The organism is Terrabacter sp. FW104-15G4B, assembly GCF_058790095.1.
The window spans coordinates 1-57,535 of the sequence record NZ_JBYTCI010000026.1 but is presented as its reverse complement, the minus strand read 5'-3'; the positions used below and the strand labels follow the sequence as shown (position 1 = coordinate 57,535).

The window sequence follows — 57,535 nt, the reverse complement described above, 5'->3', positions numbered from 1 at the left end:
GGGCCACGTCGGGGGGCGCGGAGCGGCCGGGCCGCAGCGGTCATCTGGCTCATCGGGGGGTTCCCTTCGTGGTCCTGCTGGCATGCGGGGTGGTGTCGCGCACGCGCTCTGCGACGCGAAGTCGGGCCGACGCGGCCCGTGGGTTGGTGGTCACCTCGTCGTCTCCCGGCGCTTCCGCGCCTCGGGTGACGAGGGAGAGGTATGCCGCGTGCTCCGGGAGCTCGACCGGCAGACCGGGAGGGGTGCTGGAGGTGGCGCCGGCGGCGAAGGCGCGCTTCGTCGCACGGTCCTCGAGCGAGTGGTAGGACAGGACGGCGATCCGGCCGCCGACGGCGAGCACGTCGATCGCCTCGTCGATGGCGCGGCGCCAGACCTCGAGCTCGTCGTTGACCTCGATGCGCAGGGCCTGGAACGTCCGCTTGGCGGGGTGCCCGCTCTGGCGCTGCGAGGCCGCCGGGATGACCCGCCGGAGCATCTCGACGAGGCGGCCGGAGGAGGTGTAGGGCTCGATGGCCCGGTCGTGGACGATCGCCTTGGCGATCTTGCGGGCGAAGCGCTCCTCGCCGTAGTCGCGCAGGATCCTCGTGAGGTCCTCCACGGAGTAGGTGTTGAGCACGTCGGCGGCGGTCTTGCCGCTCGACTGGTCCATGCGCATGTCGAGCGGCGCGTCCACGCGGTAGGCGAAGCCCCTGTCGGTCTCGTCGAGCTGCAGCGAGCTGACCCCGAGGTCGAAGAGGATGCCCTGGACGGCCGGGACGTCGAGGCCGGCCACGACGTCCTTGATGTCGTCGTAGACGGCGTGCACCGGGCGGAAGCGGTCGCCGAAGCGGGCGAGCCGCTCCCCCGAGAGGGCGAGGGCCTCGCGGTCCCGGTCGATGCCGACGACCACGCACTGCGGGAACCGCTCCAGGACGCCCTCGGCGTGCCCACCCATGCCGAGCGTGCCATCGACGTGCACGGCGCCGGGCTGCTCGAGGGCGGGCGCGAGAAGCTCGAGGATCCGGTCGCGCATGACGGGGACATGGCGACCCTGCGCCGGTCCTCGATCGCTCATGTGCGTCCCTCCCACGCTCGTGCTGCTGAGGCCCCTGCTGGTGCATCTGTGATGCACGGGGCTGGTGTGCCTGTTGTGACCTGACGGCGGATAGGGATCCCCGTCAGGGTGGTGGTGTGGATCGGCCGGACGGCCGGAGTGGCAGTGACCAGGTGGAGGGGTGCTGATCAGGTGCCGGTCGGATGGTCTGTGGTGGTGTCGCCCACCTGGGGGCTGGTCCCCATCCGCTGCCTCGCCCGAGACGGGGGAAGTCGTCCCGGGAGCGGAGCGGCTGGAGGCCGGCACGCAGGTGGTGGTCGCTGGGCTGGTCCAGAAGTAGTACTGGGGTCGGTGCTGTGGCGAGCGGCGGCCGGGCTCAGAAGAGCCCGGGGATCACCTCCTCCGCCGTGTCGGCGAAGCTCTGCTCGGTCTGCTCCAGGTAGGCGTTCCAGACGCCGCTGTCCCAGACCTCGAGCCGTGAGCCGGCCCCGATGACGGTCACCTCACGGTCGAGCCCGGCGTACTGGCGCAGGGTGGCCGGGATGGTGAAGCGGCCCTGCTTGTCGGGGATCTCGTCGGAGGCGCCGGAGAGGAAGACGCGCATGTAGTCGCGGACCGCCCTGCTCGTCGTCGGCGCCTGGCGCATCTGCTCGGCGACCTTGACGAACTCGTCCATCGGGTAGATGAACAGGCTCCGCTCCTGCCCTCGGGTGACCACGAGGCCGCCCGACATGCGCTCGCGGTACTTCGCCGGCAGGAACAGCCGGCCCTTCTCGTCGAGTCGAGGGGTGTGCGTCCCGAGAAACATGGTCCGCCACCTCCCCCTTTGTCGACCCGCGGGCAGTCCCCTTGACTCCTTGAAGCCCCACCGTACTCCACTTCACTCCACTTGCACTGAAGTTTGCCCCATTTCGACGCGGCGAGTTCCGCGTCGTCGCAGGTCAGCACCGGTGGAGCGAAGTGGAGTGGTCGCGGCTACCAGGGCCGGAGCAGCGGACGGACGAGGCGTCAGGAGCCCAGGACAGCAAGCGCCGCGCGCCTCCGGCCACGCGTCGTGTGCTCACCGGTGGGTCAGAACCGGTTGAGAGCAGGTGAGAACGAACCGAACGGCGGACCCGGACGTTGGAGGTGGAGGAAAGTGGGAACGCACACAGCAAGCTCTCGGGTGCCGTTGAGGTCTCCATCGGGTCACGACCCGGGCGGCACTATCGGCGTCGAGGGTCCATGGGAGAAGATCGCGTCACGGATCGCGCGCCTCGCCACGAGCGGGACCGCGCCATGACATGGGGACGACCAGCGGAGGACAGCGTGACGACCACGGACACCGGGCTCGAGACGACGACATCGACGAGCCCCGCGATGGGCCCCTCGACCGGCGCCGCCGACCTCGGTCTGATCCACGAGGTGGCAGACCGGCTCATGCGCGCCATGGAGAGCGTCATCGAAGGCAAGCCCGACGTCGTGCGAACGACCGTGACCGTGCTCTTCGCCGGTGGGCACCTGCTCATCGAGGACGTGCCGGGCGTCGGCAAGACGATGCTCGCGAAGACGCTCGCCCGCTCCATCGACGCCACGGTCCGCCGCATCCAGTTCACGCCTGACCTGCTGCCCAGCGACGTCACCGGTGTCAGCATCTTCAACCAGGACGCCCGCCGCTTCGAGTTCCGTCCCGGCGCGATCTTCGCCAACGTGGTCGTGGGCGACGAGATCAACCGGGCGTCGCCGAAGACGCAGTCCGCGCTGCTCGAGTCGATGGAGGAGCGCCAGGTCACCGTCGACGGCACGACCTACCCGCTGCAGGCCCCCTTCATCGTCATGGCGACGCAGAACCCCATCGAGATGGAGGGCACCTACCCCCTCCCCGAGGCCCAGCGCGACCGCTTCATGGCCCGCATCTCGATGGGCTACCCCTCACCGAGCGCTGAGCTCGAGCTGCTCGAGAGCCACGGCGCCAGCTCACCGCTCGATGCCCTGACGCCCGTCACCGACGCCGAGACGATCAACCGCGTCGTGCACGCCGTCAGCCAGGTCCACGCGAGCCCCGCGATCCGCCAGTACGTCGTCGACCTCGTGGGCCGCTCCCGCGCGACGTCGGCCCTGAGGCTCGGCGCCTCCCCGCGAGCAGCCCTGCACCTGCTGCGGGCCACGCGGGCGTATGCCGCGCTGGAGGGTCGCGACCACGTCATCCCGGACGACGTGCAGGTGTTGGCCGGTCCGGTCCTCGCCCACCGCCTCATGCCCTCGAGCGAGACCCAGCTCGCCCGCCGCACCACCGGCGACGTGGTCACCGACCTGCTGCGCCAGGTCCCGGTGCCGCCCGCAGCCCGCTGAGCGCAGGCACGCGGCCATGCGCTCGCTACGCAGCGTCCTGACCACGAGGGGCAGGGCCTTCATGGGCTCGGGCACCGTCCTCGTCCTCGCCGGCATCATCTTCGGCTTCCGCGACCTGACCCGCTTCGGGGTGCTGCTCGTCGCTCTGCCCGTCGTCTCCGCCGTGCTGGTGCGCACCCGAAAGACGCGGATGCGCATCGAGCGGCACACGCACCCCGAGCGGATCAGCGTGGGACAGGAAGCCCACGTCGCCCTCTCCTTCGAGAACGTCTCGACGAACACCACGCCGATCTTCCTGGCGGAGGAGCGGCTGGACTACATCCTCGGAGACCGGCCCCGCTTCGTCGTGGGCAGGATCCCCCCGGGGCGCGTGCGCACCATCGACTACGCCGTGCGCTCCCACCTGCGCGGCCGCCACCACCTCGGGCCCCTGGGCGTGCAGGTCCAGGATCCCTTCGGCCTCGCCAACCGCAACGCGGTGCTCGAGGGCCGGGCCGATCTCGTCGTGCTCCCGGCCGTGCACCCGCTGTCGGCGAACCGTCAGCCCAGCGCCGGTGTCGGCTCCGAGGGCGAGCAGGCGCACCTGATCGCCCTGCACGGCGAGGACGACGTGACGATCCGCGAGTACCGCGAGGGTGACGACCTGCGACACATCCACTGGCCCGCGACGGCACGCACCGGCGACCTCATGGTGCGTCAGGAGGACCGCCCCGCCCAGCGACGTGCCGTCGTGATCCTCGACCCGAGGCCGTCGGCCCACGGCGGCACGGGTCCGGACAGCTCATTCGAGTGGGCGGTCACGGCGGCGGCGTCGGTGGCCGTCCATCTGTGCGAGTCCGGGTATGCCGTCCACCTCGTCTGCGCCGAGACCGTCGAGACCTCCCGTGCGGCCGAGACCATGGCTCCCGACGAGATCCTCGACGTGCTCGCCGTCGCCAGCACCCGGGACGACACCGGTGAGAACGAGATCCTCCGGGCCGTGCAGGCCCTGGCTGCTGCAGGCGGTTTCCTCGTCGCCATCGTCGGCCCCCTGGGCAGTGACGTCACCTCACGGGTGGCCAGCCTGCGCCAACCGGGCACGACGGGGCTCGCGCTGGTGCTCGACGCCCGGAGCTTCGGGCCGACCGCTGCCGACGCGGTGGAGCCGCACGTCGACGCCCTACGCCTGGCCGGCTGGCGCGCCGTGCCCGTCGACCGGGACGAGGCCATCGCCCACGTGTGGGCCCTACTGACCGCTGCCGCCGTGGGAGGACGTCGATGAGCCGGCGCCGCTGGAGGATCACGCTGCTCGCCGCACTGGCCACGCTGACGGCGATCTACCCCATCACCAGCCTGTTCTCCGAGGCGAGCTGGCTGCCGTCGGCCGTCCTCGTCATCGCGCTCGTCGCCGGACTCGGGCTCGTGGCGCGTGGCCTCACCAGGTCGCGGCTGCTGGTGGTGGTCACCCAGGTGCTCGTGACGGCATACGTCCTCCTCGCCGGCTGGGCCGGCGACACGTTCACGCTGCTGCTCCCCACCCCCTCTACCGTCGAAGCTGCCAACTCCCTCGGGCTGCAGGCCCTCGAGACGGTGCAGCGCTACTCCGCCCCGGCCCCGCTCAACGACGGGATCTCCTTCTGCCTGCTCGTGGCGACCGCCGTGGTCGCGATCGCCGTCGATGCCCTGGCCGCCACCTGGCGCAGCCCGGCGGCCGCGGGCCTGCCGCTGCTGACGGCATACCTCATCACCGCGGCCAATGGGCAGTCGGCGCTCGCGCTGCGCTACTTCGTCGTCCCGGTCGTACTGTGGCTCGTCATGCTGCACACCACCGCGCGGGCGCAGTTCGGCCGCTGGGGCACCACGAGCGCTGCCGACCGCAGCGAGATCGACGAGGCCGCCCACGACCGGGACGCGCTGCGGTCCTTCACGGTCGGCGCCCTGCGGCTCGGCGCCATCGGCGTCGTCGTCGCGCTACTCGTCCCGGCGGTCGTGCCGCACTTCCCGCCCCGCTACCTCACGGAGGGCCTCGGGCGGGCCGGTGAGGGCGGCGGAGAAGGATCCGTCGGGTTCAACGACACCCTCGACCTCTCCCGCAGCCTCAACAACCAGGACCAGTCCCCCGTCCTGACGTACACGACGACCGGCTTCACCCGGGCCCCGCTGCGGGTGCTCGCGACCTCCTACTACTCCCGCGGCCAGTGGAGCACCGCCGCACCCACCGGTGCGCGCCCGGACAACCCCGCCCCGCTGCCGCCGCCCTCCCAGCGCCGTGACTACGTCATCACAGTCACCGACAACACGCTGTCCGCTCCACGCATCGCGGCTCCCTACCCCGTGGTCGCCGTCGCGATGGAGGGCACCCCGTGGACCATCGACCCGGTCACGCGCGACGTCCGTGTCGGTCGTGCTGTCAGCAGCTACCGCGTGACCTACGCCGACCTCGCCCCGTCAGCCGCACAGCTGCGTGAGTCCGGCAGGCCCGACTCCCCCGAGATCACCGACGACGACCTGAGCATCCCCGACCGGTCCCGCGAGCTCGTCCAGCGGTGGTCCGACGAGGTCACCCGCGGAGCGAACAACCCGCTGGACAAGGCCATCGCCATCCAGAACCACCTGCGTGACACCGGCCGCTACACCTACTCGCTCGACCTGGGTGAGCCGCTGAGGGACTCCGAGGGACGACTGCTGGAGCCGATCCAGAACTTCTACGAGACCCGCCACGGCTACTGTGTGCAGTTCGCCACGGCGATGATCATGATGGCGCGCGCGCAGGGCATCCCCGCCCGGATGGCCATCGGCTTCCTGCCCGGGCAGCTCTCCGACGAGCGCTACGTCGTGCGCGCGAGCGACGCCCACGCATGGCCCGAGCTCTACTTCCAGGGCTACGGCTGGCTCCGGTTCGAACCCACCCCGGGCGTCCGCTCGGGCACGCCACCGCCGTACTCCGTCGTCGGGTCGGACGCCGGCTCCTCACGTGGTGGCCGAGAGGTCACCGAGTCCACGTCGGGCTCGGCGTCCGTGGCCGTGCCGACGACCACGGCGCAGCCGACCGCCGCCCCGGTCCGGCCGCAGGAGTCGCTGATGGACTCTGTGGGCCACGCATTCACCTGGCGCAACGTCGCTACATTCGTGGCCGTGCTCGTCGGGCTGCTCGCGGCCTTCGTCATGCCGATCACCGCCTGGCTGCTGCGCGTGCGCCGCCGACGGGCCGCGGCCACGCAGCAGGACCTCATCGAGGCCGACTGGGACGAGCTCACCTCCCACCTCGGCGACCTGGGCCTGCGCGCGCCGGACGGGGTCACGCTCAGACAGCTGCGCGAGCGCTATGTCACCGAGGGTCATCTCGACGACCAGAACGCCACGGCCATGTCACGCGTCACGGCGACGCTCGAGAAGTCGCGCTACGACAGGCCCGAACGCACGTCGGCGCAGGAGGCCATGCGCCTGCACGAGGACATCCGCTCCATCCGACGCCAGGTCGGGCGCACGCGAGCCTGGCAGACCCGCGTCCGGTCCTTCCTCTGGCCGGAGTCCGGCGTCGCGTTCTGGCGCTCGCTGCCGAGCCGTCTCCCCCGCCGGACGGGCTGACCGGGGCCCGCTCGGCGGCCGCGCTCCGGTCGACCGGTCATGTCACCTCCGAGGGGTGATTCGCAGCCCTGGCGACGGGTGTGCCATGGAGGGAACTGATCGGAGGCTCTCATGTGTCGTTGGCTTGCCTACTCGGGCTCCCCGGTGCTTCTGGAGGATCTGCTCTACAAGCCCGAACACTCACTCATCGTGCAGAGCATGAGCTCCACGATGGGCGCCGAGCCCGTCAACGGCGACGGGTTCGGCGTCGGGTGGTACGGGGAGCGGGACACGCCGGGGGTCTTCCGGAGCATCGAACCGGCATGGAACGACCGGAACCTTCGGGACCTGTCGGCCCACGTGCGGTCGCCTCGTGTCTTCGCCCACATCCGTGCCGCCATCGGCTCGCCTGTGCAGCAGACGAACTGTCACCCGTTCCGCAAGGGGTCGTGGCTATGGATGCACAACGGCTTCATCGACGGGTTCCACGCGATGAAGCGTGACCTCGCGCTGGCGATGGATCCGGACCTCTTCGCGGACCTGGAAGGCACCACCGACTCGGAGATGCTCTTCTACCTGGCGCTGACCTTCGGACTGGCCGAGGACGCTCCCACGGCGGTCGCCCGGGCGGTGGGCGTGGTCGAGGAGTCGGCGATGCGCCACGGCATCGGGTTCCCGATGCAGGGAACCATCGCGACGACGGACGGAGCGACCACATGGGCCTTCCGCTACTCCAGCGAGGGGCGTTCGCGGTCGCTCTTCCACAGCACCGACGTGGCAACGTTGCGCCACCAGTACCCCGACATGCCGCAGCTGCACCTGCTGTCCGACGATGCGCGCCTCGTGGTCTCGGAACCACTGGGTGACCTGCGCGGCGCCTGGCAGGAGGTCCCGGAGGCGAGCTACGTGTTGATCCACGGTGGTGAGGAGACGATCCACCCGTTCAAGCCGCTGGTACCCGCCGGCACCGCCTGAACCCTGGGCGACCCCGGGACATGCCGCAGGTCAGGCGCCCGATGGGCACCTGACCTGCGGCTTGCGCGATGTGGTGAGCCGGACCGTCAGTCGAGGTAATCGCGCAGCACCTGGCTGCGGCTCGGGTGACGTAGCTTGCTCATCGTCTTGGATTCGATCTGGCGGATGCGCTCACGCGTGACGCCGTAGACCTTGCCGATCTCGTCGAGCGTCTTCGGCTGACCGTCGGTCAGACCGAACCGCATGGAGACGACTCCAGCCTCACGCTCGGAGAGCGTGTCGAGCACCGAGTGCAGCTGCTCCTGAAGGAGCGTGAAGCTCACGGCGTCGGCCGGGACGACGGCCTCGGAGTCCTCGATGAGGTCACCGAACTCGCTGTCGCCGTCCTCACCGAGAGGCGTGTGCAGCGAGATCGGCTCGCGACCGTACTTCTGGACCTCGACGACCTTCTCCGGGGTCATGTCGAGCTCCTTGGCGAGCTCCTCCGGGGTGGGCTCACGGCCCAGGTCCTGGAGCATCTGGCGCTGCACGCGGGCCAGCTTGTTGATGACCTCGACCATGTGGACCGGGATGCGGATGGTGCGCGCCTGGTCGGCCATGGCACGGGTGATGGCCTGCCGGATCCACCAGGTGGCGTACGTCGAGAACTTGTAACCCTTGGTGTAGTCGAACTTCTCGACGGCGCGGATCAGGCCCAGGTTGCCCTCCTGGATCAGGTCCAGGAAGAGCATGCCGCGGCCTGTGTAGCGCTTGGCGAGTGACACGACGAGTCGCAGGTTGGCCTCGAGCAGGTGGTTCTTGGCCTTCTTGCCGTCCTGCGCGATCCACCAGAGCTCGCGCTTGAGCTTCATGTCGATCTTGTCGCCGGAGTTGAGCTTCTCCTCGGCGAACAGGCCGGCCTCGATGCGCTTGGCGAGCTCGACCTCCTGCTCGGCATTGAGCAGGGCGACCTTGCCGATCTGCTTGAGGTAGTCCTTGACCGGGTCGGCGGTGGCACCGGCCGTCACGACCTGCTGGGCAGGGGCGTCGTCCTCGTCGTCGTCTCGGATGACGAAGCCGGACTCCTCGGTCTCCTCGGTCTTGGCCGCGGTCGCCGGCGTCACGTCGTCGCCCTCCTCGGACTCCTCCGCGTCGTCCGCACCCTCGACGGCCTCGACTGCCTCGGCGGGAACCTCGACGTCCTCGAGCTCACCCACCGGCGCGTCGTCCGGTTCGACGTCGCCGTCGTCAGCGCTGGGTGCGTCGCCGTCGGCCGCGGTCGCAGCCTTCTTCGCCGGGGCCTTGGCGGCCGTCTTCGTGGCGGCGGTCCGCTTCGTGGCAGGCTTCGCCGCGGCCTTGGACACACCGGCGTTCGTCGCGGCCTTCTTGGTCGTGCGCGCCGCTGCAGCCTTGGTGGCCGTGCGCTCGGTGCCCGGCGCGTCTTCGGCAGGCGCCGCCGCGGCGGGCGCCTTCCTGGCCGTGGTCTTGGTGGTCGCGGTCGTGGTCCGCGTGGCGGATTTCGTCGCCGCGGCGGTGCTGCTTCGTGCGGTGGCCACAGTGCCTCCCTTGGTCCCTGTTCGGGTCTTCTTCGTCGTGCTGGAGTGTGGCGCGTCGACGACGATCTCGATGTCGTGGGCCTCGAGGGTGGTGAGGACCGGCTTCATCTGCTTCAGGTCGAGCCCCGCATCAACCTGGGCACGGGCGATCTCCGTGCCGGTGATGCTTCCGTTGGTGCTGCCCTTGACCAGGAGCTGCATGATCGCCTCGTGCTGGAACACCTTCGGCAGGGTCTTGGGAGCTCCAGGGGTTGTTGCCTTGGGCACGGATGCAGTCGCCTTTCGTGGCAGGTCTCGTCAGATGATCGCGCCGGTTGCCGGGCATGCACCATCACAACGAACGAGAATGGGGGAAGGTGCCGGAGGGGCTTGGCCGGTTGGAGTCGATCCCTGTGTCGATCTCTCGGTGTGCCTTGTGCGATCCGGTACTGCACCATTATAAAACGGCGGGCGTCGTCTGCGCGAACGGACACCGAATCCACGCCTGCCATTGTGCCGGTGGCCCTCTTGCCGTGGACCGGACTGCGCAGGCGCGACGCCGTGCGAGGCGGCCGCGGAGCGCTCAGTCTCCCTTGACGGCGAGCACCGGACAGCTGGCGTCCAGCAGGATCCGCTGCGCGTTCGAGCCGAGGATCAGCTTGCCGACGGGGCTGCGCCGGCGCAGCCCGATGACGATGAAGTCGGCGTTCTCCTCCTCGGCCACTGAGATGAGGTCCTCGGCAGGGTCGTTGCCGCGGACGAGCTGACGGACCTCGTGCTCGAGGCCCCTCTCCTCGAGGAGCGCCTGGACGCGGGAGAGCTCGGTCTCGAACTGGCTGGCCTCTTTGGCGTCGAAGTCCTTGCCTCCGCGGTGGGAGCTGATGACGACGAGCTTGGCGCCACGCAGGACGCACTCCTCGGCGGCACGCTTGAGAGCCGCTCGACCTTCCTTGGTGGCGACATAACCGACGACGATGGCCACTTTCCCGGACCTCCTTGGGACGGAAACAACCAGTGGTCGCACCGTACCCGATCCCGAGCCGTCCGGCGCATCGCTCCGCAGGGCCCGGAGGTCAGCGGTCCTGCGCCTCCAGAGCGTCGCGCAGAATGCGGCCGACCTGCTGCTCCTCGATGAGGAAGCCGTCGTGACCGAAGTCGGAGGTGATGTGCGCGCGAGTCGAGGAAGGCAGGGCCGCGTGCAGCTCGTCCGACAGCCGTGGGGGGTAGAGCCGGTCGGTGTCGACGGAGACGACCGTGCAGTCCGCGGTGACGCGGGAGAGCGCCGCCCGCAGCCCGCCGCGGTCGCGGCCGACGTCGTGGGAGTTCATCGCCTCGGTCAGCACGACGTAGGAGTTGGCGTCGAAGCGCCGCGACAGCTTCGACGCGTGGTGGTCGAGGTAGGACTCGACGGCGAAACGGCCGCGGTCGCCCGCCCGCAACGGGTCCTCGCTCCGCTGTGGCTGGCGCCCGAACCGCCCGTCGAGCTCGGCCTCCGTGCGGTAGGTGATGTGGGCGATCCGGCGCGCAAGGCCGAGACCGGTGTCGGGCCGCCGGTCGCTCGCGTAGTAGTCGCCCCCAGCGAAGTCAGGGTCGCTGCGGATCGCCAGCAGCTGCGGCTGGCACCAGGCGATCTGGTCGGCAGTGGCGTAGGCCGTCGAGGCGAGCACGATGCAACGGTCGACGTCGTCCGGGTGGGTCACGGCCCACTCGAGGGCTCGCATGCCGCCCATGGAGCCGCCGACGACGGCGGCCACTCGCCGGATGCCCAGCCGGTCGAGGAGCAGCCGCTCGGCAGCCACTTGGTCTCGCACCGTGACGTAGGGGAACCGGCTCCCCCACGGGCGGCCGTCCGGCGCCGTGCTGGAGGGACCTGTGCTGCCCTGGCACCCACCGAGCACGTTGGAGGCGATGACGAACCACTGGTCCGGGTCGACGGGAGCGCCGGCACCGATGAGTGAGTTCCACCAGCCCGGGGAGGCATGTCCCTCCCCTGCCTCGCCGACCACGTGGCTGTCGCCGGTCAGCGCGTGCTCCACGAGGATGACGTTGTCGCGAGCCTCGTTGAGCCGGCCCCAGGTCTCGTAGGCGATGCGGGCCCCCGGCAGGGTGCCACCGCGCTCGAGCTCGAGGTCACCGACGGCCGCGAACTGCCGGCGGCCGACGGGGCCACCTTCACGCCAGGCGCCGTCCGGTAGCACCTGCCGGGGAGGCTCGTGCCCCACACCCGGGTGGACGGCCGACGTCGTGTCGCCGTCGGCCCGGGCAGCGCCAGCGGTCGCGAGGCGCGCGGGACGGCGCGTGCCGTGCTTCCGATGGATGACAGTCATGGGGGTGCTCCTCCACACTCGCGCTTGCACACACCCGGGATCTGGGTGTGGCCGGGTCCTCACCCGGGGCACCCCACCGCGAAGGAGGGTTGCCGACCAGCGAGCCGGGGCTTGTCACTGGTGCTCATGACCTGCCCCAACCATACGCGAGGGCTCACAGAGAGCGGGTCCGGCGGTCCACGACATGGACGTCAGGCACACCGCGGCGGTCGCATCCCGACGTCGAGGGAGTCACGGACCACCCGGCCGAGCTGGGAGTCGGGATCGAGCTCGAGGGCGCGATCGGCCGCGACCCCGGCCCTGGCCCCGTCGCCACTCCACCATGCGACGGCGGCCACGACGGAGAGCAGGGGCGCCGCATGGTCGGCCGGGGTCAACCGGCACACCTGCTCAAGTCGCGAGAGCACCAGACGCGGCGTCGCCGCCTTCTCCCAGTCACTCCAGCGCTCACCGTCCCCAGCCGGCGTCGGAGAGATCGCCTGTCCCGGACCCCCACCGTGGTCGTCATCCGTGTCCTCGCGTGCGCCTCGGCCACCGATCCCGGAGGCGTCGCGGTCCAGCAGGTTGTACAGGGCACGCAGCTCCTCGACGTCGGCGTCCGGCAGTCGTGCCCCGACCTCGGTGCCGCTGAGGGGACTCTCGTCATCCGGCCTCTTAGGTCCGCTTCCGGCCCTGGACCGGCCCGCATCCTGTGCATGACCGTGCTGGTCCTGCTCGGTCCTGAGCCGCAGCCCGCGACCGAGCAGGAGCTCGAGCATGACGACGACCTCGTCCGCCACGTCAGCGGGATCGACCATCCCCGGGCACAACCACCCGAGGAGAGCGTCGCGCACCCGCAGGTCACGCAGGGGGCCGACCAGCGAGGGCAGCCAGTGCTCGATGCCGTAGCCCTCGACCTCTCCGTGGAGCACCCCTCCCCAGGCGACGAGGGCGTCGTTGACCAGGAACTGCCGCGCGCTGGGGTCACCGCCGTCGAGGACCCCGAGCTCCACCTTCGGCGCGCGGCCGAGCCTGCGGGGGCATCGGCGACCGGTCGGCTGGTCGTGCTCACCGGACACCGACCCCCCGGCCGCCTCGTACCGGCGCTGCCAGTCCGCGATCGCGGCGAGGGCGAGGTCGTGGCGCGGCCCGGACGGCGCCAGCGGCTCGACCACTCTCGCGAGCTCCTCGCGGTCGGCCAGCACCGCGTGCCCGAGCGCGACGTAGCTGGCGACCGCCGGCACATCAGCCTGCTCCGGCAGCAGCCGACCCTCCTCGGGACAGCAGTCACAGCCCACCGACCACCAACGCCCGTCACGCACGACGAGGCGCTCGCGGACCACCACCCGCTCGGACTCCGCTCCTGATGCGAGGGCCTCGATCAGCGCCAGCGACTCGTCGCGGTCGTCCTCGAAGCCGACGAGCGCCACCGAGGACGGGTCGCCCTGGAGCAGGGTCGGCAGGATGCCGGCCGCAGCCTCGACGGCGAGGTCTGCGTCGACGAGGTCCAGCCTCGCCACCAAGCCCAGGCGCCTGCCGTGGAAGCACACGACCACGACGCTGCGCGCCGGCTGAAAGCCCAGGTGGAAGGGGATGATGGTCAGCAGGTCGGCTGGCCCGGACAAGGAGATCTTCGGCATGTTCCGAGCCTCAGGGTCGGGGACGCCGGCCGGCAGACCCCAGCCCGCGCCTGTGGACCGCCGCTGCCCGTCGCGAAGGGGTGTGGACGACGAATGGCGACAACCGCGCCGCCCGGGATCACCCCACAGGCGGAGCGCCGGTCAGCGCTCCAGACGCTTGCGCACCGACTCCAGGACGTAGTCGGTCGCCGCCTGGCGCATGCCCTCTGGCAGCTTCACGCGGTCGGCGCGGCCGCCGCCCGTCCCGGCACCCGTCGCGGCACCCGTCGCGGCACGCGTCGCGGCGCCCGGGCCGGCGCCCGTGATCCGGATGACGCGCTCGAGGATGCGGCCGGGTGCCGCCGCCCCGGTCGCGTCCCGGTCGCGGCGCAGCGCATCGTCGCCGCCACCAGCCCCAGCCCCTGACCCCGGGGCGTGGCCGCCAGGGGCGTCCGAGGCGTCGGAGGCGCTGACCGGATCCCCCGGCACCGTGGCCCGTGAGGCGTCGAACGAGGCACCACCAGGCCGCGACCAGCGCCCACCAGCGGACCGGAAACGGCGCACGCCCTGACCGACCTCCCAGGCGAGGAAGCGGTCGGTCTCCTCGAAGAAGGCCTTGAGCGCCCATGAGATGACGACGGCGTCGTCGGCCGCTCCGATGATCGGCAGGAAAGCCTCGGGCAGCAGGTCGATCGGCGACGCGACGTACGCGACGGCGCCGGCGACGAGGCCGAGCCGCTTGAGGGTGGTGCCGGCATACGTGCCGTCGAGCGTCGCGCGCACCAGCCGCGGCACCGCCTGGACCCGCTCGCTGACGCCGGGCGCGCCGGGGCGTGTGGAGGCACGCACGACCGAGGCGACGGTGGCGGCCATCTTGATCCGGGACGCGGGCTTCATGCCCGGCCCAACGATCGGGTGGTGCCGACGATTCCCGGTGGCTGACGGGGATGCCGAACGGTGATGCGCGCAGTCTTCATGGTCACGGCCTACCCGCTGCCCGCCCCGTCAGCGACCGAAGGTCTCGACGGGCGGGAACTCCTTGGCCGCCTGCTTGCCGACGCGGCCCAGCATGTAGACGTCGACTGCGGCGCCGATGAGGCCGCCCACGACGGGCACGGCCCGCCCGAGCCGGGCGAAGGTGCTCTGGCCGATGCGTCCGAGCAGGCGGAAGCCGATGGCCTTGTTGAGGACCATCAGGGCCGGTGCCGGCAGCTGGTTGAAGGCGACCGAGGAGAGCTTGCCACCGGCGGCCACCAGCCCGGCCTTCTTGAGCAGGTCTTCGCTGTCGGCGCCGGCGAGGGTGAGCAGGATCGCCGACCGGATCTCGGGCTGGTCGATGTCGTAGCCGCGCACCTCGGCCGTGGCCGCGGTCATGCGCGTGGCGAGGAGGTAGAACTCCAGGACGTTGGCGGGCAGGGAGATCGGCATGGTGAAGAAGCCGCCGAGACCCGTGGCGAAACCGCCGACGGCGCCGAGCCGGCGATGGTCGCGCGCGATGGTGCGTAGCGCCAGGTCGCGGTTGCCCCGGGCGTTGGCGAGGGCGGCCGCGGCCACCTTGTTTGCGGAGTCGAAGGGCCCCTTGCCGTCGATCCCGACGTCGAGCAGCCGCTCGACGAGCCGGGTCGCGGCGCCGGAGAGCCCTCCCTCAGCCGGAAGGGCGGCACGCTCGAGCGCACCGGCGTCCTTCGCCGTGCGCAGCTGCGCGGCGGTCGCGTCCGATGCCTCGACGGTCTCCTGCCTGCCCCAACCCATGATGCCCACCGGCTCAGCTCCTTCGTGTGACGTTCCTCGTGCGCGGCTGTCCGGTTCGGCGCCGACGACACCGTATGCCGGTTGTCCGGCACTGGCGTCCTCGTACCCGGTCGGCGCCACCGGGGAGCGCGCGTGCGCGTCGGCACCCTCTCGTAGGGTCGCTCCCATGGGAGAGACGAGCGGGCCGGCCACGGCAGTCCTCGACGTGCCGCTGGCGCAGCTGCGGCGCGATCGCACGTCGGTGAAGTGGGGCGTCCACGACCCCGACGTGATCCCGATGTGGATCGCCGAGATGGACTGCCGGGCATGTCCTGCCGTCGCCGACGCCGTCAGCGCGGCCGTGACGCGTGGCGACACCGGCTACGCCGTGACGCAGGAGTATGCCGCGGAGCTCGCTGCGTTCGCCGACGCCGAGTGGGGGTGGGGCTTCGACCCGCACACGACGACGCGGGTGGCCGACGTGCTGACCGGCGTGACGCACCTGCTGCGGCTCTTCACCGACGCGGGCGGTCCCGTGGTCGTGAGCCCGCCTGTCTACAACGCGTTCTACGACGTGGTCGGGGCGTGCGGGCGACGGGTGGTGGAGGCCCCGCTCGGCCCTGACCACCGGCTCGACCTCGACCGTCTCGCCGAGGTGTTCGCCGCGGCGACAGCCGGCGGCGGCCGGGCGGCATACCTGCTGTCCAACCCGCACAACCCGACCGGGACGGTGCACACGCCGGCGGAGCTGGAGGCACTGGCCCGGGTCGCGGAAGAGCACGGCGTCCGCGTCGTCTCCGACGAGATCCACGGTCCGCTGGTGCTGCCCACCAGCACGTTCACGCCCTACCTCACCGTTGCGGGCACGGAGCGCGGCGTCACCGTGACCTCCGCCTCCAAGGCGTGGAACCTCGCGGGTCTCAAGGCAGCGGTCATCGTGCCCGGCGACGGCGCCGTCGACGATGTGCGCCGGCTGCACCCGTACGTCACGTTCGGGGCGAGCCACCTCGGTGTCATCGCCCAGACGGCCGCCTACCGCGACGGTCGCGCGTGGGTGCACGGCCTCGTCGAGGAGCTCGACACCAACCGTCGCCTCCTTGCCGAGCTCGTTCCCGAGCACCTCCCCGGCGCCCGGCTCGTCGTCCCCGAGGCGACCTACCTTGCCTGGCTCGACCTCCGCGGTCTCGGCCTCGGTGACGACCCCGCGCGCGAGATCCTGCGCCGCGCGCGGGTCGCGCTCTCCCCCGGCACGACCTTCGGCTCCGGTGGGGCGGGGCATGCCCGGCTCAACTTCGCCACGTCCCCCGAGATCCTTCGCGAAGGCATTCAGCGGATCGCGAGCTGCCTTGATTGACAACGCTCCCGGCCCGCCCCTCATCGCGCTCGTCCTCGGTCCGCAGGGTGCGTATGCCGTCGGCCAGGGTGTCGACGAGGCGTGGCCGCTCGACGGCGTGACCCAGCGGTTCGTCGAGACCACGTCCCGCCTGGGGCCGCGCTGGGTGGTGTGGTCCGCGACGTCGACCCTGCGTGGGGTCGTCGGCGCGGGAGTCGAGGTGTCGCGCACCTGGGACCTCGCCGAGGCGCACCGCATCGTCAACGGCGGCTGGTGGGCCACCCCCGGCCACGTCGTGGCGGGGTGTCGCGGGCTCGACGAGGCGACCGTCCCGGTGCGGCGCTCGCCGCGGCTGAGCGGCTTCGACGGCGACCTCTTCGACGTGGCGGCCGGTGAGGACGCCACCCTCCTGACGCCGGAGGGGCACCTGCGCGCGAACGCCCTCGCGTGGGCCACGGACAGCTCACGCCTGCGCGAGCTCGCCCTGCTCGCCCTCGAGTGCCAGGCAGCACAGAAACTGGCCCTGGCGGGCGTCGGTGGGGCGCACACGGCGAGGCTGGAGCGCACGGTGTGGTCCGAGTCGGCGGCGGCGGTGCTCTGCCTCGAGCTCGAACGCGACGGGCTGCCCGTCGACCGGCCGGCCGCCGAGGACCTCATCGCCGCCTCGGCCGGGGCTCGGCCGCGGGACGACGCCGACGCGGCCCGCATCCGGGCCGAGCGGGACGCTCGAGTGCTGCGCCATGCGGCCGGCCGCGAACGCACCGACCTGCGCAACCCCGGGCAGGTGCGCGACCTGCTCCTCTCGGTGGGAGTGGACGTGCCCAACACGCGCGCCTGGGTCCTCGAGCCCTACCGGCACACCCACCCGCTGGTCGAGGCCCTGCTGCGCTGGCGCAAGGACGAGCGCATCGCGACGACGTACGGCTACCGCTGGCTCGACGAGCACGTCGGACCCGATGACCGCCTACGTGGCGGCTGGACCGCGTGCGACGGCGCTGCCGGGCGGATGACGGCCCAGAACGGCCTGCACAACCTCCCCGCTCCCCTCCGCCCGGCCATCTGCGCCGCGCCCGGTCATGTCTTCGTGCGGGCCGACCTCGGCCAGATCGAGCCACGCGTCCTCGCCGTCGTCAGCGGCGACCGGGCGTTCGCCGAGGCCACCCGCGCCGACGACCTCTACGCCCCGGTCGCGGCCAAGCTCGGCGCGGAGCGGCCGCGTGCGAAGGTGGCCGTGCTGGCGGCGATGTACGGTCAGCGGTCGGGCGCTGCCGGAGAGGCACTCAAGGACCTCGAGCGCGCCTACCCCGTGGCGATGGGCCTGCTCGACCGGGCGTACACCGACGGCGTCGCGCGTCGCCCGGTGCGCACGTGGGGCGGCCGGCTCATCCGCTTCGGCGCCGTGCCGGTCCCCGGACCGGCATCGGAGCGGGGCGTCGCGGAGCCCTCCGGCAGTGCCGAGCCGTCCACGGCGAGCGCGGACGGGTCCCGCGGTCGCTACGCCCGCAACGCGATCATCCAGGGCTCCGCGGCGGAGCTCTTCAAGGCGTGGGCGGCCACGGTCCGGCACGCGGTGCGCCCGCTGGGCGGCCAGATCGTGCTGTGCCTCCACGACGAGCTGCTCGTCCACGTGCCGGAGCAGCAGGCGGCCGCAGCGGCAGCAGCGGTGGAACAGACGCTGACGAGCGCGGCCCGCACCTGGGCGGGCACCGACGAGGTGCGCTTCGTCGCCGACACGTCGATCGTGCGCCGGTGGAGCGAGGCCAAGGGCTGACCTCGTCCCGGCCGGTCACTCCTCGTCGGAGACGTCCTTGAGGAATGCCTCGAACTCCGCGCCGATCTCGTCGGCGGTGGGCAGGTCGGACAGGTCCGTCGCGAGCAGGCTGCGCTGCTGGCGGCCCTCGAGGAAGGTGTCGTACTGCTGCTCCAGAGCGCGCACGACGGCGGTGATCTCCTCGGAGTCCTCCATCTGGCGGGCGATCTCGGCGCGGTTGAGCCCGGCGGTGGCCGCGAGCTCACGCAGGTCGAGGTCGAGGCCGGTGGCGGCGCGGACGCGCTCGAGCCCGACGACCGCGGCGTCGGCGAACTCGCTCTGCCCGAGGTAGTGCGGCACGTGCACGGCGAAGCCGATGGCGTCACGGCCGGCCTCACCGAGCCGCAGCTCGAGCAGGGACGAGAAGCTGGCCGGGACCTGGACGGTGCCGAAGGCGGGGTCGTTGCCCGTGACGAGGCGGGGGTTGGTCCCGTGGGCGGTCACGCCCAGCGGGCGCGTGTGCGGCACCGCCATCGGGATGCCGTGGATGCTGACCGTCAGGTCGACGCCGAAGGTCCGGATCATCCTCGTGGTGGCCTCGACCATGCGGTTCCACTGGTAGTCGGGCTCGGGGCCGACGAGGAGCAGGAAGGGCACCCCCTCCTGGTCGATCACGCGGTGGAGCAGCAGGCTGGGGTCGTCGTAGCTGCTCCAGTGGTCGCGGTCGAAGACCATGACGGGACGGCGGCCGCGGTAGTCGAGAAGCTGGTCCACGTCGAAGGAGGCGATGACGCGCGACTCATGGGTGGCGAGCAGGTGGTCGGCCATGAGCCGCTGGGTGTGGCCGGCGTCGATGAAGCCTCCGAGGGCGACGACGAGGACCGAGGCCTGCAGCTGCTCGAGCTGGCTCGGCGACATGTCGCTCTCGAACTGGAAGAGTTCGGTCGGGTCCTGCACGGGTCTGGCCTTTCGTCGTACGGGATGCACACGGGTGCTCTGGTGCAACGCCTCGCTGCGTTTCATGATTCCCCGCGGCGGCGAGCAGGCCAGGGGTCAGGTGGCCACCTTGGCGATGGCCTTGAGGATGCGTTGCGGGGAGACGCTGTATGCCGTCCCGACCGTCTGCGCGAAGAGCGAGACCCGCAGCTCCTCGATCATCCAGCCGATCTCGACGACCTCGGCCGCGCCACGCTGGGCGGGCCGCAGCGAGTCGAGCAGGTCGGCGTAGCGGCCCTCGACGAGGTCGACCTGCTCGAGGGCCTGTGCGTCGCGCGGGAGGTTGGCCGGCGCCTTGTCGAGCCGGTGCGCGACGGCGCGCAGGTAGCGGTCGAGGTCGGGCAGGCGCCCCAGGCCGGTGTCGGCGACGAACCCGGGGCGTACGAGCTCGCGCAGCTGGGCGCGGACGTCGGCGAGCAACGGCCGGATCGCGGGGCTGCTCGACCGGTCGAGCTCGGCGAGCCGGTTGGTCAACCCCAGGTGCTTGGCGAGGATCGGCTCGACGAGCCCGACGACCTGCACCACCTTGGCCGTCGTGTGCGTCCGCACGGCGGACAGGGCCCACTCGAAGTCCTCGCGGGTGCGCACCGCATGGTCGGTGCGGTCGGTCACGGCGTCGTCGCGGATGGCATCGACGGCAGCGGCCAGGCAGTCGTCGAGCAGGGCCGGCACGCTGCCGTGCGGGTTGTGTCCCAGGGCCAGCTTCTGGGTGTTCGTGAGCCGCGACAGGATCTGCTTCCACGGCGGCGAGATGCCGAGCAGCAGCAGCCGGCGCACCCCCAGCCGGTGCTCGGCCTCGGCCTCGGCGCGGGTGGGCAGAACCCGAAGGTCTACCGCCGAGCCGGTGTCGACGAGGGCGGGGAAGCCCTGGATGCCGCTCGAGCTCTCGAACGTCTCGGGCACGTCTGCGTTGGGGAAGCTCGTCAGTCCGGTGCGTTCGACCCCCGAGCCGGCGCGGCTGACTTGGCGGCGCAGCTGCGGGGTCGCCGTGTCGCGCACCGCCTCGAGATCCTTGCCGGTCGCGACCGGGCGCCCGTCGGGGCCGTCGACGCTGAAGGTGACGCTCAGGTGCGGCGGGACGCGCTCGACGTCGAAGTCCGTTGGCGTGACGGCCACGCCGGCGCGGCGGCGTAGCGCCGTCGCGAGCCCGACGAGCAGCGGGCCGGACGTCGGGTCGAGCTCGGGCAGCACGGCGCGTGCGTGGTCGGGGGCCGGTACGAGGTTTCGACGGATCCCTTTGGGCAGGCTGCGGATCAGCGCGGTGACGAGCTCCTCACGGAAGCCCGGCACCTGCCAGTCGAAACCCCCCGGGGTCACCTGGTTGAGCCGGTCGACGGGGATGTGGACCGTGACACCGTCCTGGGCCGACCCGGGTTCGAACTGGTAGGTCACCGGCAGGACGTTCTCGCCCTGGACCCACGTCGTCGGGTGGTCCTCGTCGGCGATGCTGCCCGCACTTTCGCGCAACAGCAGCTCCTCGGTGAAGGTCAGCAGGTCAGGCGTCTGGCGACGAGCCGTCTTCCACCACGTGTCGAAGTGGCGCCCTGACACGACGTCGGCAGGGATCCGCTTGTCGTAGAAGGCGATCAGCGTGCTGTCGTCGACGACGATGTCCCTGCGACGCGTGCGCGCCTCCAGCTCCCCGAGGCGCTCCACCAGGGCCGCGTTGTCGCGCAGGAACGCGTGATCGGTGTGCCAGTCGCCCTCGACGAGGGCGTGCCGGATGAAGAGGTCGCGGGCCAGCTCGGGATCGATCCGGCCCAGCCCCACGACGCGCCCCACGACGAGCGGCACGCCGTAGAGCGTGACGCGCTCCGTGGCGACGGCAGAGCCCCGCCTGCCCGACCAGCGCGGCTCCGAGTACTGGCGCTTCACGAGGTGCTCGCCGAGCTGCTCGGCCCAGATGGGGTCGATGCGGGCGTTGACCCGAGCCCACAGGCGGCTGGTCTCGACGAGCTCCTCGGCCATGACGAACTGGGGTTGCTTGCGGAAGAGCGCGGACCCCGGACCGATGCCGAACCGCGTGCCGCGCGCGCCGGCATACTCCCGCTTCTGCTCGTCGCGGACACCGACGTGCGAGAGCAGCCCGGCGAGCAAGGACTGGTGGATGGCGTCGGCGTCGATCTCGCCCTCCCCGACCTGGGCGGTGCCACGACTCACGTCCAGCCCGGCCTGCTTGGCGGCCTGCTTGACCTGGCTGTGGAGGTCCTGCCACTCGCGGATCCGCAGGTAGTGCAGGAACTCCGCCTTGCACATCCGCCGGAAGGCGCTGCTGCTCAGCTCGCGCAGCTGCTCCTTGAGGTAGGCCCAGAGGTTGAGCCACGTGACGAAGTCGCTCGTCTCGTCAGCGAAGCGCTTGTGCGAGGCGTTGGCGAGCTCCTGCTTGTCCTGCGGCCGCTCGCGCGGGTCCTGGATCGACAGCGCCGAGACGATGACGAGGACCTCGCGCAGCACACCACGCTTGTCCGCCTCGATGACCATGCGGGCGTGGCGGGGGTCGATGGGTAGCGTCGCGATGGTGCGGCCGTATGCCGTCAGGCGACGTCCCGGGCGACGCCTCCCTCGGGCGTGGGCGGGTTCGTCGTCCTCTGGGGCGAAGGCCTGCAACTCTTCGAGGAGGCGGACACCGTCGGTGATCTGCCGGCTGTCGGGCGGGTCGACGAACGGGAAGCGGGCGATGTCACCGAGCCCCAGGCTCGTCATCTGCAGGATGACGGAGGCAAGGTTGGTGCGCAGGATCTCCGGGTCGGTGAACTCCGGGCGGCTGTCGTAGTCGTCCTCGGAGTAGAGGCGGATCGCGATGCCGTCGGCGACACGCCCGCAGCGGCCAGACCGCTGGTTGGCCGAAGCCTGGCTGATCGGCTCGATGGGGAGGCGCTGGACCTTGGTGCGCTGGCTGTAGCGGCTGATGCGCGCGGTACCGGTGTCGATGACGTAGCGGATGCCCGGGACGGTGAGCGAGGTCTCGGCGACGTTGGTGGCCAGGACGATCCGCCGGCCGGTGTGCGGCGCGAAGACCCGGTGCTGCTCGGCCGCGGACAGGCGCCCGTAGAGCGGGACGACCTCGGTGACAGGCAGCTTCAACCCGTTCAGGGCGTCGGCGGCGTCGCGGATCTCCCGCTCGCCGGAGAAGAAGACGAGGATGTCGGAGCTGGTGCCGGAGTGGCGTTCGGTCCAGAGCTCCTCGACGGCGTCGCAGACCCCCGTCACCATGTCGCGCTCCTCGGCCTCCGGGCGGTCGGGGTCGATGAGTGGGCGGTAGCGGATTTCGACGGGGAAGGTGCGACCCGACACCTCGATCACCGGTGCGGGCACGCCAGTGGCCGGGTCGGCGAAGTGCTCGGCGAAGCGCTGCGGGTCGATGGTCGCGGACGTGATGACGACCTTGAGGTCGGGCCGGCGCGGCAGGAGCTGCTTGAGGTAGCCGAGGATGAAGTCGATGTTCAGGCTTCGCTCGTGCGCCTCGTCGAGAATGATCGTGTCGTAGCGACGCAGGTCGCGGTCGCGCTGCATCTCGGCGAGCAGGATGCCGTCGGTCATGACCTTGACGAGGGTGTCGCGACTGCTCTGGTCGGTGAAACGCACCTGGTAGCCGACGGCGGTGCCCAGCTCGACCCCCAGCTCCTCCGAGAGCCGCTCGGCGACGGCGCGGGCGGCGATGCGGCGCGGCTGCGTGTGGCCGATGAGGCCGTCGATCCCCCGGCCCAGCTCGAGACAGATCTTCGGGATCTGGGTCGTCTTGCCCGAGCCTGTCTCGCCGGCGATGACGACGACCTGGTGGTCCCGGATCGCCGCGGCGATGTCGTCGCGCCGGTCGACCACCGGCAGGTGCTCGGGGTAGGTGATCGGCGGGACCGTGGCGGCCCGGGCCGCGCGCCGGGCCTGCTGGTGCTGGGAGACGGGCGCCCGATCGCCCATCTGGGGACGCCGCGGTCCCCGGCGACGCGGTGCCCGCGAGCGCGCAGGAGCGTTCGCGGACTCGTCGGGCATTCCGACAGGATAGGCGGGTTGCGCGGACGCTCCGAACCGATATCCGACCGGGCGGCCTCCGCTCCCCGACGGCGGACGGGTGGTTGGATGGGCCCACCGTCACCACAACCAGGGGATTGCCGTGGCCAGCCAGCCGTCGACCGACCCGTCGTCCGCCGTGCAACCGCCCAGCCCGGGTCCCTGAGCGAGGCACTTGTGTTCGACCCAGACCGCAGCCGTCCGGCGCTCCCGGACCCGCAGCAGGACCGCCACGTCGCCTTCCCGGACGACTCCCCCGAACCGAGCCAGCCGGCATTGCCGTCCCTGCCTGCCGAGGCCTGGGCTCGGCCCGCTGCCGGCCCCGGAGCCTGGTCGCCCCGCGCAGCGCCCTCCATCCTCTCGACCCCGCCGACGCGCCCGGCCCCGCGCCGAAAGGCGCCCGCCTGGTTGCTGGCGCTCCTCTTACCCCCGCTGCTGCTCGGGATCGCCAGCCACGGCTCGGACGAACCCCTGTCCCAGGACTGCTCGTACGTCGACGCCGATGCAGGACCGATCATCTACGACTGCGCCGGTTTCAACCCCGGCACGGGTGACGGGCTCCCGGCGGACTCCGTCCGAGGAGTGTGGGCGGAGAAGGTCGCCGGCGCCACCCCTGTGGGCCCGCTCCTGACCGGGTCACCGAGGGTCGAACCGGTGCCCGCGCAGACCCGCTCGCTTCGCGTCGAGCTCGTGGCCTCGCCCGGTCGCGGCGAGGGCTCGCCGCTCCAGGCCACCGTCGACACGACGGCGGGTCTCGCCCCCTTGGACTTCTACGAAGGGACGCTGCCCTACTCGTTCGAGCTGCACGTCGACTCGCATCCGTCGAACCTGTCCGTCTCGGCGGCCCTCATGCGCGGTGCGGGAACGCTGCAGTGCAGGGTCTACGCGGGCGACAAGCTCGTGGCCATCGACACCTCGTCCAGCACCGTGACGTGCACGCCCGCGATGTGAACCTCCCTCAGATGTCGGCGTCGTCGGGGTTGGCGCGAGCGGCCTTGCGCCGCTTGTTGATCGCGATTCGCGCAGCCATCGCCTTCTGGAAGGCGAGGTGCCAGAACCGGCTGATCACCAGCTCGCGCTCCCCCACCATCTCGACGACGTCCGCGCCGGCCCCCAGCTTGAAGAGCAACAGACCGGTGAGGGGGCTGGTGGCGCCGAGCGAGGTGTTGAAGCCGCGGAAGTCGTAGGCCTCGCAGCCGGCGGCTGCCGCGTCACGCATGGCCTGCCACTGCAGGGCGTTGGAGGCCCGGGCGTCCCGGTTGCGCTCGGTCGAGCCGCCGTAGAGGTAGGAGAACGTGCGGCCGAAGCGGATCATGAGCGCCGAGGCGAGCACGTCGCCATCCACGTGGGCCTCGTAGAAGCGCGCCTGGACCGCCTGGTCGTCCGAGGCGAAGGAGCGGGCCATGACGTCGAAGTACCCCTTGGGCCGGGGCAGGAAGTTGTCGCGCTGGGCCGACTCGACGTAGAGCTCATGGAAGGTGTCGAGCCCCTCCGGTCCCACGGCGCGCACCTGCACGCCGGCCTTCTCGGCCTTCTTGACGTTGCGGCGCCACTGCTGGTTCATGCCCTTGAGCAGCTCGGCCTCCGTGCGGCCCCGCAGGTCGACGATGCAGAGCAGGCGCGGCTGGCCCACCGCCACGCCGTCGGCTCCCAGCGGGAGCCAGTGGTTGCGGTCGAGCCACGACTCGAGGCTGCGGGCCGTGGGGTTGTCGACGGCCGCGGGAAGGCTGGTGAAGCTGAGCAGGCCGTTCTCGACGACCTGCTTCTTGACCGCGTCGCGGTCCCAGATGCGGGAGACGACAGGAAAGCCCAGACGCAGCGCGAACGCCTTGGTGCCCTTGGCCCAGGCGACCAGGGGGTCGACCCAGCGGGCTGCGTCGGTCGCGACGACGTCCCAGGGCAGAGCCGGCCCCTCGGGCAGGTACGCGTACGAGCGGGACAGGCGCGGGATGGTGCGCGAGAGCACCAGTCCGGCGCCTACCCGTCGGCCGTTGCCGTCGAACCAGCCGAGGTGGGTGCGGCGCCATCCCGCCTTGGCCCGGCCCCAGGCGGGGGTCTGCAGGAAGCTCCCGCCGAGCTCGAGAAGCGTCTCGACGGCCTCGTCGGCGCTGATCTCACGCACCGTGAGTGGGCCGACGGGCGTCGCCGGCGCTTGGCCCGTCGACGCAGGGGCAGAGGTCTGCTCGGTCATGGCGGCCACCCTATCGGCGCCGGGTCAGTGAGCTGACGTGGCCGCCTGCGCCCCGGAGGCCGCTGCGGCGCGACGGGTCCGGCGGATCCACCACAGCCCGAGCACGGGCAGCAGCAGCGGCACGTAGCCGTAGCCGGAGCCGAAGTGGGACCACACCGTCTTGTCGGGGAAGGCGGAGGGCACGGCATACGACACGACGCCGACGATCAGCACGCCGATCAGCTCGACCGAGAGAGCGATGGTCGCCAGACGCACCGAGGCACGGTCGCCGCGGGCCAGCCCCACGGTCGCGACGATGTAGATGACGGCGGCGAGCGCCGACAGGACGTAGGAGACCGGCGCCCGGTGGAAGTACTCGCTGATCTGCAGGACGGAGCGGCCGGTTGCCGCGAGCGCGAGCAGGCCGTAGACCGCCACGAGCACCCGGCCGAAGCCGTGCCCGGTGTGCGGCGCCTCGGGGCCCGCTGTCACGAGCCCGGGGTCGGGCTCGCCGGGCGTGGGTGTCTGCTCAGACATTGAGGCTCCAGACCTGCTGCAGGCGGGCGACGAGGATGGCGACGACGAGGGCGCCGCCGAGCACGATGGCCATGGCCCACTGCGTCTTCTCCTTGATGGCGATGACGATGGTGGCGGGCACGACGACCAGCACCGTGAAGAGGTACGCGATGAAGGTGGCGCGCTCGGCGCCGTCGCCGATCGCGGACGCCTTGGCCAGGCCCACGACGAGCTGCACGAGCAGCGCCACCTCGAGCGCGGCGCCGACGAGCAAGAGGGGGTCGTCCACGAGCCGGCCCCGGATGAGGTGGTGGGCCGCCAGCAGCCCGAGCACGCCGCTCGCGACGAGCAGCACGACGGTCAGGGGTTGGAGCACGCGAGCAGCCTACGACGTCGGTGCAGACACGGCGTCGAGGGTTGGACCAGGCGCAGTCGCGCCCTGCGCCGGGCGGTACCTTCTCTCCGAACCATCACCCGTGTCCCGAGGAGCAGCCGTGTCGATCCGCCCCATCGCCGTCGACCGCGCGGCCGGGGTCCTGCTCGGGGAGGCGTGCGGCGACGCGCTCGGGGTGCCCTACGAGATGGCGGCGCCGCCCGTCGGCGAGGCCGTCATGAAGGGCGGCGGGCTCGGCCCCTACGAGCCCGGGGAGTGGAGCGATGACACCCAGATGACGCTGTGCATCGCCCGGGTCGCCGCTCAGGGCGTCGACCTTGCCTCCCCCGACGGCCTCGACGCGGTCGCCGAGGCCTTCACGGCGTGGTTCGAGGGCGGCGCCTCCGACGTCGGGGTGCAGACCCGCGAGGTGCTAGCGCGGGCGGCCCGGCTCGAGGGCACATCCCATGAGCGCCTGGCCGGGGCGAGCGAGGAGCTGCACGCGCGCACCGGCCTCACGGCCGGCAACGGCGCCCTCATGCGCACCTCCATCGTCGGCCTCTCGGCCCTCGACGACCGCCACGCCACGGCGCGCGCCGCCCGGGCCATCGCCCAGCTCACCCACGCCGATTCGCTTGCCGGTGACTCGGCGGTGTTGTGGTCCGAGGCGATCCGGGTCGCCGTCACGGAGGGTCGTCTGGACCTTGCCGCAGGGCTCGACCTCGTCACCGCCGCCCACATCGACCGGTGGCGCGACTGGATCGAGGCCGCGACGGGCTCCGAGCCGGGCCGCTTCGGGGACAACGGATTCACGGTGACCGCCCTGCAGGACGCGTGGGCCGCCATCACCACAACGGACCGCGGGGACGGCTCGGCCATGCACCTGCAGCGCGGGCTGCAGGCCGCGGTGCGGGCCGGCCACGACACCGACACCGTCGCGGCCATCGCCGGATCCCTGCTCGGGGCGCGGTACGGCGCATCAGCCGTGCCCACCCAGTGGCGCCGCATGGTCCACGGCTGGCCGGGACTTCGCGCCCACGACCTCGTCGAGCTTGCCGTCTCGACGTCGGAGCGTGGGCGCCGGCAGGGCGAGTGGCCCTCGGTGAGGTCCATGGGTGACGCGGACATCGACACCTTGGGCATCCCGCACCCCATCGACCCCGACATCGTCCTCGGCACCATCTCCGACCTCGGGCGGGTGCGCGAGCTCGACGTGCAGGCGATCGTCTCGCTCTGCGCCCTCGGGCTCGACGACATCCCGGCCACCGGTATGACGGCCCGCGACCACATCGAGTTCTGGATCAACGACGAGGAGCAGGAGGAGTCGAACCCCCATCTCGACTTCATCCTCGACGACGCGTCGTCGGCGCTGCGGCAGTTCCGCGCGGAGGGCAAGCGGGTTCTGGTCCACTGCCGTCACGGCGTCCAGCGCACGCCCGCCGTCGCCCTCCGGTATGCCGTCGACCTCGGTGTCGCACCGGAGCTGGCCGAGCGCTCGATCCAGGCGGCGCTGCCCGGCATCCGCGGTGAGGGACGTCTCTGGGAGGTAGCCGCGCACGGCGCCTGACCCTCCCTCTCCTCGCCCCTGACCCGGGCCACCGGCTCTACCGCGTCGGACCTGCTGCGCGCTAGGTTCGCGTCGTGACCGACGTGAGCGAGCCCGACCACCGGCGTCTCGGCGTGGACCTCTACAACGCGACGTGGGAGCTGCTCGACAGGGACGACCGTACGGCCGAGGACGACGATGCGATGGTCGCCCGGGCCCACGCGTCCTTCTACCACTGGGGGCAGGTCGAGGGGGTCCGCGCCGAGAACGTCGGCCGGGGTCACTGGCTGTGCTCGCGGGTGCACGCGGTCCTGGGGCAGGCTGACACGGCAGCTCACCACGCCGCCCGTTACGTCGCGATCGCCCGCGCCGGTGACGTGGCCGACTGGGATCTCGCCGCCGCCCTGGAGGCCTCGGCCCGTGCCGCAGCCGTCGGCGGGGACTTCGACGCCGCCGAACGTCTCGAGGCGGAGGCGCGCGAGGCCTGCGCCAGCGTGACGGACGCCGAGGACCGCGCGGTCGTCGAGGCGGACCTGGCCACCCTCCCCCACCAGCCTGGCACCCGTGGCCGCTGACTCCGCGCCCTCCGAGACCCTGCCGATGCCCGGCTCGTGACTCCCGGCCTGTGACTCCCGGCTCGTGGCTGCTGGGCCGTCAGACCGCCTTGGCCTCGTCGACGAAGCGGCACAGCGCGTTGACGGCGCGCAGCTCCTCGGGCGTGTGCACCTCGGCATCGGTCAGCAGCGGACTGCCGACGATGACGGCCATCGCCTTCGCGCGGGAGACGGCGACGTTGAGCCGGTGCAGGTCATAGAGGAACGAGACGCCGCGGGGAGCGAGCGCCGCCGTTGTGCTCGCCATCGAGTAGATGACCACCGCGCCCTGCTGGCCCTGGAACTTGTCGACGGTGCCGATGCGGGCCCCGTCGGGCAGCTCGGCGCGCAGGGTCGCCGCGTGTGCGTTGTAGGGGGCCACGACGAGGATGTCGGCCAGGCCCAGGGGTCGTGAGTCGCCTTCGGCCGTGGTCCAGCTACCGCGAAGCAGATCGTCGACGAGGCCGCGCACCACGCGGGCCTCCTGCCGGCTGGCCTGGTCGCAGAAGACCTCGTGCTCGACCGGAACCCAGCGCAGCCCGTCGCCGGACAGGGCACCCGGCGCATCGACGGACAGCCGCTGGCGACCGGGTGCGGACTCCAGGCGACCCTCGTAGGCGAGCTGCGAGACGAACGCCGTCAGGCTCGGGTGCATGCGGTGGGTGCGGTCGAGGAAGACGCCACGGTCCGCTGGGATGACGTCGTGGACCAAGCCGTCAGCGCCGGCCCTCAGGTGGTCGAGGGCCGAGAGCCCGGAACCGTAGGGATGCACCGCCTTGGTGGGCTGGGTCAGCTGCTGGGGGTCGCCGAGCAGCACGACGGACCGGGCGGCCGGCGCCACGGCGACGGCATTGGCGAGCGAGAACTGGCCGGCCTCGTCGATGACGAGCACATCGACGGAGCCGACCATGTCGTCGCGCGACCACAGCCACGCAGTGCCGCCGACGAGCGTCGCGTCGCCACACGCGAGGGCCGCGGCAATCGCCCCGTTGTCGGAGGTGTGTCGGATCAGGGCGTTGGGGTCGTCGGGCTCGTCGCCCTCTTCGGCGTTGGTGCCGTCCTTGTGCCAGGCGGGCCGCCGCACCTCGTCCAGGAGGTTGAGCACGACGGCGTGCGACTGGGCGGTGACGCCCACCCGCAGCCCGGCGTCGAGCAGCTCACGGATGAGGGCCGAGCCGGCATACGTCTTGCCCGTGCCGGGAGGACCCTGGACCGCCAGCACCTCGCCGGCCAGGGCGCGACCGACCCGGACGACGACGTCCTTCGCGGTCTCGCCGGCACGCGGGGCGAGCAGCTGCCTATCCGGCACGACGCCGCCGACAAGGCGGGTCGCGAGGTTGCCACCACGGGCGAGGGCCAGCTCGGCGGTGCGGGCGATGCTGGCTCGCAGGACCTGGTCCATGACTGGGCCGGGCCCGCCGAGTCCGCGCGGCCGCGGCGGCTCGAGGGTCTTGTTCATCGACAGCTCGACCCAGCCGTCGACGGAGTCGAGGTCGACGACCTTGCCGACGGGCGCGTGGGTGTCGACGTCGGGGACGTACTTGCCGATTGCGACCTTGCAGTCCTGCGGCGGGAACGGGTATCGCCAGACCTTGGAGCGCTTGACCACCCGCATCTCCTCGGGCTCCCCCAGGTCACCGATGGCGGTGCCGTCCTCGACGAGCTCGGCGGTCTCGAGCTCCTTGTAGCGGAAGAAGTCCCACCACTCCGGGCGCTTCTCACGCCGGTGCCAGCCGACGAGGCCGGCGAGCAGATCGTGGCCGCCTTCGACGAGCCGCTCGGCGAGTTCGATCTCGGCGCGCTCCTCGTCGCCGATCTCTCGAAGCTGCTCGGGCACCGGGCGGCTCAGCGCGTGGCCTGCCAGGGCGAGCTCGTGGCGGCGCTCCTCGAGCCACTCGTGCAGGGCGAGGGTGGACCGGACGTCCTCCTCGTTGTAGCGGCGGATGTCATCGAGGATCACCTGGTCCGCCGCGCCCTCGTCGCATCCGGCGAGCCATCGTTCGTACTCGACGACGGACGAGAGCCCGTCGGCGACGCCTGCACCGTCGGCCGAACGCGCGTGGCCCCAGTAGAACTCCTCGAGCTTCTTGATGGAGTAGGAGCCCTTGCTGATGCGCACCCCCTGCCGCACGACGGCGTAGAGGTCGACGAAGACCTCGTGGCGGAGCAGCTGGTCGAGCTCGGCCTCGCGGGTCGCGTGCTGACCGACGAGGCGCTTGAGGGCGGTCGTCTCGTAGGGGGCGTAGTGGTAGACGTGCATGTCGGGGAACTGCCGCCACCGCTCGGTGAGCCAGTCGAGCAGGTCGGTCGTGAGGCGCCCCTCCTCGGTGAAGTCGTGGGCCCAGAACTCGACGAACTGCCCCTGCCGCGTCCAGATTCCAGCGAGGTACTCGCGGCCCGCGCCGCCCTCGGCCCACGGGTCGCCCTCGAAGTCGAGGTAGACGTCGCCCTCGTCGGGCTCGGGCAGCAGCTGTAGGCCCCGGGCCGGCTCCGGGTCGAGCAGCTCGTACTGCGCCTCACCGGACTCGCGCTCGGCCAGCTGGAGCCGCGCCTGCTGGAGCAGGCGCCGGCGGGTCGCGACCGACAGGGCGGGGGCGAGCTGCTCCTCGCTCGACCCGGCCAGCGAGCGCAGCGTCGGGATGCCGAGGTCGATGAGGGCAGCCCGGTGGTCAGCGCGCATGCCGGCGACCTGGATGAGGTCGTCACGGTCCAGCCACTCCTGCGCGCACCTCTCCTTCCAGCGGCACTGGCCGCAGTGCTGCACCCGCGCCGACTCGGTCCTGCGGGGGTTCGCGATGGCGTCGAGCAGCTCGGCGCGTCGACGGCGCGCGTAGGGAGCGACGTCGACGAGCCGCCACGGGTGCGCCTCGGTGTCGCCGGTGACGACGGTGAGCCACTGCGGGGGCACGCCCTGCAGCACCTCGAGGCGAGCGGCATACGTGGCCATCTGGAGCAGCGCCGGCACCTTGAGCCGGCGGGCCAGCTTGGTGTCCGCGATGTCGTAGCGCCACGGGCCGAAGTCGCTCGGCTCGTCGACGCGCAGCAGGAAGTCGGCCAGACCCACCCAGTGGCCGTCGTAGAAGCTCGCCTGGTAGACGACGTCGACGCCGCGGCGCATGGCCTCGACCGTCGCCGCCTCGGCCTCGACCCCGCGAAGCCCGAGGGCTGCGATGTCCTCGACGACCCGGCCCTCGGCCAGAAGACGCTCGAGGAAGTCCTTCTCGTGCTCGAGGCCCTTGGCGAAGACGAGGTTGAGCGAGTCGTCGGCGCCGCTCGCCCTGCTGCCACGGCCGCCGTCGCGGGCGTCGAGGGCCTCCAGGTCGAGCGTGGTGATGTGCGCGCACGCGACGTGCTTGGTGAGGTCCGTGGGGCTCAGGACCAGGTGGCCGTCGATGCGCTGCATGGGTGCGAGTATGCCGTCCGCCACCGACAGCCTCGACACCTCGGGAGCTCATCTGCCGATCACCGCACACACCGGGACGAACGGGGATAAGTTGCACCCGCGTGGCAGGCAAGTTCCGGGACGAGCGTCCCTGCGCCCGCGATGCGCCGAGGGCGCCGCGGACGAACGGAGCCATGCAAGGAGGCTCTGTTGTCCGACAACACTCGGGGACCGCGACGCACCCGACGCGGTGTGGTCTGCTCGGTGGGCGCGGCAGCTGTCGCGGCCTTCGTGGTCACCACCCTGGGGGCGACGCCGGTGTCGGCGAGCCCCGACCCGTCACTCCGTCACCGCAGCCACCGGTCGGTGCCCGACGGCCTGACCAGTGCCGGCTCCCTCGCGCTCGGCACGCAGCGCGTGGCCGCTGGCGACAAGGTCGACGCCGGCCTGCGGAAGGGCACCGGCCCCGTCGAGGTCATGATCGAGCTCGACGCGACCCCGGCGACGACGGTGTTCACCCGGTTCCGCGGGCGCGGGCTCGCGGTGGCCGGGAGCGCCGCGCGCACCCAGACCGCAGCCGTCAAGGCCGCCCAGAGGGGCGTCGAGGCCCGCTTCGGCGCCACCGCGACGAGGGCACGCACGCTCTACCGCCTGCACGCGGCATACGCCGGCATCGCCGTACGCACGGACGCCGCGCGCCTCGGCTCCCTGGCAGCCATCCCCGGGGTCAAGGCGATCCACCGCCTGACGCCGAAGCAGCCGACCAACAGCTCGTCGGTGCCGCTCATCGGCGCACCGAAGGTGTGGCAGGCCCTCTCACAGACCGGCAAGGGCGTCCGGGTCGGCATCATCGACACGGGCATCGACTACACCCACGCCGACTTCGGCGGCCCCGGGACGGTCCAGGCGTTCAAGGCCGCCGCCGCGTCCAACGACTTCGCACCGACGGCCAAGGTCGTCGGGGGCCACGACTTCACCGGTGACGACTACGACGCCGACCCCGGCTCGGACGCCTACGACCCCGTGCCGCAACCCGACGCCAACCCGCTCGACTGCAACGGCCACGGCTCGCACGTCGCCGGCACCACCGCGGGCCTCGGCGTCGCAGCAGACGGCACCACGTGGTCCGGCGGCTACAGCAGGGACATCGACCCGGCCAGCCTCGACATCGGCCCCGGGGTCGCCCCCGAGGCGAGCCTCTACGCGCTCAAGGTGTTCGGCTGTGAGGGGTCCACGAACGTGGTCGCTCAGGCGCTCGACTGGGCCGCCGACCCCAACGGTGACGGCAACCTGTCCGACCACCTCGACGTGGTCAACATGTCGCTCGGCAGCTCCTACGGCTCCCCGGAGGACCCCGACGCCGTGGCCGCGAACAACCTCGCCGCGCTCGGCACGGTCGTCGTCGCCTCGATGGGCAACTCCGGCGACGTCTACGAGGTCGGCGGCTCCCCCGGCAACGCACCCCGTGTGCTCGCGGTCGCAGCCACCGACGACGGCAACGACGTCGTCGACGGTCTCCGGGTTGACGCACCCGCAGGCATCGAGCCGGCCGACACCGTGGACGGCACCCAGGACAACGTCTTCGCCGCCCTCAAGTCCGTCGCCTACGACTGGCCGCAGAACCCAGGTGTGCGCGACACCCCCGTGGCCGCTGTGGGTGACTGGACGCAGCCCCCGTCGGCCACCAACAACACCGACGGCTGTTCGCCCTACTCGGAGGCCGACAAGGCGGCGATCGCCGGCAAGGTCGTCCTCACGATGTGGCTCGACGGCACCGGACGCCGGTGCGGCTCGGCCGGACGCGCCACCAACGTGGAAGCGACCGGTGCGTCCGGCATCATCTACGGCAGTGACGTCAACTCCTTCTCGGCAGGCGTCACCGGCAGCAAGGTGCTGCCGGCCATGCTCGTCGTGAACCAGGCGACGAGGGCCATCAAGGCGAAGCTGGACGCCTCCACCGAGGTCCGCGTCACGATGACGAACGACCTGCGCAACGCCGTCAGCATCCGCAACCCGAGTGCGGTCGACCAGCTCGCCGGCTTCTCGTCGCGCGGCGTCGGCATCACCGGTGGCCTCAAGCCCGACGTCGCGGCCCCCGGGGTGACGACCTTCTCGGTCGCCGTCGGCACCGGCAACGAGGGCGTCGCCGAGAGCGGCACCTCGATGGCCTCTCCGCACGTGGCCGGCGAGGCCGCGCTCGTGCGTGCCTCGCACCCGTCGTGGACGGTCGAGGAGGTCAAGGCCGCGATCATGAACACCGCCACCCAGGACGTCTTCGTCGGTCTCGAGCACACCGGAGACGTCTACGGTCCCGAGCGCGTGGGCGCCGGCCGTGTCCAGGCGTATGCGGCGGTCGACACCGGCACCCTGGCGTTCGTCATGGGCGACGCCGGCGCCGTGAGCGTGTCCTTCGGCCCGGTGGCCGTCACGTCCCCGACGCAGACCCTCACCAAGACGGTCCGGATCGTCAACAAGCGCTCGCTGCGTCCCGTGTCGTACGCCCTGTCCTACGACGCCGCCCACCCGACGCCCGGGGTGACGTATGCGTTCAGCCCCTCGCAGGTGCGCGTGCCGGCGAACGGATCGGTCGACGTGAAGGTGACGGCGACGTTCACCCGCTCCGCCCTCCGCGCCGTTTCCGACCCGACGACCGACCCCGAGCCGCTGGGCGAGGGAGACCTCACGCGCAGCTACCGCACCGACGCCAGCGGGCGCATGGTGCTCGAGCCGGTGCGCGGCACGGACGGCGGTGAGCTGCGGGTGCCCGTGTGGTCCGCGCCCCGCGCCGCCTCCACCATGTCGTCACCGACGAGCACGACCGTCAGGCACGAGACCGGGCTGCCCGCGGGCGTCGCGACCTCGATGCTGCCCCTGACGGGCACCGGCATCGACCAGGGCGACGGCACGACGTCGTACGTCTCGACCGTGTCGACGTTCCAGCTGCAGGGCACGAGCCCGCGCAAGGCGGACTGCTCACCGACCCGCGTGCTCGACTGCGTCCAGACGGCCGATGACCGCGGGGCGGACCTGCGCTACGTCGGCGCTGCGTCCGACGCGCCGCTCGTCCCCAGCCTCGACAAGGCCACGCTGACCTTCGGTATCAGCACCCACGGCGCGTGGCGCACCCCGGCCACGTCCACCGAGTTCGACGTCTTCCTCGACACCAACGCCGACGGCACGGCGGAGGCGGCGGTCTACAACACCCGGCTCTCGAGCGCGACCGACGACTACGACTACTTCGTGGCCGAGCTCGTGGACCTCCGACCCGGCAAGGGGTTCGGGGCGGTGCTCGACCAGACGCTGGTCAACGGCATCGACGGGTCGTTCGACACGAACGTCTTCAACAGCGACTCGCTCGCCATGCCGGTCTCGGTGTCGGTGCTGCAGAAGGCCGGCCTGCTCACCGGCGCCGCCCCGCGGCTGCGCTACTGGGTCAGCTCGTACGCCCAGGGTGCCCCGGTCGACTCCATCGGCTCGGACGCCAGGCCGATGACGGTCAGCGTGGCCTCGCCGGGGCTGTCGGCCTACGGCGACTACGGCACGCTGCTGAGCACCGACCTGCCGGGCGAGAAGCTCGAGGTCCGGCGCGACGACGCCAGTGCCAAGGTGGACCAGCCCCAGGGCCTGCTCCTGCTGCACCACCTCAACGGGAACGGCTCCCGGGCCCAGGTGGTGGCAGTGCGCACGACGTCGGCCACGAGGCTCACCGCCGGCCCCACGACCTTCACGCAGGGCGGCAGGACGGCGCTCACGGCCACGATCACCCCGTCGAACGCGACGGGGACGGTGACCTTCCGCAAGAACGGCGCCGTCCTGAGGACCGTCACGGTCGCGGGGGGCAGGGCCGTCGCGACGGTCACGGGGCTGCCGCGCGGCACCGTGACCTTCTCCGCGACGTACAACGGCGACACGCGCAGCGCCGGCAGCACGTCGCCGGGCGTCACCGTCACGGTCAGGGGCGTCGCGTCCGGCACCTCCCTCAAGGCCAGCAGCGCGAGCTACCGCTACGGCGGACGCCCGACGCTGACCGCCACGCTGTCTCCGTCGACCGCAACGGGCAGCGTCACCTTCCGTGACGGCACCCGGGTCCTGGGCACGTCGGCCGTCTCGAAGGGCCGGGCGACGCTCCACGCCCCGGTCCTCTCGCGCGGGCTGCACTCCGTGAGGGCGACCTACAACGGCTCGACGCGGTACAACCCGTCGACCTCCTCGCGGGTGACCCTGCGCGTGAGCTGAGCGGTCATCCGCACCTTCCCGACGACGTATGCCGTCCGGCCGTCCGGCCGTCCGGCATACGTCTGCTCGTGGGCCGGCTCGTAGGTCGGCTCATCGGTCGCCGTCGATCGAGCGCCCACGTGGCGGAGGGGACTACGGTCTGCCCATGCCGCTCGCGACGTACAAGGACCTCTGCATCGACGCCGCCGACCCGCACGCCCTGTCGGCGTTCTGGGGGCCGCTGCTCGGGTGGGAGGCGCACCCGCACGACGACGGCTCCTCGTGCCTGCGCGTCGGCGACGAGGACGTCAGGGTGTGGGTCAACAAGGTGCCGGAGCCGAAGACCGTGAAGAACCGCCTCCACCTGGACGTCAGGGCGGCATCGCTGCAGCCGGCGCTCGATGCCGGGGCCGTGGTCCAGGACGAGCAGCCCCGGTGGACGGTCCTGCTCGACCCCGACGGCCAGGAGTTCTGCCTCTTCGAGCGTGACAAGCCGGTCACCGACCCCGCGTACGAGCTCGTCTGGGACGTCACCGGCGACGAGGAGGACGCCCACCGGCTGGCCCAGTGGTGGGCTCGGATCCTCGGCGGCACGGCGGGGCGCGACGACGGCTGGAGCCATGTCGAGGGCGTCACCCGGCTGCCCTTCGAGTGCCTGGTGTTCCAGCCCGTGCCCGAGGAGAAGACGACCAAGAACCGCATCCACATCGACGTGATGACGGACGACCTCGGCGCGCTCGTCGCCGCCGGCGCCCGGCTGGTGCGCGACCGCGGCGACGACGGGATCGACTGGAGCGTCATGATCGACCCGGCCGGCAACGAGTTCTGCGCCTTCAGCTCGCAGTGACGAGCACGCAGCAGGGAGGCGGCCCTCCGAGGAGGACCGCCTCGCTGCTCGGGTCCGGGTCAGGGGCCCTTGCTGGTGGCCGAGTCAGCGAACTCGGTCACCGACCGGCTCACCGCAGGAGGCCGTTACCGACGTGGCGGCCCCACCACTTGCCAAGGCCCCAGGTGTCCCCGGCGAGCGTCGTGGCGAGAACCGCGATGCCCAGTGCCTCGATCCAGTGGCTGTCGATGAGCGGGTTCGTGTAGGTGCCGGTGGTGCCGAGGGGGAACTCGGCGAGGTACATCAGCACGAGCAGGAGCGCGCCGGTCCAGGCGGCGAGCTTGAGGCCGGCGCCGGCGAGCAGAGCGACGCCGATGCCGAGCAGGCCGGCCATGAACAGCCAGTCGGCCCACGGGCCGGCGATGTTCTTGAAGAAGCTGGCGAACGGGCCTTCGGCCCCCTTCATGAAGCCCTGCGCCGGCGTGCCGCCGTGGATCCAGGCCTTCGCCGACGGGGTCATGTAACCGAGACCGAACATCTTGTCGACGAACGGCCACAGGAAGGTGAAGCCGAGGACGATGCGTAGGCCGGCGAGGAACTTGCGGGCCAGGCTCGACCGGACGACCTCCTCCTGGAAGGTGACGACGCCCTTGGTCGGATCGTGCACGGTGGACGACACTGCGCCTTGCGCGTGCGTGTCGCGGGGGATGGTGCCCATGGAACTCAACTCCAGAACTCGGTGTGTGTTCCGGCAGCTTCTCTGTCGGTACTACAAAGCGTAGTAGTACGGCTCGACGACCGCCATGGAATGGCTTGTGATCTGGCAGACAGGCCGGCACAGGCGTGCCCCAGCCTGACGAGCGTCAGGACCGGGAGCGGACCAGCGTCGGGACCTCGAGCTCGCGGGGCGAGTCGGCGAGCTCGCGCACGAGCTCGGCCAGCGCGTCGAGCGATCGGCACACGGCGGCATACGACCCGTCGAGCCGGATGGGCCGGCAGAGGATGCGGGTGCCGGCGTTGCGGATGACGATCTCCGACTCGGGCGCCCGGTCGGTGTTGCAGTGGACGAGCAGCCCGGTGGGCAGGCCCATGGCGGTGGTGTATGCGACGAGCTCGAGGTAGTCGCGCGAGGCCATGTAGCCGTCGGCCCCCATGGAGTACTTCGCGTCGCCGACGAGGACGACGTCGTCGCCGCGGCGCACGACGAGGTCGGGCACCATCGCGACGGCTCGGCCCTCGTCGAGCCAGACGTCCTCGTCGCGCTCGGTCCGCATCTCGGGGGCGAGGCGCAGGTCGAGCTCCTGGACGATCCACCGCTGGAAGAGGTCGTCCATGTCCACCATGAGGCTGTTGGCCTGCTGGTCGCCGGCCTCGTGGCTCAGCGACATCGCCTGCAGCACCAGGCGGCTCAGGCGCATCGCGTCCTCGTAGTGCTCGTTGAGGCGCGTGATCGGCACGGGAACGGCGTGCTTCGTGGCCGGTGTGTCGTCCACACCCTCGAAGCGGCCGAGGACCCGCAGCGCCTCACGGCGGACGTGCGGTGCGAGCGCGGGCCAGCTGAGCATGGCCTGCAGCGTGCAGCGGAAGAGCTGGTTCTCGACGATGTCGGCGGTGAAGTCGTCGAAGCGGCACTGCGGCTCGGCGGCGCTCCAGGGCCGGCGCGCGAACTCCTCGACGAGCAGCCGGCCGCGGATGGTGCGCATCCGCTCCTCGCGCGGGACGTAGCCGTGGACGAGCCCGCGCATCGTCGCGGAGTCGATGAGCCGGATGGCGAAGTACGCAACGCCGTCGATGAGCTCGTCGGTGTCGCTCCACGTCACGTGCTCGTGGTCGAAGGCGTCCGGCGAGACACCGGCCCCCAGCATCGCGAAGAAGTTGGTGACGGAGACCTTCGGGGTGACCCGGACGACGAGCCCGGGGACCGCCAGGGCCCCGACCCAGCTGGTCGCGCCGATGGTGACGACATCGGGGTCGGCGGTCGCGTGGATGACGAGCCGCTCCCCCGCCGCGGTCACGAGTGCCGACCGGGTCTCGCAGGGCAGCCGGACCGGCCCCGAGCGCCCGTGCTCGAGGATCGGCGGCAGCTCGATGGTCATGGATTCCTCACGTGACGTCGTCCGCGGTCAGGGCCGGCTCGCGTCGAACTGGCCGTAGCGGGCCCTGACGTTGTCCCAGCGGAACTGGGCCAGCTCGTGCTCGCGGCCGTAGAGCTGGTCCTCGATGAAGGGGTAGACGTTGTAGTCCCAGATACGGCGCAGCGTGGCCTCGTCCCCGTCGAGGCCCGGGCGCATGAAGTAGCTGTGGCCGATCTGCAGGTGCGGCCCGCGCAGCGCCCGGCGCAGGTCCTCGTTGACGCGGTCGACGAGGTCGGCGACCCACACCGGTCCGTCGTGCGACTCGAGCCAGCGGCGCAGCAGGCCCTCCATCGGCCCGGTGTGGGGCATGAACGGCACGAAGTCGAAGCGCCGACGCAGCGCGGCGTCCACGAGCGCAATGGACCGGTCGGCGGTGTTCATCGTGCCGATGAAGTAGAGGTTCGGCGGCAGCTCGAAGCCCTCGTCGGGGCGGTAGCTCGTCTTGACCGAGTGTGAGCGGTACTCGAGCAGGAAGAGCAGCTCACCGAAGACGCGCGGCAGGTTCGCGCGGTTGATCTCGTCGATGATCATGATGTGCGGCGTCAGGGGGTCCGCCTCGGCCGCTTCGGCGAGCAGGGCGAGCGGGCCCTTGCGCAGCTCGTAGACCATCTGGCCCTGGTGGTCGATCTGCGGCCGGAAGCCCTCGAAGAAGTCCTCGTAGCTGCTGCTGGGGTGGAACTGGACGATGTCGCGCTTCGCCGGGTCCGGCTGCAGCGCCTGGGCGAAGCGCTGGGCGAGGTAGGTCTTGCCGGTGCCCGGAGGGCCGTAGAAGATGACCTGCTTCTTCTCCTCGAGCAGACCGCGGATCTCGCGGAGGAAGTCCTCCTCGATGAGCAGCTCCTGGGCGGCCTCGCCGAGGGCGTCGTGGTCGGGCGTCAGCGCCTTGTCGGAGCGGCGCATGAGCCAGTACGCCAGCTGCGCCTGCCCCCACGGGTCGTCCGGCAGCAGCGGGTCGAGCGTCTGCTTGAGCAGGGCGTTGGTCTCGACGTGCGTGCGCCCGCGGGACTTGCCCTCGGTCCAGCGCGCCGGGCCACCGAGCCGGCTGAGCATCGCGATCTTGCCGGAGTCGCCGCCGAGCGAGAAGAGGGGAACCCAGTGCTCCGGGTGGGCGATGGCGAAGAGCTTGAGCACGACGCTCTCGCCGAAGCCCTGGACCGGCACGTCGTCGGAGCCGAGCACGCGGTTGATCCGCTCCTCGTCACGCCCCTCGCCCCAGAGCAGGTCGCGCACCATGACGCGCAGCTCGTCGATGCCGGCGGCGTCGAGGGCATTGATGCTGCTGATGAGGACAGACTGGGCGCCGATGTCGCCGTAGCCGCGCGTGGAGACGATCCGCTTGAACGTGGGCAGGTCGAAGTCCTCGAGTCCCTCACGCGACAAGCACGCGGCGAAGACGCGACGCTGCTCCTGGTGCCAGGCGTCGCGCTCGCTCGGATAGGGGCGCTCGCTCCTGAAGATCTCGACCTCGCCGTCGAGGTCGACCATGGCGGCGAGCTCGAGGCTGGGGTCGTCGAGCGCGCCACGCTGGCTCGAGGTCATGTAGCGCAGCAGCGGCGTCAGCATGCGGGCGGTCGCGACCATGTCGTCGGCGAAGTCGGCGCGGCCGACGGCGTCCTCGGCCCTCCACCAGCGGCCGACGAAGGTCTCACCGCCGGGGTAGTCGCGGCCGGCCGGCTCGAGCCGGTCCGTGCGTCCGTCCTCGTGGACCCGGATGAAGGTCAGGCCGCGCGGGAGGTGCTCCTGGACGATGGTGCCGATCTCGCGGTGCTGCTGGTCGCTCTCGCCTTCCCAGCCGCCGTGGAGGCCGAACGCGACACCGGACGGGGTGACCCACAGGCGGAAGCCGGGGGCGCCGGCGCCGCCGACGAGGATCCACGCGGCATACAGGTCGGAGCGGTAGGCCGCGTCCTCCCCGGAGCGCTGCTGCAGGGCGAGCGTGGGCGCCTCGAGGTAGAGGCCCGTCTCGGCGGAGAGCCGCTCGATGAGGCTGTCGGAGATGTGGTCGGCCTCGCCGCGCAGCTGCCGTGCGAGGTCGGCGGCGCGCTCCTCCCGCCGGGCGCTCGCGTAGCCGGTCGACGGGCGGAAGTCGGCGGCGATCTCGCCTGCCTCCACGCAGACGTCGAGGGCCTTCGGGGCGATGCCGACGAAGGCGCCGCTCTCCTTGAGGTACCAGAGGATGCGTGCCGCGTACTTCGGCGCGTCGGGCCGCAGGGCCGAGCAGAGGTCGGCGAACGCGACGTAGCGCTCGGCGTGGCTCAGCCCGCGCTCGAGCCAGCCGAGCCGCTGCAGCATGTGGGGTGCGTTCTCCCACATGTGGGGCCACTCGCCGCCGTCGTCGGTGGACCAGAACAGCGAGAGGACGTATGCCGTGTGCCCGGGTCCGGGCGCCCGCTGCCCGCGTGAGCCGCCGCGGGCGAGGAAGGCCTCCATCCCCTGGAGCTTGTCCCCGGCGTCCTGCGGCGAGGCCGGCGTCTGCAGCGTGAGCTTGAGGAGGTCGACGACCTCGGCGTACTCCTCCTCGGCGCGGCGCACGAGCGCGGCCAGCCACGGGCCGCCGATGGCGCCGAACCCGACGTGCGGGCCGTCCTTGCGGGTCCACTGGTTCATCGCCTCCTTGAAGGCGAGCAGGTCACCGGAGGCCACCAGGTCGGCGAGGATCTCACGCAGCTCGCCGTTGCGAGCGCTCCGCTCCGAGTCGAGCTCGGCGAAGAGGGCCTGCGCGTCCTTGTCCGCCTCTGCGGCACGCTCGATGAGCGCGTACTTGGCGCGCCAACGCTTGACGTCGACGGTGTCGGTGCGAGACATGAGGCTCCCTTGTGCGCCCACTTCTAGAGCGCATAGCTACTGGGCGCGTGGAGGTGCGCTCAGGACCGCGGACAGGCTACCTGCCGGTCGCCCGCGCCTCGAAGTCGCGGGCGTGTCTGCCTGTGGATCGTGCCGGTTGCTCGGCGTGCGGGTGCGGGACGATCGTCGTAAGTTGCCGTCGTGGGACGAAGGGTGCGAACCGCACTCGTACGACACGACCGACCATCGACAGGGGACGCCGATGACCGTAGCCGCCACACCACGCCGACACCGCACGCTGCGCTCGTATGCCGCCGCCATCATCGCGCTCGCGACGCTGGGAGCCTGCACGGGCGCCGACGCCGCCGCTCCCCCGCCCACCACTCCATCAGCGAGCACGACCACATCAGCCACGCCGACGACCTCGAAACCCTCCCCCAGCCCCACGTCGTCCGTGGACCAAGTGATTGCCAAGATCCCCAAGTCCGCTCGCGAAAAGACTAAGAAGGGCGCCCAGTCATTTGCTCGCTACTTCATCGAATCACTGAACGCGGGCGCAACTAAGCCCGACTCCACTGTCCTAATGGGGTTGTTCCAATCAAGTTGTGAAACGTGCCAAGCGATGTTCGCGTCTTTGCAGGAATTAGAGGCCAAGAAACAGCGCCACCTGGGGCCCTCGATTCGGGTGCTCAGCACGACAGCGCTCGCATCCTCGACGTTGTCAGCTCAGGTCTTGATCGATGTCGAACAAAGGGCTGTCAAGGTCGTGGACGAGCGGGGAACGACTCTTCGGAACACTGCTGCCGGCCCAGGCACCTTTGTGATGACAATGTCCTTCCGAGACGGACACTGGACCGCGACAAGACTACAGACGGTCTCGTGATGCGTATCTTGTTGGCGGCCCTAGCAGTAATCGCCGCTGGTGTGGCCATTGCCCCCTCTGGCGGCCAAGCTGCGGACGGAGGCCCTTGCGACGACGCCTGGGTCGAATGCGGCACGAAGGAGGATGGGGCGTTTACCGATCTTCTTCCTCGCGACCAGGTTGCCAAACTGCCTAAGTTCCCTGGCGACTCCGGAGGGACGATAGTCGTCGATCAGGATGAGCATCTTCCGACGTATGAGTACAGATCGCTCGCGGACTGCTACAACGCCAAGCCAGATATGGGGACTGAAGCCGTCACGTGCGCTGGCGCCCTGCGTTCATGTCCCCCAGAGGAGAAAGGGCCGCGCCTTCGTATCTGGAGGCGGACGATGTTGGATGGCAAGCCGGTCGGGCCTTGGGAGTTGATAGGCCTGACCTGCGCGTCGGACGTTGCTCCGGGAGCTCGGCCCACGCTGACGATGGCTGATCTCAGGGCGGCGTTCATGCGGACCCCGTGGGCGAAGCCGCAGGTTTCGAGCCAGCCAGCCGGGAACACGACGCTCGTCAACTTGCGCACCTTCTACAAGGTCGACTGGGCCGGGAAGGGGTTCCAGCCAGGCGAGGTGGACCGATCCGTCCTACGCGGCATCCCGGTGCAGATCCGTCCTAAGCTCGTGGGTTTCACCTACGTCTTCGGCGACGGCTCGAAGGGGGGACCGACGACCTCGACCGGCGGCGTCTATCCGGACGGCGACATCACCCACGTCTACCAGACCAAGGGCGAGTACCCGGTGCGGGTCGACACGACCTTCGGAGCCGACTTCAGCCTCGACGGGTCGACCTGGGACGAGATCCCCTCGACCGTCACCGTGCCCGGACCGTCGACCACGGTGACGGTCCGCGAAGCCAAGGGCGTCCTCGTCAACCGCTGACCTCAGCGAGGCAGTCTTGCCTCGCCTCTCCTCCAACGGTCCAGACGAGCTTCGCCTCACAGCGCTGTGCGTTGAGTCGTGCGACGGCCCACGCGTGATGAAGGTCCTGCGGGACGCCGGGATGGAGCATTGAGTCACCGCAGGACTCAATGCTCCAGGGAGCCTCCGGCCTCATGCGCCACCACGGCACTTTCTGCGCTCGGCCCCTCAACCCGCTCAGCGGCGCTCCGGGCCGGGCACCTCCCCGTCAGGAGGATCGCCCTCCGGCGATCCCTCCTCGCCGACACCGCTGGCATCCGATCGGCTCAGCAGCGCGTCCACGTCCTCAGCATCCCGGTCCCACCTCTCGGCGGGGCCCGGGTCCGCCGACGCCTCCGTGCGCTCCCCGCCGAAGCGGCTCGCCTCGTCCGGCGAGTCGCCCTCGCCTTCTCCGTTCACCGGGTTCACTGCCTCCACCGTGTCCTCCATGTCGTCTGGAACTGCCGGGACGGCTCCTGCCGCCGCATCGACCTCGGCAACGTCCAGCGTCCGCGTCACCCGCTTCACCGTCAGCAGCCACGTCATCGCTGCGCCGACGACGAACGCCACCAGCATCAGCAGCCACTTCATCGCCCGGCCTCCGCGTGACCTGCGCCGGCCACACCGGCGAAGGCCTCGGCCTCCGACCGAGCCGGGACCAGGCGGCCGGCCAGCCCGACAGCGCAGAGGGAGCCCAGCACGAACCCGACGACGCTCCAGAGGAACGCACTCCAGAAGCCGCTGTGGCTGCGGCCGAGGAGACCAAGGAGCACCGTGACGACGACGAGCCCGGTCCACCAGCCACCACCGATGTCCCGGCGATATCTACGCGTCAGCGCGGCACCACTCTGCTTCAACTGGGCCATCGGTCCTCCATGGGTCAGCAAGCGCCACCCTTGGACGACGCTACCGCGCCGATCTTCTGTCAGCGAGGCAGCAGCGTGCGCTCTCCGCAGCGCGAAACCCCTCCGCCCCTTCGTCAGGCAGCGGCGCAGTCATCCTGGGCCGGCAGGACGGCGACGGCATCCGGCGCTGCGATCGCCACGGCGTGCAGCGTGAACCCGGTGCTCTTGCATGCTCCCTCGAAGGCAGCCCGCAGGTCTTGGTCACGCGGCGTCGGGCTCAACCGGCCGGGCCTGGCGATCACCATGACAACGTCGTGGACGTCATGGCGCGCGAACTCACCAAGCAGCATACGAACACCGTCGAGGACCTCGCCCACGTCCATGCGGCGGGGCTCGTCCGACAGACAGATCGGCTGGAGCAGGTGGACGTTGGGATGGCACAGGAGCAGGTAGGTCGCCCCCTCGGACCGAGCCTTGTCGGTCACGATGAGGTCGATGACCCCCTCCAGCACGTCGGGGTCGGTGATCGGTCGTTGGGCCCAGTCCCTGGGGAGCTCGTCGAAGCGCATGGCCTCGAGGATGGCGGTCACCGCTGACAGTCGGTGCGCGTTGTCCACACCCGTTAGCGTGGACGCGCACCCGCAGGGTGTGTTGCCGCCGGAGGAGGAAGCGTCGCATGGACCCACGCCCCGCCGCCCTGAGCGCCACCAACCTGCTGGAGGCGTATGCAGCACGCGAGCTCTCCCCCGTGGACGTCCTTCGCGACGTGGCGCAGGTGGTGGCCGCCCGCGAGCCGACCCTGAACGCGTTCTTCGTGCACGACCTCGCGGCCGCGGAGCTGGGAGCGACCGCCAGCGAGCGCCGCTGGAGGGACGGCACTCCCCTCGGACCGCTCGACGGCATACCCGTGACCGTCAAGGAGAACCTCGGTCGTGCCGGCGTGCCGCAGCCCTCCGGGAGCGCGGGCGTCACCCCGGTGCTACCGGTGCGAAGCAGCCCAGTCGTCGAGCGCATCGAGGAGGCAGGCGGCATCCTGCTCGGGTCGACCGTCATGCCCGACTGGGGCATGCTCAGCTCGGGCGTGTCCAGCCTGCACGGGATCACACGCTCGCCGTGGGACGAGTCCCTGACGACCGGCGGCTCGAGCTCCGGCGCCGGCGCCGCGGCAGCCGCCGGCTACGGCCCGCTCCACGTTGGCACCGACATCGGCGGGTCCATTCGACTGCCGGGCACCTGGCTGGGGCTGACGACCCTCAAACCGAGCGCCGGTCGCGTCCCGCTCGACGCGCCCTACCTCGGCCGCGCAGCGGGCCCGCTGACCCGCACTGCCGCCGATGCCGCCCTCCTGCTGTCGGTCATCTCCCGCCCGGACGCCCGAGACTGGACGAGCCTGCCTCCGGAGGCCGTTGACCCGACTCCCCGCCCCCTCGACCCGACGACCCTGCGCCTTGGCCTGCACCTCGATGCCGGATGCGGCACGCCGGTCGAGCCGGAGATCCGGGCTGCCGTGGAGGAGGCAGCCCGCGTCTTCGAGGGGGCCGGGGCCACCGTCGTGCCCCTCGCGCCGTTCATGCGCCAAGGCTGGCTGGAGTCGCTCGACGAGTTCTGGCGGGTGCGCTCCCTGGTCGAGCTCGACAGCCTCGAGGAGGACGCCCGCGCCAGGGTGCTGCCCTACGTGCGCCGCTGGGCCGAAGGGGCTCGCGGGCTGGACGGCACTCGCGTCCTGCGCGACTACACGAACATGATGGCGATCCAGCAGGCGACCGTTGCGGCCACCGAACCCTTCGGCCTCGTGCTGTCCCCTGTGGCGCCGATGGCAGCCTTCCCTGCCGAGTGGCCGATGCCCTGGGGTGCGGGAGACTCGGCCATGTCCCACGTCGGCTTCACGGCGCCCTTCAACCTGTCGGGCCAGCCCGCCGGCACGACGAACTGCGGGTTCACACCCGACGGCCGGACCATCGGCCTGCAGGTGTCTGGTCGCCGGTTCGACGACGCCGGCGTCCTGAGCGCCCTGGCGTGGTTCGAGCAGCACCGCCCCGACACCATGACCCCTCGCTGGCCGGTCCACTCGTGACCCGCGTGGCCGGCCGCGTGCCGCACCGGGCAGAATGCGTGGCCCCGTGTGTCGTAGGACTAGGAGAACAGCCCCCGTGAGCGTGCAGGTGAACGTGCCCTCGATCGAGCGTCGTATCGCAGAGGAGCTCGGCGTCCGTGACGGACAGGTGGCCGCTGCCGTGGGCCTGCTCGACGGCGGCTCGACCGTGCCATTCGTGGCGCGCTACCGCAAGGAGGTCACGGGCGGGCTGGACGACAGCCAGCTGCGCACGCTCGAGGAGCGCCTCGGCTACCTGCGCGAGCTCGAGGAACGCCGCGCCGCCGTGCTCGCCTCGGTGGAGGAGCAGGGCAAGCTCGACGACACGCTGCGGGCCCAGATCCTCGCGGCCGAGACCAAGGCACGCCTCGAGGACATCTACCTGCCCTTCAAGCCGAAGCGACGCACCAAGGCCCAGATCGCCCGCGAGGCCGGTCTCCAGCCGCTCGCCGACCTCCTCTTTCACTCCCCCGACACCGACCCGTCCACTGCGGCAGCGGGATTCGTCGATGCCGATCGCGGAGTGGCCGACGCCGCCGCAGCACTCGACGGCGCGCGGGCGATCCTCGTCGAGCGCTTCGCGGAGGACGCGGACCTCATCGGCGACCTCCGCGAGCGCGTCTGGAAGCAGGGCCACCTCGGCTCCCGGGTGCGTGCGGGCAAGGAGGAGGAGGGCGCCAAGTTCTCCGACTACTTCGACTTCTCCGAGCCCCTCTCCAAGCTCCCGTCCCACCGCATCCTCGCGCTCTTCCGCGGTGAGAAGGAGGACGTCCTCTCGCTCGAGATCAGCCCCGAGGACCCCGCGGCCGAGGCGCAACCCGGCCCCACGGCATACGAACGCGCGATCGCCCGACGTTTCGGGATCGAGAACAGCGGCCGTCCGGCCGACCAGTGGCTCGCCGACACGGTGCGGTGGGCGTGGCGCACGAAGATCCTCGTGCACCTCGGCATCGACGCCCGTATGCAGCTGCGTCGCGCCGCCGAGGAGGAGGCCGTACGCGTGTTCGCCGCCAACCTGCGCGACCTGCTGCTCGCTGCCCCTGCCGGTGCCCGCGCCACCATGGGTCTCGACCCCGGCTTCCGCACCGGCGTCAAGGTGGCCGTCGTCGACGGGACCGGACGCGTCGTCGCCACCGACGTCATCTACCCGCACGTCCCCCAGAACCAGTGGGACCGCTCGCTCGCCACGCTCGCGCGGCTGGCCAAGGCTCACTCGGTCGACCTCATCGCGATCGGCAACGGCACGGCCTCGCGCGAGACCGACCGCCTCGCCGCCGACCTCATCAAGGCACACCCGGAGCTGAAGCTCACGTCCGCGGTCGTCTCCGAGGCAGGCGCCTCGGTCTACTCCGCCTCCGCCTTCGCGTCGCAGGAGCTGCCGGGGATGGACGTGTCCCTCCGTGGTGCCGTGTCGATCGCGCGACGCCTGCAGGACCCGCTCGCCGAGCTCGTCAAGATCGACCCCAAGTCGATCGGCGTCGGTCAGTACCAGCACGACATCAGCCAGACGGCGCTCTCCCGCTCGCTCGACGCGGTCGTCGAGGACTGTGTCAACGCCGTGGGCGTCGACGTCAACACCGCCTCCGCTCCCCTGCTGACCCGCGTCTCCGGCATCACGCCCGGACTCGCCGACAGCATCGTCGCCCACCGTGACGCGACCGGACCATTCCGCACCCGCAGGGCCCTCAAGGACGTGCCGCGTCTCGGCCCCAAGGCGTTCGAGCAGGCGGCCGGCTTCCTGCGGATCCCGGGCGGCGACGACCCGCTCGACGCGTCGGCAGTGCACCCCGAGGCCTACCCGCTCGTGCGTCGCATGCTCGAGGCGACCGGTCAGAAGTTGACGTCCCTCATCGGCAACACCGCCGCGCTGCACGCGATCCGGCCGGGTGACTATGTCGACGACACGTTCGGGCTGCCTACGGTGACCGACATCATCAGCGAGCTCGACAAGCCGGGCCGCGACCCGCGACCGACGTTCAAGACGGCGACCTTCAAGGAGGGCGTCGAGGAGATCAAGCACCTGTCGCCCGGCATGACCCTCGAGGGGGTCGTCACCAACGTCGCGGCCTTCGGGGCGTTCATCGACATCGGTGTCCACCAGGACGGCCTCGCCCACGTCTCGGCCCTGTCGAAGAACTTCGTGCGCGACCCGCGCGAGGTCGTCAAGCCCGGCGATGTCGTGATGGTCAAGGTGCTCGACGTCGACGTGCCGCGCAAGCGCATCTCCCTGACGCTCCGCCTCGACGACGAGGTGACGCCCGGTGCTCCCAAGGAGCGCGGAGGACAGGCGCGGCCTTCCCAAGGACGCGGCGGGCAAGGACGCGGCGGGCAGGGTCGCGGCAGCCAGGCGTCCTCGCGCCAGGGCGGTCGCCCGCCGCGCGACGAGACCCCCGTCGACAGCGCCATGGCCGACGCCCTCCGCCGGGCCGGCTTCACCGGCTGATCTCAGGCCTCGGGTGGGGCCCGGTGGAAGACGGCCTCGACGTTGTTGCCGTCGGGGTCGCGCACGAATGCTCCGTAGTAGCCGGGGTGGTACTCGGCCCACAGGCGCGGCTCGTGCAGCGACTCCGCACCGAGATCGAGCGCCTTGGCGTGGAACGCCTGCACCGCCTCGACATCAGCGGCGGCGAAGGCGCAGTGCATCTCCCGGTTCGGGTCCTCGCCCTGCCATCGGGTGATCCAGAAGTCCGGATGCCCCTCGGCGCCGTAGCCGATGGCCATGCCCATGTCCATCTGCCGGCCGTAGCCGAGGACACCAAGCACCGCGTCGTAGAAGCGGGCGCTGGCCTCGAAGTCGGAGCAGTTGATGCCGAAGTGGTCGATCATCTCCCGAGGTTAGGGCCGAAGAGGGCACCCGGGGGGGCATTGTCATCGGAGCCGGTATTTGGTCGACTGTCTGTGGTGGGTCCGGCCCATCAGGGACCGGTCCGAGCGACCCGGAGGTGCCCATGAGTGGTTCAACGCAGTCGATTCCCGAGAACGTGGAGGATCCCGACCTCGACGGGTCCCCGGCGGGGGTGCACTCGAGCGTCACCGTCGGTGCGCCCGTCGAGCAGGTGTGGCAGCACCTGATCAGTGCCCCCGGCACGGAGGCCCTCCTGGGCCCGGGGGTCACCCTCGGCAACAAGGGCGAGTCCTGGCGCAGCGCCGACGGACCGCACGGCGTCGTGCGCAGCTACCACCCGCTGGAGCAGATCCGCGTGTCGTGGCATCCCCACGAGGACGGCCCGCTCAGCATCGTCGACCTGCAGCTCCGGTCTGAGGGCGGCGGCACCCGGGTCGACCTCTACCACGAGGGTGAGGGCATAGCCGAGGACGGCCCTGGCGACAAGTCCCGCTGGGACGCCGCCCTGGGCCGGTTCGCCGAGGCGCTCGACGCCTGACCCGTCCAGCGCTGACGGGTCAGCGTTGTCGCGCCGTCAGCGCACGACCATGACCGGGCAGGACGCGTCGTGGATGACGCGGTGGCTCACGGAGCCAAGCAGCATCCCCGCGAAGCCGCCGTGGCCGCGTGAGCCGACGACGATGAGCCCGGCAGTGGCACCGAGGTCCGCGAGCGACTGCCCGGGGTCGCCGTAGAGCACCTCGGTCGTCACGATGACCTTGGGGTGCAACGACCGCACGCGGTCGGCCGCGCGCAGGAGCGACTGCTCGGCGTTGTCGCGGATCGCGTGCGTCTCCTCCGTGCCTCCCTTCGCGGTCTCGGCATACGTCCACGCCTCCATGGAGCGCGAGTGGGCCACCCGGACGATGTGGAGCACGGCGTGCTCCCGCTCGGCGACCTCGACGGCCGCGTCGAGCGCTCGCATGGCCGCCTCCGAGTCGTCGATGCCGACGACGACGTCGTGCCCGCGGCCGGGGCGAGGAGGCTGCGGGACGTCGTCCGCGCTCTTGCCCGCGGGACCGCGCACGACGACGACCGGGCAGTGCGCGTGCGCTGTGACGGTGTAGGACGTGGAGCCGAGCAGGCCGGCGAGGATGCGTCCACGGCCACGGCTGCCCACGACGACCAGGTCGGCCTCGCCGGACATGTCGACGAGCTGGGCGGCGGCGCTGCCGAGGGAGTAGTGCGTCTTCACCTCTGATGCGTCGAGCTTCCCGCCGGCGCGGACCGCGGCCTCGTCGACGAGCGCCTTGGCGGCGTGCTCCAGAGAGGGGTCGATCTGCGAGAGGTCCAGCGCAGGGAAGGCGGGGGCGGTGGAGAGGTCGACGCTGTGCACGATGGTCAGGTGCTTCCCCTGTAGGAAGGCGGTCTCGGCCGCCCACTCGAGGGCGAGCTGTGAAGCGGTCGATCCGTCGTAGGCGACGACGATGCCGTAGGTGGTCCGCACCTGGTCGTTCATGGTGCACCCCTTCTGTGGGTTGCCATGGCCGGGCCACTGCTCCGGTCACTCCCATCGTCCCGCTGGTCGTGCGGGCCCGCGGCGGTTTGCGACCACTCTAGACAGGGTGCGGGGCGGAGAACGTATGCCGTCCGTGACGTCTACCGTCGCCCGGCTGCGTCCGTCAGCCCTTGCCCTTCCTGGCGTCGGCGGTGGCCCGGTTGTTCGCCTTCTGGATGGCGTCGACGAGCTCGTCCTTGTTCATCCGCGACCGGCCGCGGACGTCGAGCCGCTTGGCGACGTCCATCAGGTGGCTCTTCGAGGCGTTGGCGTCCACCCCGCCGGCCGTGTCCCCGCCGCCGCGGTTCGACCTAGCAGCCGAGCCGCCCTTGGCGGCCTGGGAGTCGCTCGGGCCCTTCGAGCCCTTCTCCTCCCAGTGGTCCCCGACCTTCTCGAACGAGTGCTTGAGCGAGGCGAACGCCGTGCGGTGCGCCCGCTCCCCCTCGCCGTACTCCTCGACCGCCGAGTCGTGTGTGGCGAGCCACGTGTCCTGGGCCTTCTTTGGCGACCGCTCGAGGGTCGAGGGCAGGTCGGTGTCGGACGATCTGGTCGATTTCTTCTTGGCGGGCACTGGATCCTCCTCGTTCTCTGACGGGGTGCTCTGACGGGGTGCTCTGACGGGGTGCCCTGACGAGGTGCTCTGACGAGGTGCTCTGACAGGACGATCGTCAGCGGCCTTTCACCGGTGACGTACCCACCCGGGCACCCGGGACTTCCGCTCGAGGAGGTGACGGCATACCCGATCACGTTGGTGCCCCGGCCCGGCGGGTAAGGGGCGGCGCATGGACGCATCAGGAACCCAGTCGGACACCGACCCCAGCACCCCGCACCCGAGCGCCTTCGACGGCGGCCAGCCACCGCCGATCGACGACGAGGGTGCCGACGTCCTCTTCCCTGACGCCATGAGGCCGCGCAGCTACGAGGGCGCCCTCCCACGGGGCGACGACCGCGACGTCGTCGAGCAGCAGGCACCCGTCGCCGACCCCGACGACGGCGAGGACGAGCGGCGTAGCTGAGCGCAGAGTCGCCCGGGTCACCCGTGCCGCAACGGAGGGTGGCCGCTTTCGCCCGGTATGCGTTGGTGCGAGTCACCGACGGGGTACGGGTCCCGGCGGTGAGGACGTGGCGCCGCACGCCCTGACTCGACGGTTGCCAGCTGTTCGAATCAAAGGAGATGGGATGAGCGAGGCTGTCGCACAACGCGCCGACGGTGCCATCAGGAGTTTGGTGCCCGCGCGCATGGACCGGTTGCCGTGGACGAAGTTCCACTGGTCGGTCGTCTTCGGGCTCGGGGTGTCATGGATCCTCGACGGTCTCGAGATCCAGATCGTGTCGGAGTCCGGCTTCCAGAAGTCGCTCGGCATGTCGACCGCACAGGTCGGGCTCACGGGCACCGTCTACCTCGTCGGCCAGGTGGTGGGAGCGCTGACCTTCGGGCGCCTCACCGACCGGCTCGGCCGCCGGAAGCTGTTCATCGTCACGCTGGTCATCTACCTTGTCGGCTCTGGCCTCGCGGGCCTGTCCCCCAACATGTGGTTCCTCTGGGTCTGCCGGTTCGTGGCCGGCATGGGCATCGGCGGCGAGTACACCGCGATCAACTCCGCCATCGACGAGCTGATCCCGTCGCACTTCCGCGGCCGCGTCGACATCGCGATCAACGGGACGTACTGGTTCGGCGCCTTCTTCGGCGCGCTGGCCAACCTCTACCTGCTCAACCCCGAGAACGTCGCCGAGAACGTCGGCTGGCGCCTCGCCTTCTTCATCGGCCCCATCCTGGGCTTGTCCATCATCTGGCTGCGCCGGCACATCCCGGAGAGCCCTCGCTGGCTGCTGACGCACGGCCGCGCGGAGGAGGCCGAGCGCACGGTCGACGACATCGAGGACCGCGTGCGTCGCGAGGGCGGCGAGATCTCCGAGGTCGACGAGAGCAAGGCGATCCTCGTCAAGGCCGAGGACCGGATGGGGCCGAAGGTCCTGTGGGACGTGTTCGTCAACCGCTACGGCCGACGGACCGTGCTGGGGCTCACGATGATGGTGACGCAGTCGTTCCTCTACAACGCGATCTTCTTCACGTACGCGCTGGTCCTGACGAACTTCTACGGCATCAGCAAGGCCCAGACCTCGCTCTACTTCCTGCCGTTCGCGGCCGGCAACCTGCTCGGTCCGCTGCTGCTCGGTCACCTCTTCGACACCATCGGCCGTCGCAAGATGATCTTCAGCACCTACACGATCGCCGGCGTGGTGCTGCTCGTCTCTGCCTGGGCATTCCACGCAGAGATCCTCGACGCGACGACGCACACGATCTTCTGGTGCGTCTCGTTCTTCTTCGCGTCGGCCGGTGCGTCCGCCGCCTACCTGACCGTCAGCGAGATCTTCCCGCTCGAGGTTCGCGGTCAGGCGATCAGCTACTTCTTCGTCATCGCCCAGTGCGCCGGGGCTGTGGCACCCGTGCTCTACGGCGCGCTCATCGGTGACGGGAAAGACCGTCTGCCGCTCACCTGGGGCTATGTCGCCGGTGCCGTCATCATGATCTTCGGCGGCATCGTCGCCCTGGTCATCGGCATCGACGCGGAGCGCAAGTCGCTGGAGGACGTCGCCGACCCGCTGAGCAAGGTCCCGGAGGGGGCGGGGGTGCGGGCATGAACCTGGCGGATCTCGGTCGGGCGCACACGATCGTTGTCGGGGTGAGCCCGACGAGCGGCTCCCCCGGTGCCTTGCGATGGGCTGCCGAGGAGGCTGCCCTGCGCGGCGGTCGGGTCGTGGCCGTGCGTGCCTGGCGGCCTCACGCCCCGGAGACGGCCACCGGGGGCCGCCTCCCCTCGGTCGTCGCGGACGAGACCGTCGTCGCTGCGGAGCAGTCGCGCCTCGGTGATGACGTCGCCCGGGTGCTCGGGCCCGACCACCTCGTCGAGATCCGGGTGGTGGCGGGCAAGCGGCGGGCGGTGCTCGTCGAGGAGAGCCGCTCGGCCGACCTCGTCGTCATCGATGCGGGGCGCTCGACGCAGGTCGGGTCCCGTTGGCTGGGCAGCCGCCTCGTGCGCACCTGTCGCTGCCCGGTGGTCGTGGTGCCCCCCTTCCTCGGCGGCGGGGCGTCCAGCGCGCTCGGGACCGCAGCCGGGCGGCTGGGTCGCTCCGTCGAGCGGGCGGCCGGAACTGCAGGCAGACCCGGCTTCCAGCGTCCACCCGGCGGCTGACCCACCGCTGCTGACCTCCACCACCCACGCGGCCGTATGCCGTGTGCCCCGTTCCCGGGACCCGAGCCGTCTGCGAGTTGCAACAGTTCGGGCCCGGGAGCGGTGCCTCGGTGCACGAGCATCACGGGGCACGTGACGTGGTGCGGGATCCGGTAGGTCGTGCCCCTGCCAGCACCGCCCCCGCTGTGCTGTGCGGCGCGCCGACGACGAGCAGGCCGGAGCCTCGGCTGGTCGCGGCCAGGGACTGGACCGGGTCGCCGTGCAAAATCTCCGTCTTCACCGGCAGTTTCGGGTGCTGCACCGCGAGCGACGTAGCCGGCGCGGACGTGCCCTTCGCTGGGAGCAGCGAACGCATCCGACCTGCTCAGGCGTCTGGCGACTCACACGCACCTCGTCAGTGGATCACCATGACGGGGCACGGTGCATCGTGCACGACGCGGTGGCTCACCGAGCCGAGGAGCATGCCCGTCAGGCCACCGTGGCCGCGCGACCCGAGGACGACCAGACCAGCCCGGACGTCGACGGCATACGCGGCGATGGCTGCGCCGGGGGATCCTGCGATGACGTTCGTGCGCACGTCGAGACCCGGGTGTGCCCGCATGGCATCCTCGGCGACGTCGTGCAGGATCTGCCCGACCCGCTCGTGCATCGCCCCCATCATCTCCTCGCGGCCGACCATGGTGTCGGTCTCGGGCCAGGCGTCCAGGCCACCGACGTTGTCCACTCCGACGATGTGCAACGACGCCTCTGCTGCAGCCGCCACCTGCACGGCGGTCTCGAGCGCCTTCTGCGCGGGTTTGGAGTCGTCGAAGGCGGCGACCACTGGGTGTGGCGGCCCCGCATGGACGACCGAGTCGCCTCGCACGACGACCGCCGGACAGTGCCCGTGTGCGGTGACGGCATACGCCGTCGAGCCCAGGAACCCGGCCGAGATGGCACCGTGCCCGCGCGAGCCGGTCACGACGAGATCGGCCTGCGACGAGACGCCGACGAGCTCGGCGGCGGCACTCCCGATGATGCTGATCGGGTGGATGTCCTTGCGGTCCATGGTCTGCATGGCAATGCCGATGGCCTCGTCGAGCACGCCCTCGGACACCTCCTCGTACGCGTGCGCCTCGACGCCGGGGTCGTAGGCGCGGAAGCTCGGCGTCATGTTCAGACCCACGCAGTGCAGCAGGGTGAGCTGGCGCTCGTCACGCTGAGCCGTCTCGATCGCCCAGTCGAGGGCGAGCCGCGACCCCGGTGACCCGTCGTAGCCGACCACGATGCCGTGACTGATGCTCTGGTCCGTCGAGCGTGCTGCCTCGCCCATGGCTCTGCCCTTCCACTGCGGTCGGGGCCGCTGCTCCGGCCGCCTCCATCGTCCCGCGTCGTGGCTGGATCGGCAGCGACTTGTGACAGCACAGACAGACCGGCGGTGAGGCCTGTACAGGCCTCACCCCCCCCCCCCCCCCCCCCCCCCCCCCCCCGGTGGTGTCACTTGCCGATGAGAACGCTGACCGAGGTGTTCTGCGTGCAGTCCGACAGCTCCCGGATGGTCCATCGCCCACGCAGGCCGTTGCCGGAGAAGTTGGACTCGGCGTCCCGCTCCTCCACCTCGCCCTGCGACGCCGTCCAGCCCCGGGTCGAGTAGGCGGTCCGCATCTCTGTGAGCGTGTGGGAGAGCGGTTTCGGCGACACGGCGGTGACGACCGTGCGACCCTCGCTGCGCGCCTCCACGCCTGTCACGACGTAGCCCGCCGGTAGTGCCGCCGAGTCCGGGAAGGACTCGGGCAATGGGACGGGCTTGGCATCGGTGGCGCAGACGAGGGCAACGGGGGTCGAGCCCGCGCCCGGCTCGGCCATGGCGGACTCCAGCTCGTCCGACTCGCAGCCGGCGACGGCCGTCGCCGCCACGACGGCGCCCAGCACCAGCGCGGCCAGCCCGCGCCGCGGGCTCACCGCGTGACCTGCGTCTGCCGCTGGTTGTCGGCCTCGTTCGACTCCTTGACACGGTTGTCCGGGTCAGCGGCGACGACCGCCGTGTGCGTCCCCTTCGCCAGGCGGACGCCCGGGAAGGTGACTGTCGTCGAGGCGCCGGCGGCGACGTCGGCGGGCGCAGACGTGCCCACGTTGACACCGTCGACGAGCAGCCGCGCCGTCACGCCCCGGGCCGCGGCCTTGCCGTTGTTCGCGACCGTGGTGGAGGCGACGTAGAGGCCACCGCTCTTCGTGACCGCCAGCGTCGTGGGGGTCAGGTTGGGCAGGGCGTCGTATGCCGCATACAGCGTGTTGCCGCCCTGCTGGCGGGCGATCGTGGCGTACGCGTCGAAGTTCTGCGCGCCACCGGGCTGGGCACAGGCGCCGGTGCAGCCGTCGGCGTAGCCGACCTCGACGCGTCCGGTCCGGTCGACGGTGGCGTCCATGAAGTCGAGCAGGTTGCGGTCGTTGCCGCACGTGGTGCCGCCGGTGCAGATGGAGCCGCGCTGAACCGGGTCGGTCGGCGTCGTGTCGACCGTCACCCAGCTCTTGCCGCCGTCGTAGGTCGTCGAGACGTAGAGGTGCCAGTCACCCTTGAAGCTTGTCGCGTCCTGGTAGTTGCCCGCGGTCGTCGTCCCGATGAAGGCGAAGGAGGCGCGGTCGTCGTCACCGGCCACGACCGCGGGGAAGACCACGTTGTGGATGCCGAGGCTCGCCCCGACGTTCTGGTCATCGGTCCACGTCTTGCCCTTGTCGCGGCTCACGGCGACGCGCGGCGTGCCGTCGGCGGCCTGGTAGCCCATGTAGACGGTCCCCTTGGCGCCGATGCCGACGCTCGGGTCGGAGTCACCCGCCGTGCTCGCCGGGTTCTTGCGCACGGACCACGTGGTGCCGCCGTCCTCGGAGACGGCGACCGCCTGGTTGCCGCCGCACGACTTGTTGGGCACGTACACCGTGCCGTCGTTCGGAGCGACCTTGACGTGCCCGTGCAGGCCGCCGCAGTCCAGCAGGGAGTACATCGGGATCGCAGGTCCGAACGTGAGGCCACCGTCGTGGCTGGAGGCGCAGTTCGCGTCGGCGATGTCCTGGCTGCAGTAGTAGACGGCATTCTTGTACGGGGACGTGGGGAGGGCGCCGATTCCGTTCGGGGAGTAGGGGCCACCGCCAACCGTCTGGTGGTCGACGCCGGAGTTGAGACCGCCACCCTGGCTGGGCGACCACGTCTTTCCCTCGTCGTCGGAGTAGCACATCAACGAGGTCTTGCCGGCGAGCTGGCTCTCGAAGACGCGGCCGGTGGCCGGGTCGGTGAAGCCGATCGGGTCTAGAGAGGTGGAGCCGCCGGTCAGGCAACCCTTGGCGGGCGTCGCCGAGACGTCGGTCCAGCTGACCTTCGACGGCGTGACACTGTCGTCCCAGGTGGCCCTGTAGGTGTCGTAGAGGGCTTGGTAGAACGAGGCGCCCGTGGCGTGGCTGCTGCCGAGGGAAGGCTCCCCGGCGTTGTGCGCCTGGGCGAAGGACTCAGGTGCGCCGTACTGGCTGAAGGTGGGCGGGGTGGCGGTGCTCGGGGAC

Annotated in this window: 46 protein-coding genes and 1 riboswitch; of the genes, 19 read left to right on the top strand and 27 right to left on the bottom strand. The window is 71.2% G+C overall.

Translation table 11 applies throughout. The features are described 5' to 3' along the window. Positions 1–49: 49 nt before the first annotated feature. Positions 50–1,054 (bottom strand): 16S rRNA (cytosine(1402)-N(4))-methyltransferase RsmH, encoded by a 1,005-nt coding sequence (rsmH, locus tag AC3WRT_RS16980; RefSeq protein WP_492724013.1) that lies wholly within the window; start codon positions 1,052–1,054, stop codon positions 50–52. 355 nt (positions 1,055–1,409) lie between these two features. Beyond that, entirely contained in the window at positions 1,410–1,841 is a 432-nt protein-coding gene (gene mraZ, locus AC3WRT_RS16975; protein WP_492724009.1) for a division/cell wall cluster transcriptional repressor MraZ, read from the bottom strand. Between the two features lie 551 nt (positions 1,842–2,392). Between mraZ and AC3WRT_RS16970 the strand changes: the two genes are divergently transcribed. From AC3WRT_RS16970 to AC3WRT_RS16955, 4 genes are all read left to right on the top strand, one after another. Next, positions 2,393–3,364, top strand: coding sequence for an AAA family ATPase (locus AC3WRT_RS16970; RefSeq protein ID WP_492724015.1), 972 nt, complete (start codon positions 2,393–2,395; stop codon positions 3,362–3,364). Between the two features lie 16 nt (positions 3,365–3,380). Continuing rightward, complete coding sequence (locus AC3WRT_RS16965) at positions 3,381–4,625, top strand: DUF58 domain-containing protein (protein ID WP_492724007.1); 1,245 nt, start codon at positions 3,381–3,383, stop codon at positions 4,623–4,625. Further along, positions 4,622–6,931 carry a transglutaminase TgpA family protein gene (locus AC3WRT_RS16960; protein ID WP_492724004.1) on the top strand — a complete coding sequence of 770 codons (2,310 nt, stop codon included), beginning with the start codon at positions 4,622–4,624 and terminating at the stop codon, positions 6,929–6,931. The genes AC3WRT_RS16965 and AC3WRT_RS16960 overlap by 4 nt, the downstream gene beginning before the upstream one ends. Positions 6,932–7,042: 111 nt before the next feature. Then, positions 7,043–7,885: a class II glutamine amidotransferase gene (locus AC3WRT_RS16955; RefSeq protein ID WP_492724002.1), complete on the top strand. Its 843-nt coding sequence runs from the start codon at positions 7,043–7,045 to the stop codon at positions 7,883–7,885. 86 nt (positions 7,886–7,971) lie between these two features. On the opposite strand, the gene AC3WRT_RS16950 is transcribed toward AC3WRT_RS16955, so the two are convergent. The 6 genes from AC3WRT_RS16950 to AC3WRT_RS16925 form a co-directional block, all read right to left on the bottom strand. Continuing rightward, entirely contained in the window at positions 7,972–9,642 is a 1,671-nt protein-coding gene (locus AC3WRT_RS16950; protein ID WP_492724001.1) for an RNA polymerase sigma factor, read from the bottom strand. A gap of 340 nt (positions 9,643–9,982) precedes the next feature. Then, positions 9,983–10,381, bottom strand: a complete 399-nt coding sequence (locus AC3WRT_RS16945; protein WP_492723999.1) for a universal stress protein — start codon at positions 10,379–10,381, stop codon at positions 9,983–9,985. Positions 10,382–10,472: 91 nt separating this feature from the next. Beyond that, on the bottom strand, positions 10,473–11,726 hold the full coding sequence (gene metX / locus AC3WRT_RS16940; protein WP_492723997.1) for a homoserine O-acetyltransferase MetX: 1,254 nt from the start codon (positions 11,724–11,726) through the stop codon (positions 10,473–10,475). Positions 11,727–11,741: 15 nt separating this feature from the next. Further along, positions 11,742–11,858, bottom strand: a riboswitch (SAM riboswitch). Between the two features lie 59 nt (positions 11,859–11,917). Next, positions 11,918–13,345: a DUF4192 domain-containing protein gene (locus tag AC3WRT_RS16935; protein WP_492723995.1), complete on the bottom strand. Its 1,428-nt coding sequence runs from the start codon at positions 13,343–13,345 to the stop codon at positions 11,918–11,920. A 141-nt stretch (positions 13,346–13,486) separates the two neighbouring features. Continuing rightward, entirely contained in the window at positions 13,487–14,221 is a 735-nt protein-coding gene (locus AC3WRT_RS16930) for a YkvA family protein (protein WP_492723993.1), read from the bottom strand. A 108-nt stretch (positions 14,222–14,329) separates the two neighbouring features. Next, positions 14,330–15,076: an EcsC family protein gene (locus AC3WRT_RS16925; RefSeq protein WP_492724014.1), complete on the bottom strand. Its 747-nt coding sequence runs from the start codon at positions 15,074–15,076 to the stop codon at positions 14,330–14,332. Positions 15,077–15,242: 166 nt separating this feature from the next. Between AC3WRT_RS16925 and AC3WRT_RS16920 the strand changes: the two genes are divergently transcribed. Beyond that, positions 15,243–16,409 carry a MalY/PatB family protein gene (locus AC3WRT_RS16920; RefSeq protein ID WP_492723991.1) on the top strand — a complete coding sequence of 389 codons (1,167 nt, stop codon included), beginning with the start codon at positions 15,243–15,245 and terminating at the stop codon, positions 16,407–16,409. After that, complete coding sequence (locus AC3WRT_RS16915) at positions 16,402–18,159, top strand: DNA polymerase (RefSeq protein WP_492723989.1); 1,758 nt, start codon at positions 16,402–16,404, stop codon at positions 18,157–18,159. The genes AC3WRT_RS16920 and AC3WRT_RS16915 overlap by 8 nt, the downstream gene beginning before the upstream one ends. 15 nt (positions 18,160–18,174) lie before the next feature. Here AC3WRT_RS16915 and AC3WRT_RS16910 read toward each other — a convergent pair whose 3' ends face one another. Together AC3WRT_RS16910 and hrpA are read right to left on the bottom strand one after the other, a co-directional pair. Beyond that, positions 18,175–19,095 (bottom strand): PAC2 family protein, encoded by a 921-nt coding sequence (locus AC3WRT_RS16910; protein WP_492723987.1) that lies wholly within the window; start codon positions 19,093–19,095, stop codon positions 18,175–18,177. A gap of 96 nt (positions 19,096–19,191) precedes the next feature. After that, positions 19,192–23,124: an ATP-dependent RNA helicase HrpA gene (hrpA, locus tag AC3WRT_RS16905; RefSeq protein ID WP_492723985.1), complete on the bottom strand. Its 3,933-nt coding sequence runs from the start codon at positions 23,122–23,124 to the stop codon at positions 19,192–19,194. Between the two features lie 195 nt (positions 23,125–23,319). Here hrpA and AC3WRT_RS16900 point away from each other — a divergent pair, with 195 nt between their 5' ends. Beyond that, entirely contained in the window at positions 23,320–24,093 is a 774-nt protein-coding gene (locus AC3WRT_RS16900) for a hypothetical protein (protein WP_492723983.1), read from the top strand. Between the two features lie 7 nt (positions 24,094–24,100). Here the strand turns inward: AC3WRT_RS16900 and AC3WRT_RS16895 are convergent, their stop codons facing one another. The 3 genes from AC3WRT_RS16895 to AC3WRT_RS16885 are packed head-to-tail and all read right to left on the bottom strand — an operon-like array spanning position 24,101 to position 26,204. Continuing rightward, positions 24,101–25,333 carry a lipid II:glycine glycyltransferase FemX gene (locus AC3WRT_RS16895; RefSeq protein ID WP_492723981.1) on the bottom strand — a complete coding sequence of 411 codons (1,233 nt, stop codon included), beginning with the start codon at positions 25,331–25,333 and terminating at the stop codon, positions 24,101–24,103. Between the two features lie 24 nt (positions 25,334–25,357). After that, positions 25,358–25,849 (bottom strand): hypothetical protein, encoded by a 492-nt coding sequence (locus tag AC3WRT_RS16890; RefSeq protein WP_492723979.1) that lies wholly within the window; start codon positions 25,847–25,849, stop codon positions 25,358–25,360. After that, positions 25,842–26,204 (bottom strand): hypothetical protein, encoded by a 363-nt coding sequence (locus AC3WRT_RS16885; protein ID WP_492723977.1) that lies wholly within the window; start codon positions 26,202–26,204, stop codon positions 25,842–25,844. The genes AC3WRT_RS16890 and AC3WRT_RS16885 overlap by 8 nt, the downstream gene beginning before the upstream one ends. 118 nt (positions 26,205–26,322) lie before the next feature. On the opposite strand from AC3WRT_RS16885, the gene AC3WRT_RS16880 reads away from it, so the two are divergent. Together AC3WRT_RS16880 and AC3WRT_RS16875 are read left to right on the top strand one after the other, a co-directional pair. Then, positions 26,323–27,768: an ADP-ribosylglycohydrolase family protein gene (locus tag AC3WRT_RS16880; protein ID WP_492723975.1), complete on the top strand. Its 1,446-nt coding sequence runs from the start codon at positions 26,323–26,325 to the stop codon at positions 27,766–27,768. A 74-nt stretch (positions 27,769–27,842) separates the two neighbouring features. Next, a complete protein-coding gene (locus tag AC3WRT_RS16875; RefSeq protein ID WP_492723973.1) occupies positions 27,843–28,322 on the top strand; it encodes a hypothetical protein in 480 nt (159 codons plus the stop codon). A 79-nt stretch (positions 28,323–28,401) separates the two neighbouring features. Here the strand turns inward: AC3WRT_RS16875 and AC3WRT_RS16870 are convergent, their stop codons facing one another. Then, positions 28,402–31,743 (bottom strand): TM0106 family RecB-like putative nuclease, encoded by a 3,342-nt coding sequence (locus AC3WRT_RS16870; protein WP_492723971.1) that lies wholly within the window; start codon positions 31,741–31,743, stop codon positions 28,402–28,404. Positions 31,744–31,932: 189 nt separating this feature from the next. Between AC3WRT_RS16870 and AC3WRT_RS16865 the strand changes: the two genes are divergently transcribed. Beyond that, positions 31,933–35,958: a S8 family serine peptidase gene (locus AC3WRT_RS16865; RefSeq protein ID WP_492723969.1), complete on the top strand. Its 4,026-nt coding sequence runs from the start codon at positions 31,933–31,935 to the stop codon at positions 35,956–35,958. Here AC3WRT_RS16865 and AC3WRT_RS16860 read toward each other — a convergent pair. Beyond that, positions 35,895–36,077 (bottom strand): hypothetical protein, encoded by a 183-nt coding sequence (locus AC3WRT_RS16860; protein ID WP_492723967.1) that lies wholly within the window; start codon positions 36,075–36,077, stop codon positions 35,895–35,897. The genes AC3WRT_RS16865 and AC3WRT_RS16860 overlap by 64 nt on opposite strands. 26 nt (positions 36,078–36,103) lie before the next feature. Here AC3WRT_RS16860 and AC3WRT_RS16855 point away from each other — a divergent pair, with 26 nt between their 5' ends. Beyond that, a complete protein-coding gene (locus tag AC3WRT_RS16855; protein WP_492723965.1) occupies positions 36,104–36,784 on the top strand; it encodes a VOC family protein in 681 nt (226 codons plus the stop codon). Between the two features lie 109 nt (positions 36,785–36,893). Here the strand turns inward: AC3WRT_RS16855 and AC3WRT_RS16850 are convergent, their stop codons facing one another. The 3 genes from AC3WRT_RS16850 to AC3WRT_RS16840 all read right to left on the bottom strand — a co-directional run bounded on the left by AC3WRT_RS16850 (position 36,894) and on the right by AC3WRT_RS16840 (position 41,703). Next, positions 36,894–37,481: a DoxX family protein gene (locus AC3WRT_RS16850; protein WP_492723963.1), complete on the bottom strand. Its 588-nt coding sequence runs from the start codon at positions 37,479–37,481 to the stop codon at positions 36,894–36,896. Positions 37,482–37,626: 145 nt separating this feature from the next. Continuing rightward, entirely contained in the window at positions 37,627–38,859 is a 1,233-nt protein-coding gene (locus AC3WRT_RS16845) for an McrC family protein (protein ID WP_492723961.1), read from the bottom strand. Positions 38,860–38,886: 27 nt separating this feature from the next. Further along, positions 38,887–41,703: an McrB family protein gene (locus AC3WRT_RS16840; protein ID WP_492723959.1), complete on the bottom strand. Its 2,817-nt coding sequence runs from the start codon at positions 41,701–41,703 to the stop codon at positions 38,887–38,889. Positions 41,704–41,944: 241 nt separating this feature from the next. Here AC3WRT_RS16840 and AC3WRT_RS16835 point away from each other — a divergent pair, with 241 nt between their 5' ends. Both AC3WRT_RS16835 and AC3WRT_RS16830 read left to right on the top strand, forming a co-directional pair. Continuing rightward, entirely contained in the window at positions 41,945–42,565 is a 621-nt protein-coding gene (locus tag AC3WRT_RS16835) for a DUF6318 family protein (protein WP_492723957.1), read from the top strand. 458 nt (positions 42,566–43,023) lie between these two features. After that, the gene (locus tag AC3WRT_RS16830; protein WP_492723955.1) at positions 43,024–43,476 is read left to right on the top strand and encodes a hypothetical protein; all 453 of its coding nucleotides are present in this window, start codon (positions 43,024–43,026) and stop codon (positions 43,474–43,476) included. A gap of 216 nt (positions 43,477–43,692) precedes the next feature. On the opposite strand, the gene arfC is transcribed toward AC3WRT_RS16830, so the two are convergent. The 3 genes from arfC to AC3WRT_RS16815 all read right to left on the bottom strand — a co-directional run bounded on the left by arfC (position 43,693) and on the right by AC3WRT_RS16815 (position 44,956). Beyond that, positions 43,693–44,085: a channel accessory protein ArfC gene (gene arfC / locus AC3WRT_RS16825; protein ID WP_492723953.1), complete on the bottom strand. Its 393-nt coding sequence runs from the start codon at positions 44,083–44,085 to the stop codon at positions 43,693–43,695. Beyond that, on the bottom strand, positions 44,082–44,360 hold the full coding sequence (locus AC3WRT_RS16820; RefSeq protein WP_492723952.1) for a hypothetical protein: 279 nt from the start codon (positions 44,358–44,360) through the stop codon (positions 44,082–44,084). The genes arfC and AC3WRT_RS16820 overlap by 4 nt, the downstream gene beginning before the upstream one ends. Positions 44,361–44,473: 113 nt before the next feature. Further along, the gene (locus AC3WRT_RS16815) at positions 44,474–44,956 is read right to left on the bottom strand and encodes a hypothetical protein (protein WP_492723950.1); all 483 of its coding nucleotides are present in this window, start codon (positions 44,954–44,956) and stop codon (positions 44,474–44,476) included. A gap of 59 nt (positions 44,957–45,015) precedes the next feature. Between AC3WRT_RS16815 and AC3WRT_RS16810 the strand changes: the two genes are divergently transcribed. Continuing rightward, positions 45,016–46,413 (top strand): amidase, encoded by a 1,398-nt coding sequence (locus AC3WRT_RS16810; protein WP_492723948.1) that lies wholly within the window; start codon positions 45,016–45,018, stop codon positions 46,411–46,413. Between the two features lie 34 nt (positions 46,414–46,447). Next, complete coding sequence (locus tag AC3WRT_RS16805; RefSeq protein ID WP_492723947.1) at positions 46,448–48,874, top strand: Tex family protein; 2,427 nt, start codon at positions 46,448–46,450, stop codon at positions 48,872–48,874. Between the two features lie 2 nt (positions 48,875–48,876). Here the strand turns inward: AC3WRT_RS16805 and AC3WRT_RS16800 are convergent, their stop codons facing one another. Then, entirely contained in the window at positions 48,877–49,257 is a 381-nt protein-coding gene (locus AC3WRT_RS16800) for a VOC family protein (protein WP_492723945.1), read from the bottom strand. A gap of 122 nt (positions 49,258–49,379) precedes the next feature. On the opposite strand from AC3WRT_RS16800, the gene AC3WRT_RS16795 reads away from it, so the two are divergent. Beyond that, positions 49,380–49,814, top strand: a complete 435-nt coding sequence (locus AC3WRT_RS16795; protein WP_492723943.1) for an SRPBCC family protein — start codon at positions 49,380–49,382, stop codon at positions 49,812–49,814. Positions 49,815–49,850: 36 nt separating this feature from the next. Here AC3WRT_RS16795 and AC3WRT_RS16790 read toward each other — a convergent pair whose 3' ends face one another. Further along, complete coding sequence (locus AC3WRT_RS16790) at positions 49,851–50,774, bottom strand: universal stress protein (protein WP_492723941.1); 924 nt, start codon at positions 50,772–50,774, stop codon at positions 49,851–49,853. Between the two features lie 163 nt (positions 50,775–50,937). Then, positions 50,938–51,384, bottom strand: a complete 447-nt coding sequence (locus AC3WRT_RS16785) for a ChaB family protein (protein ID WP_492723940.1) — start codon at positions 51,382–51,384, stop codon at positions 50,938–50,940. A gap of 211 nt (positions 51,385–51,595) precedes the next feature. On the opposite strand from AC3WRT_RS16785, the gene AC3WRT_RS16780 reads away from it, so the two are divergent. The 3 genes from AC3WRT_RS16780 (at position 51,596) to AC3WRT_RS16770 (ending at position 54,007) form a co-directional block, all read left to right on the top strand. Next, positions 51,596–51,829 carry a hypothetical protein gene (locus AC3WRT_RS16780; RefSeq protein ID WP_492723939.1) on the top strand — a complete coding sequence of 78 codons (234 nt, stop codon included), beginning with the start codon at positions 51,596–51,598 and terminating at the stop codon, positions 51,827–51,829. A gap of 163 nt (positions 51,830–51,992) precedes the next feature. After that, positions 51,993–53,456, top strand: a complete 1,464-nt coding sequence (locus tag AC3WRT_RS16775; protein WP_492723937.1) for an MFS transporter — start codon at positions 51,993–51,995, stop codon at positions 53,454–53,456. Next, complete coding sequence (locus tag AC3WRT_RS16770) at positions 53,453–54,007, top strand: universal stress protein (RefSeq protein WP_492723935.1); 555 nt, start codon at positions 53,453–53,455, stop codon at positions 54,005–54,007. Before AC3WRT_RS16775 ends, AC3WRT_RS16770 begins: the two co-directional genes overlap by 4 nt. Before the next feature lie 394 nt (positions 54,008–54,401). Here the strand turns inward: AC3WRT_RS16770 and AC3WRT_RS16765 are convergent, their stop codons facing one another. The 3 genes from AC3WRT_RS16765 to AC3WRT_RS16755 form a co-directional block, all read right to left on the bottom strand. Then, a complete protein-coding gene (locus AC3WRT_RS16765; protein ID WP_492723933.1) occupies positions 54,402–55,319 on the bottom strand; it encodes a universal stress protein in 918 nt (305 codons plus the stop codon). 164 nt (positions 55,320–55,483) lie between these two features. Beyond that, positions 55,484–55,948, bottom strand: a complete 465-nt coding sequence (locus tag AC3WRT_RS16760; RefSeq protein ID WP_492723932.1) for a hypothetical protein — start codon at positions 55,946–55,948, stop codon at positions 55,484–55,486. Then, a partial coding sequence (locus AC3WRT_RS16755) for a CARDB domain-containing protein (RefSeq protein WP_492723930.1) occupies positions 55,945–57,535 on the bottom strand: 1,591 nt, incomplete at its 5' end. The genes AC3WRT_RS16755 and AC3WRT_RS16760, both read right to left, overlap by 4 nt.

What these genes read in the sequence shown, in the direction of transcription:
- AC3WRT_RS16840 (WP_492723959.1), bottom strand. Translation starts at nt 41,703, where the DNA reads ATGTCTCGCACCGACACCGTCGACGTCAAGCGTTGGCGCGCCAAGTAC.
- AC3WRT_RS16855 (WP_492723965.1), top strand. Translation starts at nt 36,104, where the DNA reads ATGCCGCTCGCGACGTACAAGGACCTCTGCATCGACGCCGCCGACCCG.
- AC3WRT_RS16775 (WP_492723937.1), top strand. Translation starts at nt 51,993, where the DNA reads ATGAGCGAGGCTGTCGCACAACGCGCCGACGGTGCCATCAGGAGTTTG.
- AC3WRT_RS16935 (WP_492723995.1), bottom strand. Translation starts at nt 13,345, where the DNA reads ATGCCGAAGATCTCCTTGTCCGGGCCAGCCGACCTGCTGACCATCATC.
- AC3WRT_RS16770 (WP_492723935.1), top strand. Translation starts at nt 53,453, where the DNA reads ATGAACCTGGCGGATCTCGGTCGGGCGCACACGATCGTTGTCGGGGTG.
- AC3WRT_RS16895 (WP_492723981.1), bottom strand. Translation starts at nt 25,333, where the DNA reads ATGACCGAGCAGACCTCTGCCCCTGCGTCGACGGGCCAAGCGCCGGCG.
- arfC (WP_492723953.1), bottom strand. Translation starts at nt 44,085, where the DNA reads ATGAAGTGGCTGCTGATGCTGGTGGCGTTCGTCGTCGGCGCAGCGATG.
- AC3WRT_RS16800 (WP_492723945.1), bottom strand. Translation starts at nt 49,257, where the DNA reads ATGATCGACCACTTCGGCATCAACTGCTCCGACTTCGAGGCCAGCGCC.
- AC3WRT_RS16765 (WP_492723933.1), bottom strand. Translation starts at nt 55,319, where the DNA reads ATGGGCGAGGCAGCACGCTCGACGGACCAGAGCATCAGTCACGGCATC.
- AC3WRT_RS16850 (WP_492723963.1), bottom strand. Translation starts at nt 37,481, where the DNA reads ATGGGCACCATCCCCCGCGACACGCACGCGCAAGGCGCAGTGTCGTCC.
- AC3WRT_RS16920 (WP_492723991.1), top strand. Translation starts at nt 15,243, where the DNA reads ATGGGAGAGACGAGCGGGCCGGCCACGGCAGTCCTCGACGTGCCGCTG.
- rsmH (WP_492724013.1), bottom strand. Translation starts at nt 1,054, where the DNA reads ATGAGCGATCGAGGACCGGCGCAGGGTCGCCATGTCCCCGTCATGCGC.
- AC3WRT_RS16925 (WP_492724014.1), bottom strand. Translation starts at nt 15,076, where the DNA reads ATGGGTTGGGGCAGGCAGGAGACCGTCGAGGCATCGGACGCGACCGCC.
- AC3WRT_RS16955 (WP_492724002.1), top strand. Translation starts at nt 7,043, where the DNA reads ATGTGTCGTTGGCTTGCCTACTCGGGCTCCCCGGTGCTTCTGGAGGAT.
- mraZ (WP_492724009.1), bottom strand. Translation starts at nt 1,841, where the DNA reads ATGTTTCTCGGGACGCACACCCCTCGACTCGACGAGAAGGGCCGGCTG.
- AC3WRT_RS16970 (WP_492724015.1), top strand. Translation starts at nt 2,393, where the DNA reads ATGGGCCCCTCGACCGGCGCCGCCGACCTCGGTCTGATCCACGAGGTG.
- AC3WRT_RS16930 (WP_492723993.1), bottom strand. Translation starts at nt 14,221, where the DNA reads ATGAAGCCCGCGTCCCGGATCAAGATGGCCGCCACCGTCGCCTCGGTC.
- AC3WRT_RS16890 (WP_492723979.1), bottom strand. Translation starts at nt 25,849, where the DNA reads ATGTCTGAGCAGACACCCACGCCCGGCGAGCCCGACCCCGGGCTCGTG.
- AC3WRT_RS16965 (WP_492724007.1), top strand. Translation starts at nt 3,381, where the DNA reads ATGCGCTCGCTACGCAGCGTCCTGACCACGAGGGGCAGGGCCTTCATG.
- AC3WRT_RS16830 (WP_492723955.1), top strand. Translation starts at nt 43,024, where the DNA reads ATGGCTGATCTCAGGGCGGCGTTCATGCGGACCCCGTGGGCGAAGCCG.
- AC3WRT_RS16780 (WP_492723939.1), top strand. Translation starts at nt 51,596, where the DNA reads ATGGACGCATCAGGAACCCAGTCGGACACCGACCCCAGCACCCCGCAC.
- AC3WRT_RS16835 (WP_492723957.1), top strand. Translation starts at nt 41,945, where the DNA reads ATGACCGTAGCCGCCACACCACGCCGACACCGCACGCTGCGCTCGTAT.
- AC3WRT_RS16960 (WP_492724004.1), top strand. Translation starts at nt 4,622, where the DNA reads ATGAGCCGGCGCCGCTGGAGGATCACGCTGCTCGCCGCACTGGCCACG.
- AC3WRT_RS16845 (WP_492723961.1), bottom strand. Translation starts at nt 38,859, where the DNA reads ATGACCATCGAGCTGCCGCCGATCCTCGAGCACGGGCGCTCGGGGCCG.
- AC3WRT_RS16870 (WP_492723971.1), bottom strand. Translation starts at nt 31,743, where the DNA reads ATGCAGCGCATCGACGGCCACCTGGTCCTGAGCCCCACGGACCTCACC.
- AC3WRT_RS16810 (WP_492723948.1), top strand. Translation starts at nt 45,016, where the DNA reads ATGGACCCACGCCCCGCCGCCCTGAGCGCCACCAACCTGCTGGAGGCG.
- AC3WRT_RS16790 (WP_492723941.1), bottom strand. Translation starts at nt 50,774, where the DNA reads ATGAACGACCAGGTGCGGACCACCTACGGCATCGTCGTCGCCTACGAC.
- metX (WP_492723997.1), bottom strand. Translation starts at nt 11,726, where the DNA reads ATGACTGTCATCCATCGGAAGCACGGCACGCGCCGTCCCGCGCGCCTC.
- AC3WRT_RS16805 (WP_492723947.1), top strand. Translation starts at nt 46,448, where the DNA reads ATGCGTGGCCCCGTGTGTCGTAGGACTAGGAGAACAGCCCCCGTGAGC.
- hrpA (WP_492723985.1), bottom strand. Translation starts at nt 23,124, where the DNA reads ATGCCCGACGAGTCCGCGAACGCTCCTGCGCGCTCGCGGGCACCGCGT.
- AC3WRT_RS16820 (WP_492723952.1), bottom strand. Translation starts at nt 44,360, where the DNA reads ATGGCCCAGTTGAAGCAGAGTGGTGCCGCGCTGACGCGTAGATATCGC.
- AC3WRT_RS16795 (WP_492723943.1), top strand. Translation starts at nt 49,380, where the DNA reads ATGAGTGGTTCAACGCAGTCGATTCCCGAGAACGTGGAGGATCCCGAC.